The sequence below is a fragment of the Cardiobacteriaceae bacterium TAE3-ERU3 genome (assembly GCA_019218315.1).
Lineage (GTDB): Bacteria > Pseudomonadota > Gammaproteobacteria > Cardiobacteriales > Cardiobacteriaceae > JAHUUI01.
Map to the genome: position 1 here is coordinate 1 of JAHUUI010000005.1, position 57,671 is coordinate 57,671.

Below are 57,671 nucleotides of genomic sequence, written 5' to 3' on the forward strand. Positions count from 1 at the left end.
TTTGTGTGTTTTTCATGAATTCTTCCTGAGTATAAAAGCAGCTCCAACAATACTACATGATATGTTGATATACAACATATTGAGGTGTTCATTTAAAAAGTTCAATAAGCGACTCTACATGTTTTACTGAGAGAGTCTTTCAATGAGTGCCAATGATCTGAACCAGAGGATTGGACAGCGCATAGCCGTGCAGCGTTTAAAAGTAGGTATGACGCAAGAGGACGTTAGCAAAGCTCTAGGGATGAATAATGAATCTATCTCACGCTTAGAGCGAGGTGCGGTTGCAGCATCAGTTCCGCGCCTGATGGAATTGGCCGAATTGTTTGGTTGTAAAACCGGGGATTTTTTCCTGGACCAAAGTACGCTTCTGCAAGATCAGGCGGCAGAGATTCAAGAGCTATTAAATCGTGTTAGCCCCAATGCAAGACGGCATCTCGTTGAACAGTTGCGGCACTCAGTTGAATGGATCGAAAAGTATGAGTCACAACTACGTAAGTAGATCGAGAGAAACAATGACTACAAGATTCGAAGTCTATAATCTCATACATTGAATCGATAGCTCCATGGATAGCTAATATAATACTTACTCCTCTTGCCGACTGTAGAGGAGCTCGTAGATGAAAATGCAAAGTTTTGATTCCGTTTTTGATGCTATAAGTAATACACCAGATGAAGCAGCCGATCTAAAAAAACGAGCAGAGCTTATGCTGGATATTAAAACTATTATCAACCAATATCACTGGACACAAGCACAAGCTGCTAGACATGGTAGTACCACGCAATCACAGATACGCGACCTCCTTCATGGAAAAATCTATCTGTTCTCGTTGGAAACATTGAATAATATCCATAAACGATTTATCTACTATATCGACAAATCCTAATCTGTTCAGGTTTAGACTTAATCTTCCATATATGAATTAAGCAGCTCCTCCAGTGCACTACCATCAACCCTTATCAAATTAGGCACGTAATTGCTGTATACCGTAAACAGCATTTTTGTGGATACATGCCCCATCTGCTTGGCAATCCACTCCGGGTTTTCCCCGGAAGCCAGCCATAGTGTTGCGGCAGTATGGCGTGTTTGATAGGCACGACGGCGTTCCAAGCCGGCTCTTTCAAGCAATGGATACCACACATTTCTATTGACGTTGTGATACTTCAGCGGGTTACCATGAGTATTGCAGAATACGAAGTCAGAACGGTTTTTGGTCACTTCCAATTGTCTTTTCATCGCATCATAAACAAAGCTGGACATCGTAATACTTCGATAAGATTGGTCATTTTTGGGCGGCGCCATTTCGCCTTTGACGATGGTTTCACGAATATGAATCAGCCCATTATCAAGATCGACATATTTCCGCTTCAAGCCATCAATCTCGGCTGTACGCATGCCGGTAAAAATCCGTACGATATAGTAGTCACGATAATATTCCGGTGCTGCATCCAGCAACAAAGCTATTTCATCGAGTGAAAAAGGATGAATATCTGAATTTTGCTGCTTTAGCCGCTTGATCTTTCTATATTGGAATGATGTGAAAATTCGGAGGAAATAGCCCCCGCCAAATAGACGGAGGCTGTTGTATTGGTTAAATTGAAAGGTTATCTGACGGTTAGTTCAGGGATCATCATCCAGAGTTCGGTGGTTAATTCCTCTATAACCACTTCGATACGATCCCAAGGCTTGTCCTTCAGTTTGTTGTGTATCCAGATCAGCAAGGCATCATTGTTCGTGTAATGATATGCAACCTTGAGATAGCTATTGAACCGTACCCAATGAGGGTATTCGATATTGTTCAGAATATTATTGCAAATACAGACCTCGGCGGTGGTATAGCCAAATAGTGGAGGTTCAAGATAATCCACTTCCTTCATGTTATGTCGTACCAGTCGTTGACGAAGTTCTTTTCTGTTTAACCATTCCTCCGGCAACATCCACATAAATGTCTTGCGCAGGTGCTCAGGGGTTAGTTGACGGTTTACCAGTTGATGGTCAGCCCAGATCATCAATGCTCTATGGTCATCGTAGTAAGAATCCACATCGAGATATGAGTGCAGTGTATGCAATGGTTCAATTTCGAATTCACGGATAATGTCATGGGCCATATCGATTGCTTGTTGAGACAAAATCAAAGGAACTTTGAGATTGTTTGATTGTGGGTTGGCGTAAATCATTTGTTCTCTCCAGAGAGTAATTCGGTTAAGTTGTCAGCAAGTAGTTGTTCAAAAGTGGTTGTTGCCGGTAAGACGTGTTTCATTTCGATGCCGGAGGGTTCAAGACCTAATTGCGCCTGAATCCATTTGCGATCTTTCCCCTCACTTTCCCATAACGCTACGGCTGTGCGGCGGGACTGGTAGCATTTGCAATGTGGCATACCTACAGACTCTAGTAGGGGTAACCAGATGTGCCGATAAACATAGATATGATTAAGAGGACGACCTTGGCTACTACAAAATACAAACTCGGATTTGTCCTTGGTCATATCTATTTGCCGCAGGAATGCCCCACGTGTTACTTGAGACATCACTATGTTCCGTTTACAAAAGCTGTCAGCTGGAACTGACTTGCCATTGGTATAAAGTTCACGAACCCTGATGATGTTCCGATCAAGGTCAATGTGCTCATGTTTCAGCCCATGAATTTCTGATGAGCGCATGCCAGTCATGAAGCGCACAACGTAGTAATCGCGAAAGTCCGGTCGTACTGCATTAATCAATTTGAGTACATCATTTGCTGAGAGTGGCTGTTCAACACTTTGGGTTTTTGCCGATGATCTACGCTGCTTGCGCTGTTGATTGCTGTAATTTTTCATACAAATAACTCCTCTAATTCAGATTTTTCTACAGTACTGTCTTCATGCCATGTACTCGTGTTTTGGGTTAGGTTCTTGGTTATCAGCGCTTCAAGTGCGCTACCATCTTTTCTAACAAGGTTGGGGACAAATCGACTGTAAACCGTAAAGAGCATGACGGTCGTTGCATGCCCCATCTGTCTTGCGATCCATTCAGGATTCTCCCCGGCTGCGAGCCATAAGGTAGCCGCTGTATGTCTCGTTTGATAAGGTCTGCGATAGTCCATTCTTAAAGATCGCAACAGTGGAGCCCAAACTCTCTTGTTCACATTGTGATAGTCAAGGGGAGAGCCATTTTCCGCACAAAAGACAAACTCCGACTTTCCTTCCGTTGCTTTCATCTGTCTAGTAAGAGCTGCATGGACCATATTCGACATGACAATGTCCCTTCGAGACCCTTTGGTTTTGGTTCGCCCCATCTTGCCACGAACTTTAGATTCACGAATCATGATGAGACGTTTATCCAGATCAACGTACTTCCTTTTGAGACCGTCAATTTCACCCGTACGCATACCTGTAAAAAAACGTACGATGAAGTAGTCTCTGTAATCCTTTCGAACGTTATTAATCAGCAGCATAACTTCGTCCAAAGAAAATGGATGAATGTCCTCAGGAACCACTTCGAGAGACTTTATCTCCTTGTAAGGGCATTCGAAGTGGTAGCGCTCTGCGGCCTCACGTAGTATCATCCCCAGTGAAGTCATAATCTGATTGATCCGTGACTTTGACAGTGACTTGTTGGTACTACCGTAGCGAACTTTGGCGAGCGAGGTACGGAAGGCGAACAGGTCCTGTCTTTGTATTGTGCTAACATCTTGCGTCCCAAAAGCTGGTAGCAGATATTTATCGAGTATCTGAGTTATCTTTTCCTGATAACTAAATTTCCACTCAATCTCCATCTCAGAGAACCACAGGGAAGCAAATGCAGCGAATGTCGGTGTCTTGCTTGTTGCTGCTTCTTTCCTATTTCGGATCGTCTCAAATTCTTTGATTTTTTGGCTTTTGGGGAAGTAGCGCTCGTAATTAAACGTGCCCAGTAAAAGCTCCGCATCCATTTTTTCCAAAATAGCAGCCAGTTTTTTGCGATTTGCCGGAGTGTCTGCTAGATTTGTTGTCTCCCGGCACCGCTTGTTGAGATAGCGAAAATCCACTATCAGCTTTCCGTGTCTTTCTCTTATTCCAGACATAAATGACCTCCTTAGGTCTATTGAAGTGCAATGGCATTAATGCCACTTTCGTAAGAACGCATGTCCTTCTCGATTTGTTCCCAAATGAAAAGAATTTTGCGTCCGCCAAAAGGTCGAACATAGTGAACCCCCTCGATTAATACGCTATCCTTTAATTGATTACGGATTGTGCGTACATCGTATTTGATGCGTTGAGAGAGTTCTTGCGTTGTCAGGTAGGTAGCGTTCATAATAAAATCCTCAATTAAATGTTACTCTGGGTAGCATTTGACTATCCAGTGAGTAAATTATGACCCATTTAGGGATTCTAAGCAACATTAAGCTATACAGAATAGCATTAAGTTATGGAGAGAATATGGTAAAGTGTAATCTTTACAGATACATGGGCGAAAATAGGCTTAAAATAATTGACGTCGCAGAAGCTACAGGGCTGAACAGAAGCACAATTGCACGCCTCTATAATGATGAAGCAAAACGTTTTGAAGCTGAGGTATTGGAAAAACTATGCCAATATTTTGATATCTCAGTTGGTGATCTAATTGAATATGTTCCTGATGAACCCAATGTTAAGTAAACTGAGCTAGACCTTATTTACTTGAACAACCAAATTTTTTATGTCCCTAGCGAATTTTTATGGCGCAACAGCAAACCATAATTAGAGACACTTATATACAGATCCTGATTGGGCTTTAATGCACAAAAATGAAAAAAATTAAGATACCAATTGTTATATTTAAAGATGACAATTGCATGAATTATGGTGTTGTTATCCCCGATGTACCAGGTGTGTTCCCAGTCGGAGATACGATCGAAGATGCTATTGAAGACAGCAAGAGTGCACTTACTGCGCATCTAGAATGTATGAAGAATGAAAGAATTCCACTCGATCTAACAAAACTCAGGAGTATCGAAGACTTGACGGCAACTCCTGATTTCTCTGATGCCTTGTGCTGGACGATCATTGAAATGGGATAAATTTATCTGAAGCCACCCGAAACCCTAAACCTACTTATTTTATCGTTCAAGGAGCTGTACTTATGAGATGCCCAGTATACGGAATGGGAGAACTGCAGCCTGACACTATGGACGAAGAATAAACCCTACAAAGGTGAACTCCTTATTATCCCAAGTGTACTAGGGTCTGTTGACAATTGATACACCATAACAATCTGCATAGGTACGCAGTGAAAAGTATTTGCTTTTGTGCCAAAATGGGTTAAATCTCGTTTATGCTGCTTTGATGAACATAGCAGGATTTCTAATGTTCTGGCACAGTTGTCTCTAATGCCTATCACCCCTAACTTGTTTTTCATGATGAGATTATTTTGGATATTTAGACAAACATCATACTTGACCGTTTTTTACCAATTCTCCCCACTCCTTTTCACTCCTTACCAAAAAATCTGTATATTTTTCATCAAATACATTCATATTCCTATAAGATCCTTTGGTAAAAAATTGTTTAATATCCTGAGGTGTGATAGAAATAAGTTCTTGATCTATTTTAAATATTTCCTTTGCAAAATAGTATCTTGCTATATCATAGAGTAAAAATGTGATGCCTACGTTAATCTCCTCTTTATGCTCATCATCTAACTCTAATCCTCTAAAATCAGTATAAAGACTTCCATTGTGTACAACTTTGTTTCTCACAAGAGTGACCCAACGAAGCTTTTTATAGGAATCTTCATCATCATCTTCGGGATATAGATCATGTGCAATAAGAAAGCTTTTAAGTTTTTCTATTGCTGGCAACGAGTCATCTATTCTTACTCTTTTTTGGATAAACTCTGAAATGAAGTCATACTCAGCACCTAACTTACTGAGTATGTCTTTTGTGCTATCCTTTATTTGTTCCTTTACTTCATTCATATCAATCATTCTATTATCATAAACACTCTTCTTATTTTTTCTACACCATTTATCATAAATAGAATTAATAATGCTATTTACGTAAAAAGAAAGAGCAAGGAGATCGTTGGTACGGCCTGCTGTCACAATGTTATAGAATTGATTAGTTAAGCTAGAATCTTTTAGTTTTTGAAATGCAATATCTAAGTCTATTGAATTAAAAAAAAAGAAATCTCTTTTTATTATCCGGGTGAAATAGCAAAGAGAATTTTCTCCATCAAGATCACCCTCAAGGAAAACATTTCTCCCTGTAGCAAAAGATAGAAATAATATGAAATCATCAATAGATGTTCTTTCCAATCCTTTCCTATATATTGTAGAGGATTTAATATCCTCCTTTGGTACATGGAGTGTTGCAGTTTCAACGACCTCACCTGGTTTCGTATCTATCTTTCTCGTATAAGCTTCACCATCAATATTAATGCTGTGCTTCCGCCCACCATTGTTTTTTAATTTTTCGATATTTTTAGATTGTTTATCATTGACAGAGATACGATACTTTCCAATTGTAAACTCTTGTTTACCTGGGAAACCAGATTCAAAATTATACAAGGCAAATTCTTCCATAAATCTCTCTTCATTTTTGACACTTGATTACTCGCTAACAGTCCCAAGCTTGACTTAACTATAAACCACATAAACCACTTACAAACCACATTAACTTAGTTTATATTTCAAAGTTAAATAATAAACCACATAATATAATGAATTTAGAGGGTCTGTTGACAATTATCGGAGTGCCATAATTGTCGCTGCCAAATAGATATTTGCCGCAAAAGATGCATCTGTCTTTTCTGTACGCATCGCTATCTTGCGGTACTCTTTCAGGTTACAGAAAAAGTTTTCGACCAGGTGACGCCACTTGTACATATGCCGATCATAGATTCGTTGTATTTTCCTGCTACTTCTTGATGGTATAACTGCCTGAGCACCTCTTTCATCAAGTTCTTTCAACAGCCAGTTTGCATCAAATGCTTTGTCCGCAAGTAAACTGCCAAATTCTCTATCTTTGATTAATGGCTCAACGCCCAAAATGTCATGACGCTGCCCTGGCAGTAATGTGAAAGAAACCAAATTGCCCAACCCATCAACTAACACCATGATTTTTGTCGTCATGCCTTCTTTTGACTTGCCAATGGCCTGACTTGAAGCCCCCCCCCTTTTGCGCCTTGTCCCAGCCGGTGGACTTTAACGATGGTTCCGTCAATCATTGCATATTCCATACCGGGCTCACCGCATAATGCTTCAAAAATACAGGCAAAACGGTCGGCTTCAACCCATCTGCGATAGCGCTTGAACACACTATTCCATTTACCAAATTCTTTGGGCAAGTCTCGCCACGGGCTGCCTGTACGGATAACCCACAGTACTGCTTCGATAAATAGTCTGTTATCTTTCGCACTCCTGCCTACATCCGAGACCTTGCCTGCGCATAGTGGCTCTATCTTTGCCCATTGGGCATCACTCAATATCAATCTACTCATGCGAACTATTATCCATGAACAGACATATGTCAACAGACCCTAGCCAGCTATTGCAGCGCGTGCAAGGAAAGAATCACTACAGAGCGAGTGATGCAGGCATTGGCTGTTTTTCGCAAAATGGTCAATGCACAAGAAGGCGAATCTGACGAAATATAGCCCACTAAGAATACCCTCGTCTGAATCACCCATAGATCTGAGAGTTCTTTGTTGATGATTTCAATGCATTCCACAACGTGCTGCTTTAGCTATTACGACTGTTGCCCCCTGTGTTACTCGAAGAAGTCTACAACAAGCAGTGTCATTGAAAATTGTTATATCCTATTCGAATAAAAACGACAAATTAAACCGCGATATTCGCAAGTTTATAGCCAAGTGAGGTTACATAATTAACTAAATTATATGACACCTATTGAGTAGAAAAAATAGTCTGATTATTCTAAGAAATGGCTGTGTGTCAAATGGGATATTTACTTCCCGGCGATATGAAAAAATCGATGATACTTTAAAGGAAATGTGTATGAGTAAAATGAAAAATCCTGCTCACCCTGGTAAGTGTTTGAAAATCGCTTACCTAGAGCCTAAAGGAATCAGTAGAGAAGATGCCGCCAAAGTATTTAACCTATCACTTGAAGAGTTAGATGACCTATTAGATGGTAAGAAAAGCATTGATTTAGTGCTAGCCACAAATATAGCAAATTATTTCCAATCCACACCTCAGTTCTGGCTACGACTCCAAGCAGCATATGATGTTGCCCAGACCCGCATGTGATGATACATCTAGTAGATGTTAACCCAGTATCAACTCAGTCACTCCAGTACACTATCAGTCACCTGAGTACACTATTTGTTACTGTGATGACAAATCTGTCGATCTCTTTCACTGTTGGTCCACTGATGGAACAATAAGGCCAGTACTGGTACAGCAGTACCAGCCATGGCACAAATGACTATACGAAATGGATTGATACTATTTCAATACTCCGTTTTCTGAGACGAGAGCGTAACTAGCTACTGGTTCAGTAAACAGATTCATTATTGGAAAAATGATGTGGATTCATTGGCTGCAAGTGGTAGCCAGAAATTACAGCCACGAGCACTAGCTTTTATCGCTCCAAATCTTTGGTTCTTAGCCATTTGACTGGCGCTGACCAGTGCCCGCTATTTATGCTCCATCCCAATTACAGTATTTAATAATGTCTAGAAAAGGGACAAATGGAGCAACGAAACCGAACAAACGAGACTAAAAAAACAGTGATTCCAACTATGAATATTTCGGGTTGTAATTAAGTTATAGTGAGGTTGCCCAGTGTTTCCTTTGTCAAAGCGTAAGGAGCTAAAATGAAAAATGTAAACGCAGACTATCATCAAGATTTTTATGCTTGGCTTTCAATTCAATTATTTCATTTAAAAAACCATAACTTTGACAATTTAGATTTAGATAACTTGATAGAAGAAGTCGAGGCGATGGGTAGAAAAGAAATACGGGAAATGAAAGGCATAATGATCGTCCTTATTGCTCATTTGTTGAAAGCAAAATTTCAACCAGAAAAAAATGAAACGAGTTGGCGCAAAACATTACAGGAGCAAAGAATACATTTGGGTTTTGTTCTTGAGGATTCACCCAGTTTAAAAAATCATTTAGAGGATGAGGAGTGGATGAACAACGTATGGGGTTATGCTGTGAATATGGCAAGTGCGGAAACTAACTTGGCAAAGGGCACATTTCCTGATTTACCAATTTGGACGGCCAATCAAATTCTAGATGAAAATTTTCCATGTTAATGACTCGAACCAATACGCGTCAGGACCACTCTCTAAAAGCCCCCCATGAGCCTCTCAATGAATTCAATCGAATCTCCTGACTGACACTTGCCGCATTTACTGACGCATTACACAATCAAAAAATAGCCATAGTGTGACCATAGGAAACCAAAAATTTATGGGGAGATAATTTCGTTTGTTGGTCATGAAAATTTGTGCTGTAAAATGTGAGTGGTAGTCTAGTGAAAACGTGACCATATCATGTAAATCTACATTTAATTACAATCACTATGATACTAAATTTCAACTGAGACCATGACAATCAACATTGAATGACGTTAAATTATCTCAAAAAAGTCCTTTTATATTAGCCGAATATATGTTTTAATGTATCTACTGCTCATTTAAGGTGGTTTTTCGAAATTCCAAAAAACCACATTGACATGGTGGGGGTCGTTGGTTCGAGTCCAATCGTGTCTACCAGAATTTCAAAAGCCGCTTTCTTCAAGAAGCGGCTTTTTTGTTAATCAAATACAAGTACTTATCTCTCCTACTTCGCCCTATCACCCACGACCACTTTTCTGCACTTGGTCACGTCCATCTTTACGCCGTGACCAAAACGTGACCAAACCTGATTTCTTATGGATCGAGCATGACCCCCACTTTTCTTGCATAACAGCCGCTACATCATGAAACCTTGGCCAAGGTGAAAGCAACGACAACGCACACATCAGTGACGTTGGCGGACAAGGAGGATTTAGCAAATCAGTTGGCTATGGTACAGACAGCGACAGCCGTAGCAGCACTACCCGCGCCGGTATAGCCACCGCTAATCTCACTGTGACAGATGATGCTGCACAACGCCGACTAACCGGGCAAAGTGCTGCTGAAGCAGCCAAAGCCGCACAGATCGGCATCACCACAGAAACCGCTAAAGCCAACAGCGGCGCCCTGTTTAACACTTTTGACGCTGAAAAAGTCCAGCAGGACATCGACACGCAAATTGCGGTAACCAAAGAGTTTGGCAAAATTGCGCCGAAAATTGTTGCAGATGTGGCAGACAGTTTGGGCAATACGCAGGAATACGAAATAAAGTTACAGTTAAAAGGCGATCTTGAGAGCTTGGTTGCAAATAGTAGCGACCCGGAAAAACGAGCACTTGCACAAGCAGAACTTAATAAAGTAAATACCTATCTTGTTGAGAACAAAGCAAGCTACGACTTATGGAAAGAAGGAGGGATTGCTCGGGGCATTGCCCAAGGTGGAGTTGGCGGTTTAATGACAGGTGATTTTGGTGGTGCCGCAGCCGGTTTCGGGACATCACTTGCAGCCCCTGTACTGAATGACCTTAGTGGAAAACATGGTGGTTCAGTTATCAATACCTTCGCCAGTGCAGCCATCGGTGGTGCTCTTGGCGGGAATATGGGCGGTGCAGTGGTTGGTACTAACGTTGACGCAAATAATCGCCAGTTGCATCCCGTGGAAATAGACATCATCAATACTCATGCCAAGGACTTCGCACTTAAGCAAGGTATCAGTGAAGAAGAAGCAAGAAGTGAATTGGCATCAGCTGCCCTATCACAAGTAGACGCAGAATACAGTTACCTAATTAGTGATAAGCAGAATTATCGCGATGCACAGGCATTCCTGAAAACTATTGGTGCGGGAGAATCTTTTAAGGACGACTACGGACGGACACAAACACTCTTTGATGAAAGAGGTAAAGCAAATTTCTATGACTATGCGATGAATACAGAGTATGTCTATGGCGACAACCCATTCTATGACAACATCAAAGCGCATGCCCCAGCGTTTGCGGGGCACCTGAATAAAGAAATATTGTGGAAGGCCGGTAGTTCTCATCTTGCTGATACGGTAAATCAGCCTGAAACCGTGAAAAAACTCGTCTTGAATAACATCATTGAAGGCAGAACCAAAATCGTCGATGAATTGACTGATAATCGTAAGCGTGCAGAGAAAGAACATGGTTGGGAAAAAGAAAGTGATATTTCGGTTCCATTGATTGGTGATCTCGGATACAAAATTAGCGGTATTAGACGGGCTGAAGTCAGTGATGAACAAAATCGACAAAGAGTGAGCTTACAGAGTATCAGTACCTTTTTGGATAATAGCTATGCAGGTATTTATAGCGCCACTGAATCAGATTTAACGTCCAAGGAGCGCAAACACTATCAAAGTGCAGGCAATTTACTGAGTGGATTTGAAGCACTCGCAGCCATTGATGCAACTGTTGCCATGACTGGTAACTTAGGTAAGAATAAAACCGTTATTACAAAAGGTATCAGACAAGGTACCCAAGAAGCCAAAAATACCTTCAAGGAAGCCATAAACAGAGGCTGAGATGGTCGTCTTGGAGAGTATAAATTTAATCCTGAAGATGGAACGTTTATAGGCACCAGGGGAGGAAAGCTCATCAATACCGGTGTTAAAGACACCGTAACTGGCGACTTTATTTTCCAACGTATTAATGCTCAAGGTCGACCTTATGGTAACTACCTTACGGTTAATGCAGATGGAATACAAAACTACCGTGTTAGCAAGCCTACAGGACAAAAGGGAAATAGTGACCAACCCCATGGAAACTCGTTAGCATATCAGGGAGAAACGCATGTTTATGCAATCCGCGGTGAGGACGGCATTTACAAGATTGGCGAAAGTACACAAGGCATGAATCAGTATGGCCAGTCCATTCGCGGCGAAGCGCAGGCTCAGGCCTTGCGTGAGCAAACGGGTGAATTTTTTTGGTCAGAAATACGGAAAAATTTTCCAAATAAAAGAGAAGGAGTTTCCTATCAGGATGCAATCCGTGACCGTTATCGTCGTTTATTTGGTGATGACAAACTACCCGGTAACCTTGAACATTTGAGAGGTAAAAAGAAATGAGTAAATTAAACCATAACAAAAAATTTGTAATAAGTGGAATTTCACTAACTAAATTAAGGATTAGAAAAGATAGCATTAAAATTTCTAAAATTATTTGTGAGTCATTAGAAAAAAAATTAATTGAGCATGATTTTTTTGAAGGGTTGCCTTTCGTTTGGATTGGTCTAAGCATTCTTCTCGGTCTAAAAGACGATGAAGCTCCTGAGTTCGTTAATATAAGTAAAGATTATGAATGTATTAATTTAAGGATAGAGGTCAACTGTGAGCATATGCGGGAAATGAGCGTTGATGAATTTACCCATTTTTTGGAGCGGCCGATATATAAAACCATGCTTTGGATATGCGAGGAGTATGACAAAGATCCTACTTTTATCCATCAGCACTTCCAGCACTTGGAATTGGATAGCTAGGCTGGTGGCTATGGATAAGGTATAAATGTCCGATACCTAAAGGTTTTATTGTTTTAGCCCACCCAAAGATAAGGTGTAAAGCCTTATGGACACTACCATACGATCAATGCAGATAAAATAAAAAATCACCATCTAATAAACAAGCAAGTAGTTTATAGTGGTGATTCCTGCTTTGTTGCCGGAACACTGATCGAAACAGCCAATGGTCTCAAGCCAGTTGAGCAAATCAATCTTGGGGAGTTAATCTGGTCAAGAGAGGAATTTGGCGACAAGTATGACTATCGCCCTGTTATCGCCACAAAAGTCACCCCGGATGTTCCTATCTATGCAGTCAATGTACGCCATGACAATGGTTTGGAAGAGACCTTTAACACTACCGAAGAACACCCGTTCTGGATTGACGGTATAGGCTGGCGAAAGCGAAAGCCATCAAAACTACCAAGCAGCTCAAGCCAAACAAGCCCCAGTAGATAATGCGGTTACACACTGTTTTGTGCAGCGACAAACGATTAATATAAATCTTTTCATCAGGATTTTTAATAGGCATTTCAAAGCGACGTGTATAATGCCTGCTCTTTCTGTGCCCAGCTTTACAGGTAACTTAATGTCTGCTTTTAACATTATTGCCATCGTCCTTGTGATTACAGCGATTTTTGCAGTTATCAACGACCGCTTCATCAAATTACATCGAACCATCGGCGTGATGCTTATCGCCTTGATTGCTTCATTACTGATTTTGGTTGCAAAATTTTTTGGCCTCATCCACGATGACGTGCTGACCAAAATGATCACTCAGTTTCATTTTAGTGAAACATTGATTCAAGGTATGCTTGGTGCCTTACTCTTTGCCGGCGCTATTCACATTAGATCCGATGATTTACGACCACGGCTTATTCCCATTGCAGTAATGGCAACTTGTGGCGTATTGATTTCAACGTTTATCGTTGGTTACTTGATCTACTACGCCTTACATTTTCTGAGTAGTATCAACTTGCCGTTGATGTACTGCTTTACTTTCGCAGCTTTGATTTCACCTACTGATCCTATCGCCGTACTCGCCATTTTGCGCTCCATCGGCGTATCAAAAGGGTTGGATATGGATGTATGCGGCGAATCGCTATTCAACGATGGTATTGGCCTGGTTGTATTTACTTTCTTCGTTTCGCTAGCGGTCAATGCTGAAAATATGGGTGCTTTGGAAGTATCGCTGTTCTTTTTACAGAACGTCGGCGGTGCTTTAATCCTCGGCGCCGTAAGCAGCTATCTTGTGTTCAAGATGATGGGCTCAGTTTCCGATTACCATATCGAGATTTTGCTCAGCTTGGCGCTTGTTTTTGGCTCCTTCCAGTTTGCCGAATGGATAGGCGTATCGCCAGCGATTACTTCAGTGATGGTTGGCTTGGTGTTTGGCCACCTCTGCTATAAAAACATGACGGAAAAGAGCCGCAGCTCGATGTACACTTTTTGGGAAGTGATTGATGAAGTGCTGAATACAGTGCTGTTCGTCATGGTTGGCATCGTTTTGCTATTGGTTCAATTTGATGCGCACCGGATTGTGCTTGGTATTTTCGCCATTATTATTGTGCTCTTTGGCCGCTGGGTCAGTGTGGCAATCCCTGTCAGTATCATGCAGAAGTGGTTTTACTTTTCGCCACGCTCAATTCTGATTCTTACTTGGGGCGGTTTGCGTGGCGGGCTCTCGATTGCGATGGCCCTAACGCTACCAAATGGCGAATATAAAGAGTATATTCTGCTGATGACTTATGCAGTAGTCGTCTTTTCTATTCTCATTCAGGGTACGACGGTTGGTAGATTGGCCGGCTCGCGTAAAACCCATGGTAACGAATATCGCGACCCTCGCCTAAACGAAGAAATACCGCCCGAACAGTAGAAGAAATGGCTACTTCGTTTAAACCTCAGCCTTGATCTGATAGCATCAGGGCCTATTTTCTATGGAGCACGTTATGCACGAAGTACTTTCTCAAGATATCTTTTCCAAACGCAGAGCAGCTTTACTGGATAAGCTGCCAGATCATGCCGTAGTCGTTTTATATTCAGCGCACGCAGCACACCGCAATGGTGACGTTCATTATCCACTACGCCAAGATAGCTACTTTTGGTACTACACTGGCTTCCCTGAGGGTGAATCAATTGCGGTATTACGCAAGAAAAACGGGAAACCACACTACACACTGTTCAATGCGCCGCGCAATCCGGAAAAAGAGATTTGGGAAGGTAAAATCATTGGTCAAGATGGCGCTATAGCCAATTATGGCGCTGACGAGGCCTTACCAATTGCAGAACAAGGCAAGCTCGCCGAAATGCTTGCTGATGCCGGTAGTATTTATACGATCTTGGGCGTCAATGCACATAATGATGGCCGCATTACCAAGCTCCTGCGCGACGTTCATCAGCGCACTGGCCGTGGTGGTGCGCCAATTGACGGCATTCAAGATTTGCGCCGCGTCGCAGATGAAATGCGTATGCACAAAAGTAGCGAAGAAATCGAGCTAATGCACCGTGCCGGCAAGATTTCAGCTGATGGCCACCGCGCGGCAATGATCGCAACTTATCCGGGCATGTATGAGTATGAAGTCCAAGCCGTACTGGAAGCAGAATTCCGCCGCCACAATTGCCATTGGGCTTATGGCAGCATAGTCGCAAGTGCAGAAAATGCCTGCTGCCTGCACTATCACGCCAATAATGCAAAATTGCGCGATGGCGACTTAATGATGATTGATGCTGGCGCAGAATATGGCGGTTATGCTGGTGACATCAGCCGTACATACCCAATTAACGGCAAATTCAGCCGTGATCAGCAAGCACTGTACGAAGTGGTACTCGCTGCAGAAACTGCTGGGATCGAACATGCACGTGCCGGCATTCGCCATCTGGAATTGCACGAGCAAACCAAGCGCATTCTCATGCAAGGCATGATCGATGAAGGCATCATCAAAGGTTCACTGGATTACTGGCTGGAAGAAGACCGCTTTAAGCAATTTTACATGCACGGCACCGGGCACTGGATCGGGCTCGATGTACATGATGTTGGCGTATATATGCCGGATGGTCAGTCGCGAATTTACGAGCCGGGCGTTGCAATTACCGTCGAGCCAGGCCTTTACATTCAGGCTGATGACACCAGCGTTGATGAGCGCTGGCGCGGTATTGGTATCCGCATTGAAGACGATGTCATCATTACGGATGGTCAAGCAGAAGTCACCACAGCGGACATCCCAAAAACCGTCAGCGAGATCGAAGCCATCATGCGTGATCGGCGCTAACTGGCTTTAACGATCTTGATATTACTATTATCCTGGCACATCAGCCGGGATAATCTTATGAATAGCCAGTTACTAGGCAGACCCATCATTTGAAGCCGGCAACTCTCTAGCATTCAGCCAATTGACTATCGGCTTAATCAAAGATTTTGAGAATAGCATGGTCATATGTGTTTCATAGACCAACAACGACGCTCTAGCCTCAGGCAACAAAGTCTCACCATACCCCACCACACCATCATTAATCACGTCTGCTACCTGTGCGCCAAAGATCACCCGAACAATCCCCAGACCCAAGCCATTACTCCCTGCAATACTGAGCAAAGGTATTTCTATAGACCACGGCGGCGGAGCACCATCTAACCCTTCGTGATACGCACGGTTAAGTACCGGTTTTTCCCAACCGCGCCTAACCAAATAATCAGCTATTGAGCAACCTTGATGTGGTGTACCGAGGGTAATCACACGGCTGTCCACAAATCCTTCCGGCCAGATGCTGCGCAAATGGCGAATAAAAAACCCACCGAGGCTATGGCCAATAAAGTGCACAGGTTCACCCGCAGCAAATGCCTGTATTTTGGGCAATGCGCGGCGCACATTCTCGGCCAATGTCCGCTGGTAAGTCGCATAACTAATGCTGAGGCAAGTAAATCCCTGCTCTTCCAAGCGCCGCTGCAATGGCCACATGATTGGCGCTTTCATAAAGAACCCGTGAATAATGACGACTTTCCGTACTGTACTCATCGACCATTCCTTAGTTTATTTCTCATAACCCGACCCAGCCACCAACCAAGCAAAACGCCCAATGTATTAGCGCATCCGTCATAGATATCTCCGCTACGATAGCTCAAGCACGATTGAATTAATTCAACGGCAATGCCAAAAGCGACAAGATAAGCAATCCACTTCCAATTGATCCGAGCCGCTACACTAAGTAAGCAAGCTGGTAATGCATACATAAAGCCATGAACTAGCTTATCAATATGCGCTATATTTGGCTGCACCGATACAGGCGTCGGTAAAACACACAATATCAGTACCAACACTAACCATCCATGAACGATTGGTACGGTATATATAACCAAAAAAGCCTGCGACGAACGCAGGCTTTCAGCTATTTTAGCGCAAAATACCTTATGCACTGGCCATGTTTTCGCGCATGCGTACCAGATATTCGCGTAATCTTTCGCGCTCTTCCTCATCGAAGTGCTTTAATGCCGCTTCTTTGGCTTCCACAGCAATTTCATGCATGTGATCCATCAGTGGCTGGCTCTTTTCAGTGAGATAGATCAAATTCGTGCGGCGATCCTGTGGATCTTGGCGACGATCAAGCAAGCCATCACGCTCAAGCTTGTCGATCTGGCGCGTCAGCGTCATTGGCGCTAAGTCCATATACTCCGCAAGTTTCGTCTGGCTAACGCCTTCATAGCGTGACAAATAAGTCAGTAGCGTCCATTGTGTACGCGTGATACCAAAGACACGTACACGTCGGTCATAGTAGCGATTCATAAGTCGGGTGATGTCGTGCATCAAAAACCCAAACCCGTGTCGCAAATCGTCCAAATTTTGTTCTTTCATCGTAAATTAACCCTTTTCGGCAGATGATTTTGTTTTCTTTACGGCCTTTTTCGAAGTAGCAGCTTTTGTTCGTTTCGTTGTTTTGGTCTTAGGCTTCGCAGCTGTGGTTTTTTTTGCCGCTGCTGTTTTACCTTTTCCTCCACGCTTTGCTTTTCGTTCCTTGGCCTTCTCCAATAATTCCAAACTTTCTTCAAGCGTTAAATCCGCAGGTTCTATCTTTTTTGGGATAGATGCGTTAATACTACCATTAGTTACATAAGGTCCAAAGCGACCATTTAGTACTTGTAAAGTCTCATCCCCATTTTTTATCTCTTTGATATATTTTTGTCGGTCCAATTCCTTCTTTTCAGCAATCAGCTCTAATGCTCGCTCACGTGAGACAGTTAGCGGATCTTCCTCTTTTGGCAATGATACATACTTGCGTCCAAAACGCACATACGGACCATAACGACCAATGTTTATTACGATTTCTTCATCTTCTTCAGTAACCCCCAATTTCCTCGGCAATTTGAACAATTCCAAAGCATCTTCCAAGGTAATTTGCTCAAAATTCCACTCATCCGGGATACTGGCAAATTTTGGCTTTTCCTCATCTTCTTTGGTGCCGAGCTGTACAAAAGGCCCGTAGCGACCAAAGCGTACGCTAATCGGCTTACCTGTCTTTTTATCAATACCCAGCTCTCGTGCTTGCATGACTTCTTCACGAGAAATATCTTTTTTCTCTTCCAGCTGATGATGGAATCCTCCCCAGAAATCACCCAACAGCGGCTTCCACTCACGCTCACCTCGTGATACGGCATCAAGATCATCTTCCATTCGCGCAGTGAAGTCGTAATCGACATATTGCTCGAAGTGATTGGTCAAAAAGTCATTAACGATTTTGCCAATGGTTGTTGGCGTGAAGCGGCGGCTTTCAAGCTCAATATACTCACGATTAACCAACGTGGTAATGATGCTTGCATAGGTAGATGGTCGGCCGATGCCTTTTTCTTCCAACGCTTTGATCAAGCTGGCTTCAGAATAGCGTGGCGGTGGCTGGGTAAAATGCTGCGTACCGATGATATCTTCAAGATCGACTTTTTCCCCTTCGACCATCTTCGGCAAAATCCCACTTTCTTCTTCAGTTTCATCATCTTTATCTTCCAGATAAACACTCATAAAACCAGGGAATTTAATGGTCGAACCTGTAGCATGGAATTGATATTCCTCGCTACCGGCATAAAGCTCGACACTGACTTGCTCAAGTACGGCCGAGGCCATTTGTGAAGCCAAGGTACGCTTGCGGATCAAATCGTAGAGCTTGCATTCATCCGCGCCCATATCCGACAGTTGCTCAGTGGTAACACGGCAATCAGTTGGCCTGATTGCTTCGTGCGCTTCCTGAGCATTTTTTGATTTGGTCGTATATGAAGGGGGCGTCTTCGGTAAGTATTCTTTACCATACTGCTCACCAATCAAGCTACGTAGTTCATCGACTGCTTCTTGCGCCAAGTTGACCGAATCCGTACGCATGTAGCTGATATAACCTTGCTCATAGAGACGCTGTGCGAGGCGCATGGTGCGCTGCGCAGAATAACGCAGCTTACGCGCGGCTTCCTGCTGCAAAGTTGAGGTAATAAACGGCGCAGCCGGATTGCGCTTGCGGTCTTTCGCGACCACTTCCGCAACAGATAACTGCCCGCCGCTAAGCTGCTTGAGCTTGTCGATCGCATTATGGCTGTCAGTTTCGTTATTAAAAGTAAATTGCTTGACCTTCTCACCGGCATAAACGGATAAGTTGGCCGAAAAAGCATTCCCTTTATGCTTATTCTGAGCAATGATTTTCCAGTATTCTTCGCTCTTAAATGCTTCAATTTCCCGCTCGCGCTCAACGATCATGCGCAGTGCAGGAGATTGTACGCGCCCAGCTGAAAGCCCGGGCTGTACTTTACGCCACAGCAATGGTGAAAGATTGAAGCCAACCAAGTAATCCAGCGCGCGGCGTGCTTGCTGGGCGTTGACCAAATCCATGGCAATACCGCGCGGATTATCTACCGCAGACTGAATTGCACGCTTGGTTATTTCATGGAAAACGACGCGATAGACTTCTTTATCATCCAGCTCACCACGATCTTTGAGTAGCTGATACAAATGCCACGATATCGCTTCACCCTCACGATCGGGGTCAGTCGCGAGATACAGGGTATCGGCCTTTTTCAGCGCTTTGGCAATCGCATTGACGTGTTTTGAATTACGATCAATGACTTCGTAATTCATGGCAAAATCATTGTCGGGCTCGACGGCACCATTTTTAGGAATCAGATCGCGTACATGCCCATACGAAGCCAGCACTTCGAAATCTTTCCCGAGATATTTGTTCAGTGTCTTGGCCTTGGCAGGCGATTCGACAATCAGCAATGATTTACTCATCTTATCTTTCCACTTTACCGTGCTTCGCAGCGGCTCCTTTTTGTTGTAATTACCTGTCCTAAACCGGCTCTACTGAATAACTTCTATTTGACCAGTATATGCTGGATCTTCCAACCCCAATGCGCGCATGTCTTCAACCCGCCCATACACATTCAATACAACCATGGCCGTTACCCAGCGCAATGTATGTTCATCAAGCGGCTCTTCTAGTGCCAGCGCGCGATCAATAACTTTTTCTAGCAAAGCATTGCTCAAAATTCCACGGCGCAATAACCCAAGTAGATAATCCTGCCCTTCAATACCTATGAAATGAGCTTCACGCTCATCAAAAATACGTACCAATGGTGGATGGCTAACTTGCGGTGGCTGGAACTGCTTTAGTTCTGACAACTCCATAAACCACGTCATAGCTCGCCCGACGTCTTCATTTGCAAAGCCTGCTTCGCTGAGCTGATCCGCCATTTCTTTCATGTCTGTCTGAGGTGAAGCATCTTCATCAAGTAAATCATCGAATAGATAAAACAACACATCGATCACGGATTCACGCATTTCTTCCCCTCCTTCTTAATGCAGGCGACGGTAACGCCCGCCTGGCATGCGCTCAACGTATTCATCAAGTTCAAGCTCTAACAGAATGGCTGAAATTTGCGCATTCGTCAATTCAAGTGCGCTGTCAAGATAATCAACCGTACAGATTTCATATGACATTGCGGAAAGTATTTTTTGGGCATCTGCACTTAAATCTGTTGTCTCTCGAGAATAATCCGGCCCTGTTACAGCCTGCGCGGAGATGCTTCCGTTAAGCCCTCGTAACTCTGTGATAATGTCTGTAATGCTTTCCACTAATGCCGCACCGGACTTAATCAACGCATGGCATCCATGAGAAAGAGGGTCATGGATTGAGCCCGGAATGGCAAACACTTCACGCCCTTGCTCCAAGGCTTGCCGCGCAGTAATTAAAGATCCGCTACGCATAGAGGCCTGGATAACCAATATACCCAGAGATAACCCACTAATGATACGGTTACGTCGTGGAAACAGATAGTTGCGCACTTCTGTACCAATTGGCATTTCAGAAACGACAGCCCCATGGCTGATGATATCTGTTGCAAGCTTGTGATGACGAGCTGGATATACTCGGTCTAATCCGGTTGCGACGACGGCGATTGTTCGCCCACCACCATCGATTGCACCTTGATGCGCAGCACCATCCACACCCAGCGCCAAGCCACTGGTGATAACCAATCCGGCGGAAGCAAGGCCAGCAGAAAAATCATGACTATTGCGCAGTGCCGATCGATCTGCTTGCCTGCTACCAACCACAGCTAACTGCGGCGCATGCAATACCTCGGGATCTCCACGCACAAACAGCACCGGTGGCGGATCAGGAATATGGCGTAATTGAGGTGGGTAAGCTGGATCATGCAAGGTAATAATATGGCGATCATCACCTTCATCAAGCCAAGCTAAATCAGCACTGCCTGTATCTCTGGCAGATTCCCATTGTGCCCACAGTTTGTCGCTGATACCGGGTATTGTCTTGCGCTTATGTGCAGTACTGGCTATGAAAAAAGCCTCTGGCGAACCAAAGGCTTCTACAAGCATATTAAAACGGAGACAGCCAATACCCGGCGCACGCCATAATGAGCACCAGGCACTGAGTTCCTTTCGCGTCAAGGTCGTACCAAATAATCAGTTTCACTAATCGGCTGAGTAGAGTCCAGCACGACAGCCAAACTGACCCTATCGTAAACTTTATAGATCATCAAAAAGCCGATTGTTTCACCAGGAATGATAACTGGCTTATTCTGAATCAAGCGTACCTGCCCTGGTCGCTCAATCGCCCAAACATCTCCAACTTGCGCACCATCACTAATCCCGAAGCTGGTCACAACCGTATCATATTCGGTAATGCTAAGCTGTTGGTCATGAGCACTATTGAGAATATAACCACGCTGGCATTGTGCTGAAGGTAGACGTGGGAAAAAGTTAACTGGTGCCATCTCACTTTCAGGGTACATCAGCACATCGCCTTCCTGCATCGACTCAAGTACACTGGTTGGCTGAAGTTCCGTTAGGCCATTGATCGGGTTATAGCTCAGCACAGAAACTTCCCCAATATATCTCATCTGTTGTCCCAGTATTTCTGGCTTATGGTTAGCCTCATGCTTTTTCTGTCGTTCAACATCATAATCCAACACTGGTGCACCTGGGCGATATACGCCCAACTTCGTACCACGCTCTGCCTCTATACCATGGGTATAGATCACACGCTGCTGCGAAAGCGTCAGATATTGTTCTCCGCTGCCAAAGATAAACGGCAATCCAGGCAATGCCTCAACGCCAACAATACGGGTTTTATTCAAAAATGGACCAAGGATTGATTGGCTAATTTGGCTTGCAGCCCCTGGAAGGGTTGGGTCATTCATTCCTGGTTCATAGCGCACCACAGGGCGGCCATCAGAAGTCTGGCGACCAGTTGCGATACCGTGATAAGGATTATATGACTCGGTGATCGTTAAATAACGCTGTCCATTAACCACGACGATATTAAGTACATCGCCAGGATAAATTAGATCAGGATTTTTGATTTGTGGGTTACTGTACCAAATCTGACGCCAGTACCATGGCTTGCGTAGGAAGCGACCAGAGATATCCCATAAAGTATCGCCCTTTTTAACGACATAATTATTCGGGAAGCCATCAATAAAAGCAGCATCATTACTGATCAAGCCATTTTGCTCATGATACCTCGTATCGCCTCCCATACGGGCAAATTCACTGGCAGAAAAGCACTGCTCTTGTGGTCGTTCGAATTGGCGATAATACGGTTCTTTTGGCGATGTGCATCCTGCAATAACCAACACACTTGCCAATAACACTCCTGTCTTGCTGTTTAAAAACACGATTACAGCTCCTACGTTTTGTCCATTAAAATTCAATCACAATCAAGCTTTCCGTATAATAGCTTTTTTCAGGTGTTTTCACACTAATTTAAAATACCCCTTGCAAATATTGAGAGTTTAATTATGGCTGTATTACCTATCTTAATCCACCCTGACAAACGGCTACGCAAAACAGCCGAACCTGTATCTACATTTGACGCCGATCTCGCGCAGACGGTTGAAAATATGTTTGACACCATGTACGAAGCGCACGGCATTGGTTTGGCTGCAACGCAAGTCGATATCCATCGCCGCATCGTTGTTATGGACATTCCAGAAAACCCGGATTTTCCCGAAGCACCAAGCGGAAAACATGCGTTTATCAACCCGGAAATCATTCAGCACAATGAAGAAACAGCAATGGGGCAAGAAGGTTGCCTTTCTATCCCAAACCAATACGCAGACGTTGAGCGTTTTACCAAGATCACCTATCGCTATCAGGATCTTGAGGGAAATTCGCACGAATTTGAAGCAACTGGATTGCTGTGCGTCTGCATGCAGCACGAAATTGACCATTTGAATGGTGTACTGTTTATCGATCACCTTTCCCGCCTGAAGCGCGAGCGCATTGAGAAGAAACTGGCCAAAGAGATGAAGAACAGAAGCTAATGAGTAACAAAACAGCTGATATCTGGTTCGCAGGCACCCCGGAATTTGCCGCACACAGCCTACTCGAGTTAATCCGACATCCTGACTACCACGTCAGTGGCGTACTTACTCAGCCAGACAGACCAGCAGGACGTGGTCGCAAATTAAAAGCCAGCGCTGTCAAAGAAGCAGCGCTGGCACACGACATTCCTGTTGCGCAACCAGAAAAATTGCGCCAAGAGGAAATGCCTTTTGCCGACCGACCACGTCCAGATGTCATTATCGTCGCTGCTTACGGATTATTACTGCCACAATGGTTTCTCGATTATCCTCGGCTCGGCTGCATCAATATTCATGCATCACTTTTGCCACGCTGGCGTGGCGCAGCACCGATTCAGCGTGCCATTGAAGCTGGTGATGATGAAAGCGGCATTTGCATCATGCAAATGGATGCCGGGCTCGACACGGGTGCAGTATGGCTGGAAAAACGCCTAACAATCAAAGCAGAAGACGATGCAACCACCCTTCACAATCAGCTGATGGAACTTGGTGGTGAAGCCCTGATTGAAGCACTACCAACTATTCTTGCCCAACAATCGCAGCCTATTCCACAGGATAACGACCAAGCGACCTACGCACACAAGTTAAACAAAGCTGAAGCCGCAGTGAATTGGCAAGAAAGCGCCGAACTGATCAGCCGTAAAATTCGTGCATTCAGCGCTTTTCCGGTTGCACACGCCCAGCTTGACGGTAAAAGTGTACGCTTTTACCGTGGAGAAGCCCTCAATCAGCCCCATCACGCGCCACCCGGCACCGTTATCAAACACGACAAAGACGGTCTCGATATCGCAACCAGCGATGGCGTCATACGCATCATATCCCTGCAAATGCCAGGCAAACAAATCACCAGCGCTGCAGACCTACGCAACGGGCGCGACCTTACCGGACAACTATTTTCATGATTAACGCACGCCAAGCCGCACTCGAAACCATTCTCGCCGTTATCAAGCGCAAACAATCTCTCAGCCAACTGATGCCAGCTCAACGTAGCAACGTCCTCAGTGCAGACCAAGGGCTTTATCAAGCACTGGTCTATGGCACATTGCGTGAATATGAATCGCTCAGCAGCATCCGTGATGAACTCCTCAGCGCACCACTCGAGCGCCAAGCAGACGTCATCGGCACCATCATCAATCTGGGGCTTTATCAGCTATTGCGTATGCAGCTTGGCGATCACGGCGTTATCAATGAAACCGTCACGCTCGCCAAAGACAACCGCTGCCCTCAGGCACGCGGCCTGATCAACGCCATCCTGCGCCGTGCCCAACGTGAGCGCGAACAATGCCGTGAACTGCTCGATCAGCGCAAAGCGTACAATCTTCCGGCATGGCTAAAAGCCGCTTTCCCTGAAGACAAAGCAGCGCTCGCGGAAGTTTACACATGTCAGCCCCCCTTTACACTGCGCTTATCCCCCAAGATCAACCGTGAACAATGGCTGGGAGATTACCCAACTGCACGCAGCAACCCACTGGCACCACAAGCAGTGACGATACCGGCTGGCAGTGCCATTATTGACAGCGAAGCATTCGTTAGTGGCACTCTATCGGTACAAGACGGTGCAGCTCAGCTCGCGACACTGTTGCTCGACCCACAAAATGGGGAGCGCGTGCTTGATGCCTGTGCAGCTCCTGGTGGCAAAACTGGACACATCCTGGAATACGCACCGCAAGCTCAGGTTACGGCGCTTGATCAAGCCAACGAACGCCTCGAACAAGTCAAAGAAAACCTTGAACGTCTTGGTCAAACAGCCATTCTAAAGGCCACTGATGCCGCCCACTTCGATGACTGGTGGGATCAAGTTCCCTTTGATGCTGTATTGCTCGATGCACCATGCTCCGGTAGCGGCGTCATTCGTCGCCATCCCGACATAGCCTATCTGCGTAGCCGCAAAGACTTACAGCAATTCCCGAATGAGCAAATGCGCCTGATCGAAGCCTTATGGCAAACAGTCAAGCCCGGCGGTCGATTACTTTACGTCACCTGCTCCATTTTGCCTGCAGAAGGCGCTGAGTTGGTTCAAACATTCCTCACCGCACACAGCGATGCCCAACTTCGCCAGCTGAATCATCCAGCCTGTAGGGATACGGGCCACGGCCTGCTTCACCTCCCTGACGAAAATGGTGATGGATTCTTTTACGCTTTGCTGGATAAAGCACCATGAGACTATCGCACTTGCTGTATCTGTTTTGCTTTTTGAGTCATTTCGCTCATGCAGACATCACTTACCGCAATGGCCATTGCTTTATCGAAGATGGTCAAATCTATCTCTCTCAAGCGTATGACATTACACTCGCTGAAGAGCCGGTGAATGCCCTGAAAAGCGGCATCGTATTCTATTTTGTCTTCGATATTACTTTGGATGAGGATGACAGCTGGTTTGCTACTAGCCATCAATTACAACGCGAACGCATACTGCGCTATGACCACATATCGCGCCAGTTTATCGTTGAAGACCCGGTGACTCTGATCCAACAGGGTTTTATCAATGTTGATGCAGCACTTGAAGTGCTCGGTAATATTGAGCATATGGCGATTGCCAACACAAATTTGCTCAATGCAGAAGCAAAGCCTGTACTCAATAGCCAGCTGCGCCTCAATCTGGACAAACTACCCGTTTCTTTACGCTTGAGTACCTTACTCGACCAAGATTGGACCCTCAAAAGCGAGTCGTGGACATGTCAGCCAAGCGCATGAAGCTAAGCCGCGTGGTCTTCTCGCTGTTGGCGGGCGGCAGCTGTATTCTGCTGACATTATTTGCCATTTATGGATTAAGCCAGGCAGCCGTTAATGAAGGCCAGACCAGCGAACACTACCTCTCCTTGCTCATCCTTGCCGGTGTTGGGCTGGTCGTTTTGGTCAGTGTCATTATTTGGCAGATCGTTGCCTTGTGGCGTCATATTCGCCGGCGACGCAGCGGCGCACGTCTCACTGTATTTTTTGGGCTCTCGATGCTCACTGCGGCGCTACTCCCCGTCACCATCATCGCTTTTTTCTCGTGGCAGTTCCTTTCCTATGACCTCGGTAAAACCTTTAACCGACAGGTTTCCGCAACACTTGATGACGCACTCCAACTCACCCGTGAGGCCATCTCGCTACGTGCACGCCAAGCATTGGATGACACGCGCAATCTCAGTGTTCTGATTACGGACATGACCTACGGCGAACTGATCAATAACATCGAAGCAATGCGCCGCAACAATGACGCCATCGCACTGGCTGTTTTTGACTATCAAGGCAATATCGTCGCATTTGCTCACCGCAACCTTGATGTCATGACCGTACCTTCGCCTACACCGGAAGCACTGATCCGGGCCGATCAAGAACAAGAGTATTTTGAATTTACTAGCCATGATGATGAGTACAGCATTAACGTCCTCAGCAACATCAATAAACTCGGCCGTAATCCCTATTATTTACAGGCCGTCTTCTCGATGCCGGAATCTTTTAACTCACTGGCCAAGTCAGTGCGTGACAATTATCAAGAGCATCAGGCTTATACATATTTGCAGCCACACATCACGACTAGCCTTCTGCTAATTTTAATCATGATTTTGGCCTTAACCCTGCTATTTACCTTCTGGCTCAGTGTATTATTCGGTGAGCACATGACCCAACCATTGCGCACATTGATTACCGCGACCAGACGCATTGCCGATGGCGACTATCGCAGCCGCGTGGTTGGCCTGCCAAACAATGACCTCGGCGCCCTTGGCGACAATTTCAACCGCATGAGTATGGCGCTCAGTGAAGCTCAGCGCATCAACGACAGTACCCAGCGCCTGCTCGCAGAACAAAAAACCTACCTTGAGAAGCTGATGGACAACATCACAGCCGGCGTGATCGTATTGAACAGTGATGGACAAATCGAGCTTTACAACCGCAACGCCCAGCACATCCTCGAAATTGATCTCACGCAACGCAATACGGGCACTACAGATCAGCCACCAGCTGACAGCCTTGATGAACTACTCCTTGCCACAGCCGAGCAGCGCACAAGCGATAAAGACAACTGGCAGCAGCAGATCACCCTCAGTCAAGCCAGTACACGCCGCGTGATCATGTGCCGTGGTACGCGCCTACACGACCCGGACAACCATACCAGCGTCAGCATCTTGGTCTTTGATGACGTCACCGATCTGATTCACAATCAGCGTAACGCAGCGTGGGAAGAAGTTGCTCGCCGCCTTGCCCACGAAATCAAAAATCCGCTAACGCCAATTCGCCTACAAAGTGAACGCCTACAGCTCAAGCTCGCAGACAAGCTACACGATGAAAAAGACTTGCGCATTTTGCATCGCGCAACGGATATGATCATCAACCAAGTCGATGCCATGAAAGAAATGGTCAGTGATTTCAGTCAGTTTGCCAAGCCCATAGAACTGCGCCGCAAACACGTCGACATCAATCATCTGCTGCAAGAAATTTGCGACCTCTATCCTGAGCATAACCTTCACGTTGAAGCTGACACACAATTGCCACTGGTGATTGCTGATCCGGTCAAGCTACGTCAGGTTTTTATCAACTTAACCAAAAATGCCTTTGAAGCTGCTGGTGAAGGTGGGCAGGCCATTTGGTATACCGAGCACACCGATAATCAGGTAACCATCACCATTTGCGACAGCGGAAAAGGCTTCAATGATCTCGAACACGATCCTTTCGAGCCATACGTCACCAGCAAAAGCAAAGGTACAGGGCTGGGGCTAGCGATCGTCAAAAAAATCATTCAAGAGCACAGCGGACAAATCACCATCGGTAACAGCAGTGCCCTAGGCGGTGCTAAAATCACCATCATCTTACCCATTAATACAGCACATGAATAAAGACACCAGCATCCTCATCGTCGACGACGAACCCATGATTTTTGAAACCATTGCCGACATTCTTGAAGATGAAGGCTATCGTGTATTCACCGCTGAAAATGCCGAAATAGCGCGGGAGCTATACCGTGAGCACACCCCGGATCTCGCCTTGCTTGATATCTGGATGCCCGATACAGATGGCATTACACTGCTACGCGAATGGCAGGAAAATGGCAATAACCACACCATGACCATCATGATGAGTGGGCACGGCAATATCGAAACTGCCGTTGAAGCGACCAAGCTTGGTGCTTATGATTTTCTTGAAAAGCCGCTTTCAACCGGCAAAATGCTGCTGATTATCAACCGTGCCTTACAAACGCAGAACCTGCAAGCACAAAATACCACGCTACGCTCGCGCCTGGACCCACCGGCTGAACTGATCGGCAACAGCAGCCTGATGAATGAGCTGCGCCAGCGTGCAGAGCAACTTGCAGATAAAAGTGCTCCACTAACCATCACCGGGAATGCCGGTAGTGGCAAGCAGCAAGTAGCGCGCTATATTCACCAACACAGCGCACGCAAGCAAAACCGCTTTATCAGCGTCAATATCGCAGCCATGGACGCAGAACGTATGCTTGTACACCTCATCGGCGACGGTAAAAAGCCCGGCATGATTAGCCAAGCTGATGGCAGTACGCTCTATATAGACGAAGCCAGCCAGCTTAATGAGGAATCACAGGCGCTACTCAGTGAGTTACTCGAACACGGCGAATACCTGGGGCAAGATGGCATCAAGCATAGCGTTGATGTACGTCTGATTTTCGCTAGCCGCTTACCGCTCAATCTACTCAAAGAACAACTCAACCCGGCTTTGTTTGACCAGATCACCGTCTCCACCCTACATACATCCGATTTGCGCGAACACAGCGAAGATCTCCCGGATCTTCTCGATTATTTTGCACGCCACTTTGCCGACAGTGAAGAAATGCCTTATCGCCACTTTACTCTGCCTGCACAAAACTTCCTGCGCCAGCAAACATGGTCAGGCAATATCCGCGAAGTACGCAATCTCGTCCAGCGCTTATTGCTCAAAAGTGAAGACCCGGAAGTTGGCCTTGAAGAAGCTCAAGAATCCTTGAAACCGTTGGATACACCGGCTCAGGAAGACACATGGTCGCAAATCATTCCCAAAGATCTATCGCTACGTGAAGCCAGAGAGATGTTTGAGCATCAATATTTGCTCGAGCAATTCCGCCACTGCGACGGCAACGTCGCACAGCTGGCCGGGCGAGTCGGCATGGATCGCACCAATCTATACCGCAAGCTGCGCAGCCTTGGTATCGACCCAACCCAAAAGCCAAATTAATCGGCATTCACTACGAATAAGTGATAGAGATATAAGGCTGTAAATTGCTTGCTTAGTTATCATGATGCGGCTCAGCCTCACCTGGCCGCATTTGCTTGGCACAATCAAACTGCCAAATGGAATCAACCACGCCGTGTTCACTGCGAATAAACAAGCGATGATGTACTTCGCGTATAAAGCTTTTATCTGTAACCAGCATATCGCTCGCTTCGTGATAATCCAAAGCACGCTTCGCCTGCCAACGCGCCACCTCACGGATAGATTGCTCCGGTGCATGGCGCCAAATGGCTGCGAGTATTTTTTGCCCACGTTCGGCAATATCAAGGTTACCCGCACCATCGCGAAGCATTGGATCAAATGGCTGCACAATTAAATCCTGCTCAACCAATGGTTCTATACTCAGGCGGTAATACGGCACTTCAGGCTGCCCATCACGGCTGGGTTTGACGCTGATCATGATATTGGCAAGAACCGTCATGATCTTAATCGCCGTACCCGGATCATTCACCGCAGGAGATAATGCCCGTTGCGCGACCTCACTCAATATAATCAAACCATAACGCGGATCTTGATCGTAACTGCGGTTATCTTGCACCACAAAGCAATCCCGCAATGCTTTGATATTCTGATGTTGGGGCTCATAGCCATATAGCTTTGCCAAAGTATCACCCGGATAAAGTAGTTTGCCCGGGCGCACAGTGATGTGAAGCCGGTAATTACCGGCTGAGGCAAGTTCGTTGAGCATTGCCATATTGATGTGGGTCAAATAGCCGGTTTCATGATTATTCAACCACATCACCGGCTCACCATCGGGCTCAGTGCCCGCTGCACCGAGAAATGGTTCCGCTCGGTATGTAGCAACCGTGGCCTTGGCCTGCTGCTCAATTTTTCGGATTGTATTGCTCATTCGCCCCAGCTGAGAGAGCGTAAAAACCCAGCGAATCAATGTGATGATCAAATAGATGAGCACCAGAACCGTCGCGACAAATAACACAAAGCGACCATTTTGATGATAGTAGCCCATGCCAAGTGCCGTCTTGGCGATCACCGCATAAATGAACGCCGAAATAAAACTTGCGATGGCTACCCGTGTATTGTCGTCAGCCATTACCAGCTGCGTCGCGCGAGGAGTTGCACCACTCGAAGCCGAGGCAAATGCTGACACCATAATCGACAGAGAAAATGTGGTGACAGCCAACATGCTGCTCGACAATACATCAAGCAAATCATCTATCGTTTCCAACTGTATATCCGGAAAACTAAAGTCTTGCGGTAATAGGAAGCGTGGCATGACGGCTGCTAGTGCCGCCATTGTAATGGCAAATAAAGCACCCAATGCCGGTGTCGCCCAAAGGGTATTTTGCGGCCGACGCAGCCATAGCCAGAAACGATACATAGCAAATTCCGTCTCAAAAAGCGTCATGATATATCAACTTACCACCTTTGCCGGATATTCATCACAGCATTGATCTACACAAACAGCTTTACGGATTAATATGCGCCTCAGCATTGACTTCCCCCATCAATCCATGACAATAACCGCTGCTAATCACACCAATCTTCATGCCAAGGAGTACCGTAGTGCTGACATTTCGCACCTTACTCGCCTTTATCTGCCTATCGTGCATCAATACATTTGCACAGCAAATTACGCCGCCACCGGCCACTGACCCTGTTGACCAACCTGAGCAAGCCGTGGCTGTTGAGCCAGTTGCTCGTGATGACGCGATCGCCAAGCGTATCCGCGAAATCATGGTTACAACCGGCTGGTACAAAGACATCAAAGTGCGCGTTGATGAAGGTGTCGTCTTTCTCGACGGGCTTTCTGGTACTGAAGATCAGCGGGTTTGGGCAAGAAACTTGGCCAACAAAACACAAGATGTCGTTGCAGTGGTTAACCGCATCCAAGTTGACCCGACCCCGCATTGGAGCTTTCGCCCTGCTTACAATGAACTGAAAAGGTTGGTTTATCGCTTTGTCGGCGTCCTGCCGTTGATTATTCTTGCGATCGTCATTTTGCCTTTAGCATGGCTGCTCGCCAAGTTAGTTTATCGCATCATGAACGGCTTTTTGGCACGACGCATTGACTCACCACTACTGACTGACATCGTTGCCAAAGTAATCGCCACGCCAGCCCTATTGATCGGCCTGTATGTCGTCTTGCAAGTTGCCGGCTTGACCAGCATCGCACTGTCATTACTCGGCGGCGCGGGGGTGATCGGTATCGTACTTGGCTTCGCTTTCCGCGACATCGCCGAGAACTTCCTCGCCAGCCTGCTACTCAGCATTCGTCGGCCATTCCGTGCTGGCGATTTAATCGAAGTTGCCGAACAAACTGGCATTGTCCAAAACATGAATACGCGCACCACCATTCTGCTTTCACCAGAAGGTAATCACATCCAAATCCCTAATGCCACCGTGTTTAAAAGCATTATTAATAACTATAGTGCATCAGATGCACGGCGTAATGTGCTCAGTATTGGCATTGGCTATGATGCCCCAGTAAGTATGGCACAAAGCCTACTGATCGAAATTGTCGGTAGCCATGAGGCCGTACAAAAAGATCCGCCACCACTGGCTCTGGTCGACACCCTTGGCGCCGCCACAGTTAATTTAAAAGTCTATTATTGGTACAACGGCGCACAATACGACAAACTCAAAGTGCAATCTGCCTTGCTACGCCTGATCAAGCGCAAACTCACTGATGCAGGTATATCCATGCCGGACGATGCACGTGAAGTCATCTTCCCTCAAGGTGTACCGATTATTCAGGCAGGTAGTGAACCACAGCCATCTTCTGCCAGCAGCACTCAGCCAGAACAAATGCCACAGCGCAGCGAGCAAGACGAACAAAGTGTGACCCCAGCCGAAGGTGATCTCGTTAATGAACGTAAAGACATTGAGGCCCAGAGCGCTAATGCAGATTTACCAGAAAGCCAACAGAATCTTTTGAAGGACTAAGCAACATGCCAACCAATGAATCCGACATCAATCAATCAGGCATCCGCGTTGATCCTGAGCAAGTTGCCATTGAATCAGGGTGGAAACGCGCCTTATACGATGAGTTCAGCGCACCATACTTTAGCGTGATCAAGCAAAATTTACTCGAAGCAAAGCATGCAGGTAAAGTCATCTACCCACCCGGCAAGCAGATTTTTAATGCCTTTGACCGAACCCCTTTTGACCAAGTCCGTGTCGTGATTATCGGTCAGGACCCTTACCACAGGCGAGGCCAGGCAATGGGGCTTTCATTTTCCGTACCGCAAGGGATAGCTGTACCACCCTCGCTAAAAAATATTTACAAGGAACTCGCCCGTAGTATTGAAGGTTTCCGCGTGCCAAACCATGGCGACTTATCCGCATGGGCCGAGCAAGGCGTGTTATTACTCAATGCCTCACTAACGGTTGAAGAAGGAAACGCTGGCAGCCATTCGCGCATTGGTTGGCAACAATTCACCAACGCTGCCATTGCCCGCCTTTCCGAGCAACGCGAAGGTATTATCTTTCTTTTATGGGGAAATTTTGCCAAGCAGAAAGCCGCATTAATCGATCAAGAAAAGCACCATATTCTTACCGCAGTCCACCCTTCACCGCTGGCTGGTGGTGCTTTTATCGGTTGCAATCATTTCGCAGAAACCAACCGTATTCTGCAAGCGCGAGGTGAAAAGCCAATCAACTGGCAAATTTAAGCAAACGCTGCCCATAAAAAAGCCGGGGTCAAAGCCCGGCTTTTTTGCATAAGCATGAGGTAAAAAATTACAGTGCACCAACGCCCGAATTAACACTCCAAGACTGTGTACGGCCTTTGGATTCTGTGAAGTTGTAGTCAACAACGCGCCCTGTTGCCAGAGAGATCAACACTTCCAAATACTGCGACTCTTGGCGTGCCGTTACTGCATTATCAGCAAGCAGGCCACCCGCAACAGCACCAAGCGAACCGGCAATAACCGAACCACTACCACCGCCAATTTGGCTACCAAGTAAACCACCGGCAATCGCACCACCTGTGCCCGCTGCAGCCTTCTTGATCTCATCACTATTGCGATAGCCATAAGTCAGCTTTTTAACACCTGTTTTTTGGTTCAACTCCAATGTCACAGGTTCACCAAACATGGCACGAATCTGCTGTTCAGTCGTAACACCACGCTGAATTTGGTTCACTTGAGCATAATCCATACGCGTGCCCGTAGCGATACAGCCTGATAGAAAAGTTATAGCCAACAAGCCAGCCAGCCCATATTTCAATAAAGATTTCATACTAACTCCCTACACTTAATAAAAATTCATTTAAGAGCAAAAACCGATAATCGTCAAGCTCTTACACCAGCTATTTTTTACAGATACATTCTCATGAAATACCCATCATTGCCGATAATCAGAATAGCCGATATTCTGAAATACTGCTATTGCAAGTTTTCGAGACCAAGTTCATTATAAATTGCCTTATCCGAGATAAATAACTTTCCATGCACGCATTTTTCTCGACAAAACGTTTTATTGTTCTGATCGCTCTACTCATGGGGCTGACCGCCTTTGGCATAGATGCAGTGTTACCCGCATTTCCAGAAATGACGACCGACTTTTCACTGCCACTTGCGGAGGAGAACCGTATCCAACAAGTCGTATTCATGTTCATGCTTGGCTTCGCCTTATTTCAATTACCCTTCGGTACATTAGCTGATGTTTTTGGGCGTAAAATCATCCTCTGCACCGGTATCGTGATTTATATCATTGCCTCGGCTTCCGTCATATTCATTGATGACTTCACCTACCTGCTGATAGCACGCTTTATGCAAGGCGTCGGGCTTGCAGCACCGCGTGTTATCAGCCTAACTGTAGTACGGGATGTCAGCTCCGGTCGGCTGATGTCAAAAATCATGTCATTTGTCATGATGGTATTTATTATTATCCCGGTCATGGCGCCAGCTATAGGCCAAGTTGCGCTCAATTACGGCTCGTGGCACAACATATTTTGGCTATTCGTCATGATGGGCTCAATCGCGCTGGCATGGGTCATCATTGATCTCCCTGAAACCCTGCACGCAGAACACCGTAGCCGTTTCAGCATGGCCAATATTGGCCATGCCATCAATCAATGCCTTACTCATAAACCAACCCTGATTTACCTTGCCATGCTCGGCATGCTATTTGCGATGCTCATGATATACATTAGCCAATCCGAACAAATATTTCAGCGCGACGTCTATGCACTCGGCGACCTCTTCCCGCTCATCTTTGGCATCACCGCCAGCGGTATGGTGCTAGCCTCACTGCTCAACTCAAAGCTGGTCATGCGTCTTGGGATGCATAAAATGGTTCACTACGCACTCATTGCCATGTTAGTCAGTGATACCAGCATGCTATTTGCGACAATGTTATTTAGCGGCAAAATGCCATTATTGCTTTTTGTCGCGTTGCTGATGGTTCATATGTTTTGCTACAGCATACTCATGCCCAACCTCAATAGCCTGATTCTCGAACCACATGCCAAAATTGCCGGCACTGCATCAGCATTGGTTGGATCAGTCATGACAATTATTGGCGTCGCAATTGCACACTTCATCTCAGGCCTATTCAACGGAACGCTCTACCCAATTGCCATCGGCTATATCAGCATCACCGCCTCAGTATTTATACTGAATATTGTCGTCTGCCGCATAACGCACCATCAACAGGAAAGAGCCAATACTGATTATGGCACTTAAAATAACGTTGATATTATTTGTATAATTTTTATTCACAAACTACCTTCAGCCCGACAGCATGATAAACTGACAAGTGACGTTTACTAAAATACCATTTAAGGAGATAAAAATGGATCCACGTGTAGAAAAGCTTGAATCTGACTTGGCTGACGTTCGTAAGGACTTTGCTGAAATCAGTAAGACACTGAAAAGCCTCGCAGAGAGCAAAGCTGATGAATATCAAAACCGTGCACGTCGTGCGTATTACGACGCTGCTGACCGCGCCCAAAACATCTGGGAAGACGTCAGCGACGCTGGTGAAGAATACTACTACCGCGCACGCGATCAGTTCAGCGACAGCATTGATGACCTGAACGACTGTGTTCGTGAGAAGCCACTGCAGTCACTTGCTATCGTTGCAGGTATTGGCTTTGTTATCGGCTTCCTGACTCGCCGTTAATGAGAGCATTACTGAAAGCCCTTTTTGTTAAAGGCCTCGTACAGTTTGGTGTCAGTGCGGGACTTAAATCGAAAGCGCCGAAGTATATTTTGCTGAAAATCATTGCTGGCTGCCTATTTTTGGTAGCCAGTATCTTCGCGTTAATTGCCGGGCATGAAATTCTACTTGAATACTACGATCGCCCGATTGTTAACCTGATTTTTGCCGCTGGCTTTGCATTAATCGCCATCATCATTTTGATTACGGTCTCAATTAAGCGCAAGCAGCATCAAAGCAAAAGCCCTATCGACGCTCCTCTGCGAACTCTTGAACAGTTGGGTGATCGTGCTCAAGTTCAGGCCAAGTATCTCGGTGAAAAAGCCGAAACGGTTATCCGCCGTAAGCCAAGTAAAGCGGTACTTGGTGTAGCGCTTGTTTCACTGATTCTCGGCTGGCGTACTGCTCGGAAGAGATAAACAAGCCCATCTGTTATAAAAAAGCGCCGTAATGGCGCTTTTTTATTGCCTGATCTTTCAAAACATATCATCCAACCAATACCAAGCTAAACGCTATGTAGAAATTATTATTCAACAACAAAAAAGCCGCCTGAAACAGGCGGCTTTACAGCAAGATAATGCTTAATCTCTTGGTTTGCTCTCAGCAACCCGAGCTTTGAGTTTTTGGCCGGCTTTAAAGCTAACCACACGGCGGGCAGAAATAGGAATTTCTTCACCGGTTTTTGGGTTACGACCAGGGCGCTGACTTTTGTCACGCAATTCAAAGTTGCCGAAGCCGGATAGTTTTACCGGCTCACCATCAGCCAGACATGCACGGATTTCTTCAAACATGTCATCAACCATTTGCTTGGCATCATGGCGTTCGAGCCCTACCTGCAAAATAATCGATTCGACGATATCGGCTTTGGTTAATGTCATGGATTCACCTTAATTCTGCGTTAAACGATTGTTGTAGTTTTTCGATAAGGGCGGCAATCATACGCTCAACTTCTTCATCTTGCAAGGTTTTATCCTCTGCTTGAAGAATAATTGCAATAGCAAGACTCTTTTTATCCTTACCGAGGCGTTCACCTTCAAATTGGTCAAAGAAGAATGTGTCAGCAAGCCATTCTCCAGCCTCATTACGTACCAATGCTGCAATGTCTGCAGCCGCGACTGACTTATCAACGACTAACGCCAAATCACGGCGTACAGCCGGGTATTTACCTATCGCATTGAATACCGGCACATCAGCTGCACGTAATGCCGAACAGGCAAGCTCAAACACCCACACGGCACTTCCTTTCATACCCAAAGTCTTTTGTAGATTTGGGTGTAGTGCACCGACGCAGCCAACGTATTGACCATCAATAAACACATCCGCACCCTGCCCGGGATGCAGGTAAGCTTGCTCAGTTGGTAGATATTCACCACGCCCATCAAGCAGTGTTTCAACCACACCTTTGACATCATAGAAATCGACCAAATGCCCATCCTGTGCCCATTGCTCAGGATACATACGGCCACACATCACACCGCCAATACGCATTTCCTGCGTACAATCAACAGCGCGAGTACCGTTAGGAATAAATACTTTACCTGTTTCAAACAGACGTAAATCAAGCTGTTGGCGATTGCGGTTATACGCCACTGTATTGACCAATCCTGGCAACAGACTAAGGCGCATTTCAGCAAGCTGTGCACTGATCGGATTATGCAATAAGATTGCTGCGTCGCCCGGGAAAAATGCTTCATGGCTAGCACGATCAATAAAGCTATAAGTAATAGCCTCATTAAAGCCTGCTCTGATCAGTTCTTCGCTGTGTCCATAGAGGCTGTTTTGTGTCTCTCGCGGGCGATAATCAACCACAGGCACAACCGCATCAACTTTGTCATACCCATCAACGCGGACAATCTCTTCGATTAAGTCTTCCTCTATCGCCATATCAAAGCGCCAGCTTGGGGGAGTGATCGACCAGCCATTATCTTGACTGCTTACACTACATCCAAGGCGCTTAAAAATGGTCTCTATCTGCGTATCTTCGTAACTACGGCCAACGCGCTTGGCAATAGCATCACGGTGCAGAGTAATTGCTGCACGCTGCGGCAATTTATCACTGTGCTCATCTGCGACAATATCGTGCACCGTACCGCCACAAATATCTGTGATCAACTGGGTCGCAAGAGCCATTGCTGCTTGCTGCAGGGTAAAATCCACCCCACGTTCAAAACGTTGCGCACTGTCACTCGCCAAGCCATAACGCCGCGCTTTACCTGCAATACAAACTGGATCAAACCATGCTGCTTCCAAGACGATATTGCGGGTTTGTGCGTGGCAGGCACTGTCAGCCCCACCCATCACACCGGCAAGTGCCAGTGGTTTTTGCGCATCTGCAATCAGCAATACGTCATCATCAAGCTCTGCTTTCTGCTCGTTGAGTAATTGCAACGACTCACCTTTTTTAGCGAATCGCACAACTATCCCGCCATCAATTTTATCGCCATCAAATGCATGCATTGGCGTACCGAGTGCCATCATCACATAGTTAGTGACATCAACCACGGCATCATGCGGACGCACACCAGCACGACGCAGGCGCTCAGCCAACCATAATGGTGTCGGTTTGCTCAGATCGACATTTTTGATCTCACGTGCAAGATACAGTGGGCAAGCTGAAGCTGCTTCATTTTGTACGCTAACTGTCGCTGCTTGAGAGCTCGCACTGTCTGCAGCCGTCTCAAGATCAACATCAGTATTGAATAAAACGCCAGCTTCGCGCGCCAAGCCGCGAACGGAAAACGCATCAGCACGGTTAGGGGTTAAATCAATATCCAAGATGGTATCATCGAGTTCTAACCAGCTACGGATATCCTCACCGACCGGTGCATCTTCAGGCAAAATCATCAAGCCGGCAGGATCGTCACTGATGCCCAGCTCACGCGCCGAACAAAGCATGCCATGAGATGGCACACCACGTAGCTTGGATTTTTTAATTTTAAAATCACCTGGCAATACAGCGCCGACCAATGCTGTTGGTACTTTCACACCTTGCGCGACATTCGGCGCACCACAGACAATTTGCAACAACTCATCCGCACCAACATCGACCGTTGCCACGCGCAGCTTATCTGCATCAGGGTGTGCTTCCAGCGTTTTCACTTCACCAATCACAATTTTACTGAATGCAGGTGCGGCAGGGATAACCTCATCCACTTCCAAGCCCGCCATTGTGAAACGCTGTGCCAATTCATCAGCAGGAAGATCAAGGCCATGTGCCTTGAGCCAATTCATACTCAAACGCATAACTTTACTCCTTATTCCCCTGCTTGAAACTGACACAAAAAGCGCACATCATTTTCAAAAAACATCCGTAAATCATTAACGCCATAACGCAGCATCGCCAATCGCTCAATTCCCATACCAAAAGCATAGCCCTGATAGCGCTCAGGATCGATATTCACATGGCGCAATACATTCGGGTGAACCATGCCACAGCCCAATACCTCAAGCCATTTATCGACCTTACCATTTGCATCGGCAAACCCAATATCAACTTCTGCAGATGGCTCAGTGAATGGGAAAAAAGATGGGCGAAAGCGCACTGCCAAATCATCACGCTCGAAGAATGCGCGCAAAAAGTGAATCAAGACACCTTTAAGATCAGCAAACGTCGTGTGTTCATCAATCACCATACCTTCGACTTGGTGGAACATCGGCGTGTGCGTCACATCCGAATCAGAGCGGTACACTCGCCCTGGCGCAATAAAACGCAGTGGCGGCTGTTCGGTTTCCAGCGTCCGAATTTGAACATTCGACGTATGCGTACGCAACACCGTCTGTGGATCAAAATAAAAAGTATCCTGCATAGCGCGCGCCGGGTGGTGTGCCGGAATATTGAGTGCTTCAAAGTTATGAAAGTCATCTTCAATTTCCGGGCCTTCTTTTACGGCAAAGCCAAGCCGATCAAACCAATCTTCAATACGACGACGGGTCAAGGTTACCGGATGCCAGCTGCCAACCGCTTCTTTGCGCCCAGGCAAAGTGATATCAATACGCTCGGCTGCAAGCTTAGCCGCCAACGCCGCCTCTTGTAACTCACTTTGGCGCGCTTGCAGTGCCTGCTGCAATTCACCCTTGGCTTCGTTGATAATTTTGCCTAATAGTGGTCGCTCGGAAGGCTCCGCTTTACCCAGCATTTGCATATGCCCGGCAAATAGTCCCTTCTTTGACAGATAAGTATTTTTGACGTCATCCAACGCACTCAAATCATTGGCATTAGCCAACGCTTGCAGCGCATCACGCAACGTCTCATCAAGTGCTTGTTGCAGCGCTTGTTGTGAAGCTGATTCGCTCATTGGGGAATATCCACAGAATGATAATAAACGAAGCATCATAGCAAAATGCCTGAACCATGCCTACCATTGCATCACTTGATGCAGCCACTTGACTATAGTAGTCCATGAAATTTCGATCATCTCTCCCTAACTTGATCAGCCAATAGATTCGTTTTCCCGTAGTATTGCCAAAATGAATTATCGCTCGTACGTAAAAAACCTGACAATAGACACCTGTCAGTGACGAAATATCACAACCTGCGTCGTGAACAACCCTTAAAAATTCGAGGTTAAGTTAAGGTAGCCAAAATGGGACAAATCAACTTATTACTACCAAATACCATCTATTATTTGGTCAGCACTAGACATAACCTCCACAATATATCCCGTAACTACACTCAATACTGAGCATATTAACCATAGAACACCATCTTATGAATAAAAACATCGTTATCACCACCTCATCCTGCGGCCTTGACTATTACGACCAGCCACATAACATCTATACAATTTACGGGCATGCACAAATTAAAGGTGAAGGCAATCTGATCAGCCTCACAGATATTGAAGATTTTTGCGCCATCCAAATGCGAGAACATCACCTGCAAGATAAAACCAGCAACATCACATTTATCTCCCCAAGTGTTGAGGAGATTAGCGCCAACCTCAATGAATTACTGGCTGCTGGGTATGAGCAATTATTTGTGGTCGTTTCAGAACAACTTGACTGTTATCGAAATTTCACGCTTGCCATCGATAAGCTCAGCGAACAAAACCAAGCAAAAATAAATCTTTATGGCTCAGTCACACAAGGATTTTGTGCCGGATTATTGGCGGTATACGCAGAACGACTACTGAATAAAGGCAGATCGCCAACATCAATTATCAAAGAGTTGGCAACACTAGAGCGTAACAGCATAATGCTCTATTGCGTGATGGATTTAGAATACGCACCAAAAACTATTTTTGTGGATATACTGCGCAAGCAATCACCACAACACCATGCCCGGTTCCCTATAGCAGTAGCCACAGGTGAAGGGGAAATACGCTACATCACAGCAGTAAACAGTGAAGAAGCACTAGTAGATCAGTTTACCAATGAAATACGCCGTTATATCGGTAATGCGCCATATTCGGGTTATGTTATATGCCCCAGTAACCACAGCATCAGTGAGTGGTTCTGCACAACACTCGCTGAAAAACTGGGGGAGAACCATATTGCCACCATGCCAATCACCCCGGTGATGGCACAGCTTGCCGGCCTAAATTGCCTTGCAGTTCGCGTTTACCAAACAGATGAAACTCCTTGGGCTAAGTAAAGCTACAGCCTTATCGACTTATACCAAAGAAGTATCACTTGTGGGAAATGCCATATTTTTAGAACACTGGAACAGTACTACAGTGCAAAAACCGCCATCTCAACCAGCTTACCTTCACTTGAGTACGCACAAAAAACGGCCACTAAAGTGGCCGTTTTTTGCATCTCTGTAAAGAAAATTTACAGTGCTGCTTTCGCTTTTTCAGTCAGTGCTGCAAAGACAGCTTTATCATAAACTGCCAACTCAGCAAGAATCTTGCGGTCAACAGTGATACCAGCTTTCTTCAGACCGTTGATAAAGCGGCTGTAAGACAAACCATGCTGACGAGCACCCGCGTTGATACGGATAATCCACAGCTGGCGGAACTGACGCTTCTTGTTACGGCGGTCACGATAAGCGTATTGACCCGCTTTGATGACTGCCTGATTAGCAACACGAAATACCTTACGGCGAGCGTTGTAATAACCTTTAGCTGCTTTCAGAACCTTCTTGTGACGCGCACGCGCAGTGACGCCTCTTTTAACTCGTGCCATGCTTTACTCCTTAACCGATCATTTGCTTGATTGCTTTAACATCACTTGCGTGTACCTGTGAAGTACCGCGCAGATGACGCTTACGCTTGGTCGGCTTTTTGGTCAGGATGTGACGCAGATGTGAACTGGCACGCTTGTAACCATTTTTGGTCTTTTTGAAGCGCTTTGCGGCGCCTCGGTGTGTTTTCATTTTAGGCATGGTAATAACTCCGCATTGTATTGTTTAGCCTTTTATCTTTTTGTTACCTACAAAAGTAGGTAACCCCTTAAATACGCAAAAGCCGTGCGGCGCAAGCGCTGCACGGTTATCGCGTGAATGTGACGTAATTACTTTTTAACTGGTGATAAGACCATCGTCATTTGACGGCCTTCCATACCAGCTTTTTGCTCTACCGTACCCACTTCGGCCAAATCGGCTTCAATGCGGTTGAGCAAATCACGCCCGAGGTCTTGGTGTGCCATTTCGCGGCCACGGAAACGTACCGTGACCTTGGCTTTATCGCCACCTTCGAGGAAACGGGTCAGGTTGCGTAGTTTGACCTGATAGTCTCCCTCGTCCGTCCCAGGACGGAATTTGACCTCTTTTACTTGGATGCGCTTCTGATTTTTCCGCGCTTCCTGTTGCTTCTTTTGCAGCTCAAACCGGAACTTGCCGTAATCCATGATTCGGCACACTGGTGGTTGTGCATTTGGTGCGACTTCCACTAGATCCATATTCTGGTCATAAGCTGCCTGCAAAGCTTCATCAATTGATACGACGCCGCGCTGTTCGCCATCGGCATCGACCAGTCGAATTTCTTTATCGGTGATCTTATCGTTAACCCGAGTTTCTTGTTGCTTAGCTATTGCTAAATCTCCTGTGCTTTGGTCTCAATCTTGTCGCGCATGAGTGCTGCGAACTCGCTCACGGCCATTACGCCAAGATCGCGCCCGTCTCGCGTACGTACTGCTACGTTTTCAGATTCCTTTTCACGGTCTCCGGCAACCAGCAAATACGGTATGCGCTCTAAAGTGTGTTCGCGGATTTTAAAGCCAATCTTCTCATTACGCAAATCTTTTTCGATGCGGAAGCCCTGTGCAGTCAATTTTTCATCGACTTCGCTGACATAATCACCCTGCGCATCGGTAATCGGCATAACAACGGCTTGGACGGGAGACAACCACAACGGCATCCAGCCAGCATACTGCTCAATCAGGATACCGATGAAGCGCTCCAGCGAACCGAGTATTGCGCGGTGGATCATAACCGGCGTTTGTTTATCGCCATTTTCATCGATGTATTGCGCACCAAGACGCCCCGGCATTGAGAAATCAAGCTGCACTGTTCCACACTGCCAGCGGCGACCAAGACTGTCTTTCAAAGTGAATTCAATTTTAGGGCCGTAGAATGCGCCTTCACCAGGTTGCAGAATATAATCCAAGCCCTGCTCTTCAAGAGCAGCTTTAAGATCTGATTCAGCTTCATCCCATAGTTCGTCAGAGCCAACACGTTGCTCAGGACGAGTAGAGAGTGCCAACTCAACTTCAGTAAAGCCGAAGTCTTTGTATACATCGTAAACCATCTTACAGCACTGCTCGATCTCGCTTTTAATCTGCGCGCGAGTACAAAAAATGTGCCCGTCATCCTGTACGAAACGACGCACACGCATCAAGCCGTGCAGCGTACCTGATGGTTCATTACGGTGGCAAATACCAAATTCGGCCATGCGAATCGGCAATTCCCGATAGCTACGCAAACCTTGATTGAAAATCTGCACATGCCCCGGACAGTTCATTGGCTTAACGGCATAGTCATGCTCATCAATACAGCAAGTAAACATATTGTTGCCAAACTTATCCCAGTGGCCGGATTTTTCCCACAACGTACGGTCAAGAATCTGCGGCGCCATCACTTCCTGATAGCCATATTCACGCAATTTGCCGCGCATGTAGTTTTCAATTTCGCGGTAAATCGTCCAGCCTTTGGCATGCCAAAATACCATACCCGGCGCTTCTTCCTGGAAGTGGAACAAGTCGAGCTGCTTACCTATTTTGCGGTGGTCACGCTTTTCCGCTTCCGCCATCTGCTCAAGGTAAGCATTAAGTGCTTTTTTGTCACGGAAAGCGACGCCGTAAATACGCTGCAATGGCTCACCATTGGCATCACCGCGCCAATAAGAGCCGGATAGTTTCATCAGTTTGAATGCCTTGATGTGCCCCATGTTCGGTACGTGTGGCCCACGACACATATCGAGATATTCTTGGTGATGGTAGAGGCCGACTTGCTTGACGTCAGCATCAAAATCGTCGATCAGGCGAATTTTGTAGGTTTCGCCGCGATCATCAAATGCAGCGCGCGCATCTGCAACAGGTGTCCATTTCTTTTCGACTTCGTAGCCTGTCTTGGCCAGCTCTTTCATGCGCTGCTCAAGCTTTGCAAGATCATCAGGATTAAAGCGGTGTTCGCAAGCAACGTCGTAGTAAAAGCCGTTTTCAATTACCGGACCAATGACCATTTTTGCATCTGGCCACAGCTGCTTCATGGCATGGCCGAGCAAGTGTGCACATGAGTGACGAATGATCTCCAGACCTTCATCGTCTTTTGCAGTGATAATCGAAAGCTCTGCATTTTCATTGATCGGATCACTTAAGTCCTGCAATTGCCCATTAACACGTACGGCAATTGCTGCTTTGGCAAGCCCTGCGCCAATTGATGCCGCAACTTCTGCGCCGGTGGTCGTTCCTTCAAAAGACTTAATACTGCCATCGGGAAGGGTAATATCGACCATAGAAAACTCCTTAATTACTCTGGATCAAGTACTTGCAACACTCGACCGGCAAAAGCTATGCTAAGCTTCGCGGATAGCCAACAATGCAGTTCGAGTTTGATTTTACAAACGGGCTATTTTAGTCGATATTGCGGCAAAACCAAACTTCGGAGTTATTTTATGTACCGCATCCATCATCTTGAGCAATCACGGAGCCATCGTATTGTTTGGTTAGCTGAAGAATTGCAGCTGAATTATGAGCTGGTGACTTATAAGCGAGATCCACAAACGCTACGTGCGCCGCAATCACTATGTGCCATTCACCCTTTGGGCAAATCTCCATTGTTGGAAGATAACGGACAAGTTATTAGTGAGTCGGCAAGCATCATCGACTATCTTCTAGACCGCCACAACCATAATTTACGCCCAGCATACGACACATCCGCTTACGAGCAATACCGCTACTGGCTACATTTTTCTGAAGCCAGCCTGATGCCTTTGCTATTCGCCCGCTTGATTGTCTCACGTACTGCAAAGCCACCTATTCCAGCGCTGCTACGCCCTATCACGAGCAAAGTTGTTAATGGCATAAACAGCGCTTTTTTTGATCCAGAACTCAGCAAGCTAACAACCTACCTTGCCGATCATTTGGATCAACAGCCGTATTTCGTTGGTGAATCGTTTACAGCAGCTGATATTCAGATGGCTTATCCGGTATCAGCTTTTGCTGGTGCGCATCCCACTATCGATGCGTGGCTAGAACGTGTTTGCAGCCGCCCTGCCCAGCAGCGAGCTGTTGAAAAGGGTGCTGCTATTGAGCGACCAGGCGCAAACTGATTCCGAATCAGCGATGATAGTCGGGGCTCAGCTCGTGCACGGCCTCAATCATCGCAGCTGCGTGCTCTGGTGGTACATCCGGCGTAATTCCATGGCCTAAATTAAAGATATGACGATGGCCGTGACCGTAGTCTGCCAGTACACGCGCTACTTCTGCACGAATAGTAGTAGGATTGGCGCGCAAAATACCGGGATCAAGATTCCCTTGTAATACCATATCATCGCCAACTGTCTGTCGTGCTTTTGCCAATGACGTGGTCCAATCCAAACCCAACCCTTGAGCACCACTGTCTTTCATCAAGTCCAACCACTGTCCGCCACCTTTGGTAAACAACATCGCGGGAACTTTATTACCTTGCGCATCATTTTGCAGACCAGCAACAATCTTCTTCATGTAATCAAGAGAGAACAATGGATACGCCCAATGTGGCAATGCCCCACCCCATGTATCAAAAATCATCACAATTTGCGCACCGGCGGCAATTTGCGCATTGAGATAGTCAGTAACTGACTGCGTCAGCTTAGCCAATAAGCCGTGCATGACTTCCGGCTGCTGATAGGCGAGCTTCTTTGCTTCAGCAAAATCACGACTGGATTTTCCCTCAACCATGTAGGTCGCCAACGTCCAAGGGCTACCAGTAAAGCCGATCAGCGGCACCTTACCATTAAGCTCACTGCGAATGGTACGCACCGCATTCATCACATAATCCAGCTCATCATCCATTTTGGGCAATGGCAATGCAGCCACATCTGCTTCACTGCGCACGGTTCGTGCAAATACAGGCCCTTGACCAGAAACAAATTCCAATCCCAAACCCATCGCATCAGGAATAGTTAGGATATCGGAAAATAAAATGGCAGCGTCGAGTGCGTAACGGCGTAGCGGCTGTAAAGTTACCTCACACGCCAGATCTGCATTGCGGCATAAGTCCATAAAACTACCGGCTTCACCACGCGTTGCGCGATATTCAGGTAAATAACGCCCAGCCTGACGCATCATCCAAACCGGTGTACGCTCTACTTTCTCTCCGCGCAACACGCGCAGCATTAAATCATTGTTCTCGCTCATCTCGCCTCCGAATCAATACTACTATTATGACCCAATACGTCATAAAACCGTGGCAATTCTAAACCATCTTTTCAATCGAACCATAAAAACACAGAAGGCTGACCATACAGCCAGCCTTCAATCATATAGGGACTATCTACTTAATCATCTTTATCAAGTACCGGCCATGCTTTCGGATCAACACCACGACCAATAATTGGGAAGTTCGCAGGGTTAAATGAAAGATCCATGATACCTTTGGTTTTTATTTGACGTTCGTAGTCTTTCAACACACGCAATGCCAAGCTGCCAAGTAGCAAAATAGCAACCAAGTTGATCAACGCCATCATGCCCATTGCCAAATCTGCATAATCCCAAACTGTAGAAAGATCCGCGACACTACCGAGATACACGACCCCAAGCACACAACAGCGGAATACGATGATTGCTATATTGGCATTACGGCGGCCGGCAATATAAGCAATATTCGACTCACCATAAGAGTAATTACCCAAGACGGAAGTAAAGGCGAAGAAGAACAGTGCAATCGTGATGTAATGAACACCCCAATCCCCAACAAAGGTAGACAACGCATTTTGCGTCAATGTAATACCCTGCACATCATCAGAGCCCGGGTTATAAAATTCCGGACCAGCCAAAATGATAATAACCGCTGTAACGGTACAGATAACCAAGGTATCAACAAACACACCAAACATCTGCATAAAACCTTGTACCGCAGGATGCTTAGGCACAGTCGTTGCGGCTGCAGCAATGTTCGGCGCAGAACCCATACCCGCTTCGTTAGAGAACAAGCCACGCTTAATACCGTTTAGCATAGCCGCTGCCAAGCCACCAAATACCCCACCGGCAACCTGATCAAGGCCAAAAGCACTCTTGTAAATTACCAACAATGCTGCTGGTACATCTGCAATATGGGTAATGACTACAAACAAACCAATCAGGATATAGCCAAGCGCCATCAGTGGCACAATTACTTCTGAGACCTGACCAACACGGTGAATACCACTAAAAATAATTGGCGCGATCAATAAGACCAAGCCGATACCAACCCATTTAGTATCCCAACCAAGTGACGTTTGTAGCGCATCGGCAATCGTATTTGCCTGCGCAGCATTAAAAGCAAAGCCAAAGGCAATCAGCAAGCAAATTGCAAAAATAATGCCCAGCCAACGCTGTTTCAGCCCTCGCTCAATATAGTATGCTGGCCCACCGCGGAATTGCCCTGGATTTTCTCCGGCAACCTTATAGACTTGCCCTAGCGTCGACTCAATAAATGCCGTTGCCATACCGACTAAAGCAGTCACCCACATCCAAAACACCGCACCAGGTCCGCCAACGCTGATCGCAATGGCCACCCCAGCCAGATTACCCGTACCAACACGTGCCGCCAACGAAGTCGCCAACGCCTGAAATGAAGATACGCCATGCTCAAGCCCACCGCCGTTACGGCTATGCTTGATCAGACCAATCGTATGCGCAAACAAGCGTACTTGAACCACACGAGTCAGAACGGAAAAGTACAACCCTGCGCCAACCAGCAGTACAACCAAGACCTTGCCCCACAAGACCCCATTAATTGAGCCAACAAGCTCATGAATCCATGCCAACATACCGAACTCCAAAAAATAATTTGCTAAGATAGCACATTAACAAACATTTAAATACTGACCCAATGATTAAATTAATAATCAATTTCATTTAGAAAATAGCACATATAACTCTACCCCAATAAAAGTGCTTTAAAATCCCTAACAAGCATTGACATAGCCACGCAATAACGTACATTGCATTCCATACAACTTACTTAAAATGGTTCTTAATTAATGAGTAAAAGTATCATCACCCACACCCAGTATTTCAGCCGTGAATTTGTACGCAATACTTCAAAACCAGACAAATTTGTCGCGCCAACTATTGAAGAAGAAACTTTACACTGGATTGATTTTTCATCAAATTTAGACGCCGAAGAACTTACTAAAACACTACAACCTTACAATATCCACGAACTGGTCATTGAAGACATCTGCAACACTCGTCAACAGCCAAAAGTAGAACTTTATGACGACTATATCTTTCTCGTCTCTCGCGCCTTTAAATATAAGTCAGGCAAACTACAAGGCGAGCAAATATCAATGATCATCAAAGCCAATATGGTAATGACGTTCCGTAGCGGCCAGATAGCCATCTTTGAGCCAATGGGAGCACGCTTTGATCATCAACCCAGAGATGACGATGAGTTCAGCGCAGGATTTTTAGCCTACACCTTATTAGATTGCCTGGTAGATGATTATTTTGACGTCACCGAACATCTCATTGACAAGATAGACAAAAGTGACCGCAAACTGTTTTCACCCGATTCAAAGCTAACCTTGGCAAAGGCACATACCCTGCGCCTTGAAGCAGGCAAGCTACGCCGCTATATGCGCCGCACCAATGACAGCGTCATCCAGTTAATGCGCAACCCACACCCACTGATTGATGAACACACCAAAGTCTATTTTCGCGATATTGCTGACCACTGCTCACAAATGGTCGATACCCTCGATGGCGCACGCGATACAATCAGTTCCATTACTGATACTTACCTGAATATCCAGTCCAACCAGCTTAACTTGCAAATGCGCCTGCTCACGGTCATCACCATCATCTTTATGCCTCTAACCGTACTCACCGGCATCTACGGCATGAACTTCGACTACATGCCCGAGCTAAAATATCATTACGCCTATTTCATACTATTAGGTGTCATGGCGACAATTGTTATCGTATTATTGATCGTCTTTCGCAAAAAACGTTGGCTTTAATTATCACCACATGACATTTAAGGAGTAATTATGGGTACTGGAATCATCGGCATGATCGTCATTGGCTTTCTCGCTGGATTAATCGCACGTGCGCTGCACCCGGGACAAGACAATCTCGGCTGCCTATTGACCATTGGCTTGGGTATTGCCGGTTCATTTGTTGCGGGCTTTATTGGCCGCGGTCTCGGCTGGTACCGTGAGGGCGAGCCAGTCGGATTTTTAATGTCCGTCATCGGCGCAATCTTAATTCTCGTCGTCTACAACATGGTAACGCGTAAGCGCTAAGCCAGACGCAATGGGCATTCAATCATTCAGTAAAATGCATGGGCTGGGCAATGATTTCATTGTCCTGAATGCCCTACACGAACCTTTCGATTGGTCAGCGGCACATATTCGCGAGCTGGCTGACCGTTATACCGGTATTGGCTTTGATCAACTCTTGGTGGTCGAGCCACCCCCTTCTCCCGATACAGATTTCGCCTACCGCATATTTAATGCCGACGGCAGTGAGGTAGAGCATTGCGGCAACGGCGCTCGCTGTTTCGGGAAATACATCCGAGACCATAACCTCTGCCCTACTAAGAACCAATATCGCGTCGCCATCAAAAAAGGGATTATCGATATTGCCTATGCAGGAGAAAAAGACGGAATTGATCAATTTCGCGTGAATATGGGCGAACCAGATTTCACCCCTTTCACCACCGAACAGTGCGACCGTCTACACCAACCTATTTCTGTAAATGAGCACAATTGCTCCTTCGGTATTGTTTCTATGGGTAACCCCCATGCCGTTACCGCATGTCACGACATCACAAATGCTGCGGTCACACCTATTGGCTCAGCACTACAAAAGCACCCTCTTTTCCCTGCACAAGTAAACGTTGGCTTCATGCAAATCATCCATCGTGGTGCAATCGCACTACGTGTTTTTGAACGCGGTGTCGGTGAGACGCAAGCATGTGGCACAGGCGCATGTGCAGCCGCTGCGGTAGGTATCGCGCGAGGAGACCTCGATCAATCTGTAGCAGTAAAAATGCATCGCGGTGAACTCATCATTGAATGGTGCGGAGAAGGTCATGACCTATTTATGACCGGCCCGGCTGAAACCGTGTATCACGGCACACTGGCATGAGTTCAGGCAACGATCTTTTACTTTTACAAGACTACCTGCGCTATATCCGATACGAACGACAGCTGGCCGAAAGCAGTTGTGCCACCTACCAGCGCATACTGACCTCTCTCACACAACAAACAGACGTTCCTCTACATCAGCTTGACCAGAACGCCTTGCAAGCATTACTCAATGCCGCATATCGTAAAGGCATTAATCCACGGACACTAGTACAGCACAGAGCGGCATTACGCAGCTATTTTTCATGGCTAAACATGCAAGGCAAATGCAGTAACGACCCAACATCCGGGCTAAAACTCCCCAAGCACCGCGAGCAAGCACTACCGGAAACCCTGTCCCCAGAAGAACTTGGCCAATTACTGCAGCCACCACCCGAGGATGAAAATGATCCGCTTATTTTGCGTGATCATGCCATTGGTGAGCTGTTTTACAGCAGCGGCCTGCGCCTCGCAGAATTGGCCGCTTTAGACATTGACAGCATAGGCAAACAACATTTACGCATCCGCGGCAAAGGCGGCAAAGTACGCAACATATATATTGGCAGTAAAGCTCAAATTGCTTTGCAACGCTGGTTTTCAGTTCGTACCCAATGGAGCTCGCCAGCCGATAATGAATTGGCACTATTTCTTTCTCGACGTGGCAACCGCCTTAGCCACCGCAGTATACAATTGTCCTTAGAGCGCCTCGCACAGCGCAACCTTCCCGGCCGACACATTCACCCACACCAATTACGCCACAGTTTCGCCAGCCACATTCTGCAATCCAGCCAAGATATCCGCAGCGTACAAGAGCTTTTAGGCCATAGCAGCCTAAGCACCACACAAATTTATACCCACCTAGACTACCAACATTTGAACAAGGCATACCATCAAGCACATCCACGCGCACAAAAGCATAAAATTGATAATACCGACAAAAGTTAATAAATTATCACCTGCCATTTCATGCAATTTATTGCAATTAATACCGTAAACTCATAACATTGGTTCAGTTTTCCAACCAAAAGGTAGAGATAAATATGAAAAAATTACTGATCGCAGCCATTGCTACCACTTTTGCTACAGGTGCATTTGCTCAAGATGCTGAGCAGTGCAAAGTTGTCATTGAAGGCAATGACGCCATGCAATACAACATTGACAACTTCACCATCAACAAAGAAGCTTGCCCTGAGTTCACTGTAGAGCTTGACCATGTCGGCAACTTGCCAAAAAATGCCATGGGGCACAACGTTGTGATTTCAGCTACTGGTGATTTCCAAGCTATTGCAAATGATGGCATCAGCGCCGGTATCGATAACGACTACCTCAAGCCAGATGACGAACGCGTCATCGCCCACACTGACGTCGTTGGTGGCGGTGAAAAAACAGAAGTTAGCTTCAGCACAGCTGATCTTGAGGCTGGTGGTGACTACACATTCTTCTGTAGCTTCCCAGGTCACAGCTCAATCATGAAAGGCAGCATCACTGTCGAGTAATATCGCTTTTCGAGCAGAAACGGCTCCTTTGGGGCCGTTTTTTTATGCGGCAATTATTTACAAACGTATAGTTTTATACAAACGCTACGTACACGATGCTACACAATCAGTTACCCCACTAAACCCCAATTTATTGCGAATACTGATCGCTATCAGGAAAATTAACGCAGCTGCCAGCCGCATTCATTCAAATTATTTGGTCATCATATGACCTGAAAATATGAAAGTTTGGCACAAGGAAAAGTAATTCCACCTTGCCCAATAGTACTTACTCACATAAAATTCAGCTTTTTATTCCACCGAGGCCAACCATGCTTGATGATATACGAGAAAAGAAGACCAGCCTAACGACTTATATACTGGTAGGCCTCGCAGGTATTGGTATGTTGTTTATTGGTGTGCCATTTTTTGCCATGGATCAAAGCAACAGCGTTGCTGAAGTAAACGGACAAGATATTTCATACAACCAGTTCCAGCGCGCAGTAGGCGATATTCAACGCAATAATCCTGATCTTCCATTACAACAAGCCGAGAGTGAAGCAATGCGCCAACTCATCAGCCAGTTGGTGCTGAGCGAACATGTTGGCAAAACTGGATTCCACTACCCTGACCAAGCACTTTACGAGACAATTAAAGAGCGCTTTAACGACGAAACGGAATACCAGCACTTTTTGAACCGTATTGGGATGGACGCTGCAAACTACGAGCGCCTAGTACGCCATGATATGGCCACGCAAACGTACTACAGTATGCTGGCACAAGCGCAACGCAGTCAGCCAATTATCGCTGATACCTTTATCAAAAATATTGCTCAAAACCGCTCATTCAGTATCGTCCGCCTGCCTATTGCTGATGCCATGTCTAAGGCCAAGGTTAACGATGCCGATATTCAAGCTTATTACGATGAACACCACGAAGCATTGATGCAGCCACCAGAAGTTGCATTAAATTATGTTCTTTTTGATATTGCCACTCTGGCTGATCCAAGCAAAGTAAGCCCGCAAGCACTGGAACAAGCGCGTTCAGAATTACTCGCCAAGTCCTCAAAGCGTGATGGTGATTACTTATTATTTGATGAAAAATCCAGCGCCGAGAAAGCCCATCAAGAGCTGCTTGATGGTGTAGATTTGGCCACAATCACTGCAGCAATTGATGATGGTTCGGAAAGTGGCGAGCATGGTAAATTCAATTTGCACAGCCAAGGGGAAGGGCTTTCTCAAAAGGCAGATGATGCACTTTTTGCACTTGATAAAACGGGTGATATCTCACCTGTTCTCGATACAGATTATGGATTTATGATTGTCGTTGCAGGCCAAATTCAGCAAGGTGACGTTCCAGACGATGAAACACTCCGCCAACAAATTGCCAACGAAAATGCCCAAGCACGCTACCATGAATTGACCAACAAAGCTTTTGATGCAGCCCAAAGTGGCTCAGATATCAAGCAAATTGCTGCTCTGCTAGGAGTTGAAGCCCAACAGACTGGCCTGTTTAACCAAGAGAACCCACCCAAGCCTTGGATGAACGAAGAAGATGTCGCACCACAATTGTTTGGTGAGCAACAAGTTGGCGTCGGTGAAATGGCACAGCCGGTTGCCTTAAGCGACGACCAGAGCGTTTTCTTCGCCATCAGTGAACGCCAAGACGCCAAGCTTCCTCCTTTGGCTGATATTCAAGCTGAAGTAAAAGCATTAGCCACTCAAGCTGCTGCAGAAAAACAACTCGATACTGCAGCTGATGAAGTGAAGGCACAATGGACTGATATACAGCCTCCAGAAGCACTTATCGCGCAGCACAATGGCAGCGTCACGCAATATACAGACCTCGCTCCGGGCCAACAGCAAAACAACCTTACTGAAGACACCCTACGCGCACTTTTCCAACAAAGTGAACAGGTAGCGATATTAAATGCTGACAATGGCGATAAGCTGATTGCCCGCCTTGATAGTGTATCCAGTGGTGAAATTGATGAGGCGATACAAAACTTCATCAGCACCCAGTGGCAACGACAAGAGCAGCTCTTAAACTACCAAGGTATGCTGAGCTGGCTCACTGAACATGCTGACATCAGAATCGAACGACAACCTACCCAATAAAAAGGCCATAACAACTTAGTACTATCTACACCATGACAGATTTAAAATAGTGAGCAATCTTATCTGCTTGTTCATACAGATCTATTATGGGCGATGTTATGATTTAAATATCGCAGCAGCGATATCACTAACAACAAAGGAGAGCATTATGAACTGGGATCAAATTATGGGTCAGTGGACTCAACTCAAAGGTAAAGCCAAACAACAATGGGGTAAGCTCACCGATGATGATTTAGATATTATCGATGGTAAGAAAGATGTTCTGATCGGTAAGCTGCAAGAGCGTTACGGCTACACAAAAGAAGAAGCTGAACGCGAAGCTGATAAGTTCGATTTCTAATTCAACGAAAGTCAGCCCGGTATCGCCGGGCTGACTTTTTTATTGTATGAACCTAATTATTGCCCTTTTCAGCGGCTCAATCATGACACTGGCATTCGCACCATTCTCACAATGGTACGTTGCCATCATTGGCATGCTTGCACTGTCATGGCTGTGGTTACGCCCGGAAACAACCCGCCCTGGTTTGACAGGGTTCTTTTTTGGGCTTGGCTATTTTGGTGTCGGTTTACACTGGGTATATATTAGCTTGTACTCATTTGGCGGTGCAGCGCTAAGCTTTGCCATTTTTGCCAATATTATTCTCATTCTTTTCCTCGCACTATTCCCAATGGTCACGGGCTGGCTACTCGGTAAAATCAGCAGATCCGCCACATTACTACGTATGCTTTTGATCCCATTCCTTTGGTGTCTAGGGGAACTCGCCAGAGCATACATTCTCACAGGCTTCCCATGGCTCAGCCTCGGCTATAGTCAACTCGGCGCACCTCTGGATGGCCTTGCTCCAATTACCGGCGTATTTGGCATTTCACTGGCAGTTGCCATGATTGCAAGCCTCATTGCGTATGCATGGATCACGCACCAAAAAGCCCCCATTCTTTTTGCGCTTATTATTTTAGCTACCGTCTATATCAGCCGTACACTGCACTTCACCAACCCCGTTGGCAATCGACTCTCCGTTGCCTTGGTGCAAGGTAATATCGCGCAGACGATTAAATTTAACCCAGCCCATATGCTGGAAGGGCTTGAAAAATACGTCACACTCTCAGCAAACCGCCATGAAAGCGTCATTATATGGCCAGAAACGGCAATTCCTTTTTTGGAAAGCGACGTCACAGATAGTCATATAAAAGAACTAAACACACTATTTTTAAGTAAAAATCAGACACTTGTTACCGGTATTCCTTCTGGCAGCTGGGAAGAAGAGCGGTTTTTTAACAGCGTTATCGCTTTAGGTAGAGGCGAAGGCCGTTACGACAAACATCATTTATTGCCCTTCGGCGAGTTCATTCCGATGCGAACTTTCCTGAATTTCTTTAATGATTTTGTTGAGATCCCTTTTAATGATTTCTCTCGTGGTGATGCCAAGCAGCCACCCATGATCACAAACGGTATTCGCGCTGGCGTCTCGATTTGTTTTGAAGCGGCATTTGGCCGAGACATACGCCACGCTATGCCTGAAGCCCAGTACCTGATCAACATCAGCAACGATAGCTGGTTTAAAGATTCCATCGCAGCAGACCAACATCTGCAAATGGCCCAGATGCGCTCCCGAGAGCTCGAGCGCGAGACAGCACGCGCAACCAACGATGGCATCACTACTATCATCGACGCACGCGGTAATTTACGCAAACGCCTTCCCCGTTTTGAAGCCGCCGTGCTATCCGGCTATATCCAGCCACATATTGGTACAACGCCTTATGCTCGTTATGGCAATACCATCTTTGTCGTGATGATGGCTCTCTATGCTATGATGCTTGGTCTGTTCACCTTAACTTTAAGATCGCATGCAAGCACAGTACCAAGCCAACATCATCGAACCTGATATTCAGGAAAACTGGGGAAAACAACGCGCCTTTGAGGCCAAGCCTGACGACACGCGCGAAAAATTCTATTGCCTTTCCATGTTCCCCTACCCTTCCGGGAAACTGCACATGGGGCACGTCCGCAACTATACGATTGGCGACGTTATCAGCCGCTATCAGCGCATGCTCGGTAAAAACGTCCTACAACCCATGGGTTGGGATGCATTCGGCCTGCCTGCAGAAAATGCCGCGATTGACCGCCAAGTAGCCCCCGCTGAATGGACTTACAGCAACATCGCAGATATGCGCGGACAACTCAACCGACTTGGCTTTGCCTTCGATTGGTCTCGTGAGCTCGCAACTTGCCACCCTGAATACTACCGCTGGGAACAATGGCTATTCACGCGCTTATACGAAAAAGGCATCATTTACCGTAAGAATGGCACAGTTAACTGGGATCCTGTCGAGCACACTGTACTCGCCAACGAGCAAGTCGTCGACGGTAAAGGCTGGCGCAGCGGTGTACCGGTTGAGCGCCGTGAAATCCCGATGTATTATTTCAACATCACAGCTTATGCAGATGAGCTACTTGACGACCTTGATCAGCTTGAAGGCTGGCCTGATCAAGTTAAAACCATGCAGCGCAACTGGATCGGCAAATCACGCGGTATGGATGTCGTATTCCCTTATGCCGAAGGTGAGGGAAAACTGACTGTTTTCACTACCCGTCCGGATACACTGATGGGCGCTACTTATTGTGCCGTAGCAGCCGAACATCCACTTGCCACACAAATGGCTGAGAACAATCCTGAACTTGCCGCATTCATCAAGGAATGCCGCCAGCAAGGTGGTGTTTCAGAAGCGGAACGTGCCAAGCAAGAGAAAAAAGGCATGTTCAGTGGTGCGTATGTTCTCCATCCACTCACTGATGAAAAAGTACCTGTATGGGTCGCTAACTACGTCCTGATGGATTACGGCGAGGGTGCGGTTATGGCAGTTCCTGCGCATGACCAGCGTGACTTCGAATTTGCCACCCAGTACGACCTTACTATCAAGCAGGTTATCAACACTGGCAAAGATGACACTCTGCCAAGCACTGAGCACGGCACACTCATTAACTCTAATGAGTTCGATGGTATGGACTTTGACACGGCTTTCAATGCCATCGCCAAAGTACTCACTGAAAAAGAACTCGGCAAAACCACTATTCAATACCGCCTGCGTGACTGGGGTATTTCCCGTCAGCGTTATTGGGGCTGCCCAATTCCAGTGGTTCATACCGATGAACACGGTGACGTTCCGGTTGCAGACAAAGATCTTCCCGTCCGCTTGCCTGAAAACCTGATCCCCGATGGCAGCGGCAACCCACTCTCAAAGCTTGATGACTTTACACGTGCGAGCAGCCCGATCGACGGTAGCCCTGCACGACGCGAAACAGACACCATGGATACTTTCGTTGAGTCGAGCTGGTACTTTGCTCGCTACTGCTGCGCCAAAAATAGCGAACAGATGCTTGATGAAGAGGCCAATTACTGGCTGCCTGTCGACCAATACATCGGCGGTATTGAGCACGCCATTCTCCACCTTCTCTATGCGCGCTTCTTCACCAAGCTACTGCGTGATGAAGGTCTGCTCAAAATTGACGAGCCATTTAAGCGTCTGCTCACTCAAGGTATGGTACTGGCACAAACGTGGTATCGCGATGGAGCGGATGGTCGCAAGCAATGGTTCAACCCTGCAGACGTCGAGCCAATCACTGATGAAAAAGGCCGGATCACCGGCGGCACCCTCATCGCAGATGG

59 protein-coding genes (1 of these 59 running past the window's edge) are annotated in these 57,671 nt (G+C 46.2%); 34 read left to right on the forward strand and 25 right to left on the reverse strand.

Annotation, left to right across the window (positions count from 1 at the left end):
• Positions 1-142 precede the first annotated feature (142 nt).
• Positions 143-499: a helix-turn-helix domain-containing protein gene (locus tag KRX19_09545; protein ID MBV7435266.1), complete on the forward strand. Its 357-nt coding sequence runs from the start codon at positions 143-145 to the stop codon at positions 497-499.
• A gap of 118 nt (positions 500-617) precedes the next feature.
• A complete protein-coding gene (locus KRX19_09550; GenBank protein ID MBV7435267.1) occupies positions 618-884 on the forward strand; it encodes an XRE family transcriptional regulator in 267 nt (88 codons plus the stop codon).
• 17 nt (positions 885-901) lie between these two features.
• On the opposite strand, the gene KRX19_09555 is transcribed toward KRX19_09550, so the two are convergent.
• The 5 genes from KRX19_09555 to KRX19_09575 all read right to left on the reverse strand — a co-directional run bounded on the left by KRX19_09555 (position 902) and on the right by KRX19_09575 (position 4,269).
• Positions 902-1,456: a site-specific integrase gene (locus KRX19_09555; GenBank protein ID MBV7435268.1), complete on the reverse strand. Its 555-nt coding sequence runs from the start codon at positions 1,454-1,456 to the stop codon at positions 902-904.
• Positions 1,457-1,602: 146 nt separating this feature from the next.
• Complete coding sequence (locus tag KRX19_09560; protein MBV7435269.1) at positions 1,603-2,175, reverse strand: hypothetical protein; 573 nt, start codon at positions 2,173-2,175, stop codon at positions 1,603-1,605.
• The gene (locus tag KRX19_09565) at positions 2,172-2,813 is read right to left on the reverse strand and encodes a tyrosine-type recombinase/integrase (GenBank protein ID MBV7435270.1); all 642 of its coding nucleotides are present in this window, start codon (positions 2,811-2,813) and stop codon (positions 2,172-2,174) included. Before KRX19_09565 ends, KRX19_09560 begins: the two co-directional genes overlap by 4 nt.
• Complete coding sequence (locus tag KRX19_09570) at positions 2,810-4,039, reverse strand: site-specific integrase (protein ID MBV7435271.1); 1,230 nt, start codon at positions 4,037-4,039, stop codon at positions 2,810-2,812. The genes KRX19_09565 and KRX19_09570 overlap by 4 nt, the downstream gene beginning before the upstream one ends.
• A gap of 17 nt (positions 4,040-4,056) precedes the next feature.
• Positions 4,057-4,269, reverse strand: a complete 213-nt coding sequence (locus KRX19_09575; GenBank protein MBV7435272.1) for a hypothetical protein — start codon at positions 4,267-4,269, stop codon at positions 4,057-4,059.
• A 125-nt stretch (positions 4,270-4,394) separates the two neighbouring features.
• Between KRX19_09575 and KRX19_09580 the strand changes: the two genes are divergently transcribed.
• Both KRX19_09580 and KRX19_09585 read left to right on the forward strand, forming a co-directional pair.
• Positions 4,395-4,613, forward strand: coding sequence for a helix-turn-helix transcriptional regulator (locus KRX19_09580; protein MBV7435273.1), 219 nt, complete (start codon positions 4,395-4,397; stop codon positions 4,611-4,613).
• Between the two features lie 128 nt (positions 4,614-4,741).
• Complete coding sequence (locus KRX19_09585) at positions 4,742-5,014, forward strand: type II toxin-antitoxin system HicB family antitoxin (GenBank protein MBV7435274.1); 273 nt, start codon at positions 4,742-4,744, stop codon at positions 5,012-5,014.
• A 369-nt stretch (positions 5,015-5,383) separates the two neighbouring features.
• Here KRX19_09585 and KRX19_09590 read toward each other — a convergent pair whose 3' ends face one another.
• Both KRX19_09590 and KRX19_09595 read right to left on the reverse strand, forming a co-directional pair.
• Positions 5,384-6,517 (reverse strand): hypothetical protein, encoded by a 1,134-nt coding sequence (locus KRX19_09590; protein ID MBV7435275.1) that lies wholly within the window; start codon positions 6,515-6,517, stop codon positions 5,384-5,386.
• A gap of 162 nt (positions 6,518-6,679) precedes the next feature.
• Positions 6,680-7,434, reverse strand: a protein-coding gene (locus KRX19_09595; GenBank protein ID MBV7435276.1) for an IS5 family transposase whose coding sequence is annotated in 2 segments (ribosomal slippage) — positions 6,680-7,111 and positions 7,114-7,434 — 753 coding nt in all. Because the reading frame shifts where the segments join, the coding sequence is not laid out codon by codon here.
• A 517-nt stretch (positions 7,435-7,951) separates the two neighbouring features.
• Here KRX19_09595 and KRX19_09600 point away from each other — a divergent pair.
• The 8 genes from KRX19_09600 (at position 7,952) to KRX19_09635 (ending at position 15,793) form a co-directional block, all read left to right on the forward strand.
• Positions 7,952-8,203, forward strand: a complete 252-nt coding sequence (locus KRX19_09600; protein ID MBV7435277.1) for a HigA family addiction module antidote protein — start codon at positions 7,952-7,954, stop codon at positions 8,201-8,203.
• A gap of 569 nt (positions 8,204-8,772) precedes the next feature.
• The gene (locus KRX19_09605) at positions 8,773-9,216 is read left to right on the forward strand and encodes a DUF29 domain-containing protein (protein MBV7435278.1); all 444 of its coding nucleotides are present in this window, start codon (positions 8,773-8,775) and stop codon (positions 9,214-9,216) included.
• A gap of 819 nt (positions 9,217-10,035) precedes the next feature.
• Positions 10,036-11,556 carry a hypothetical protein gene (locus KRX19_09610; protein MBV7435279.1) on the forward strand — a complete coding sequence of 507 codons (1,521 nt, stop codon included), beginning with the start codon at positions 10,036-10,038 and terminating at the stop codon, positions 11,554-11,556.
• Between the two features lie 327 nt (positions 11,557-11,883).
• The gene (locus tag KRX19_09615) at positions 11,884-12,099 is read left to right on the forward strand and encodes a hypothetical protein (protein ID MBV7435280.1); all 216 of its coding nucleotides are present in this window, start codon (positions 11,884-11,886) and stop codon (positions 12,097-12,099) included.
• Entirely contained in the window at positions 12,096-12,509 is a 414-nt protein-coding gene (locus tag KRX19_09620) for an immunity protein 39 (protein MBV7435281.1), read from the forward strand. Before KRX19_09615 ends, KRX19_09620 begins: the two co-directional genes overlap by 4 nt.
• A gap of 102 nt (positions 12,510-12,611) precedes the next feature.
• Positions 12,612-12,983 carry an HINT domain-containing protein gene (locus tag KRX19_09625; GenBank protein MBV7435282.1) on the forward strand — a complete coding sequence of 124 codons (372 nt, stop codon included), beginning with the start codon at positions 12,612-12,614 and terminating at the stop codon, positions 12,981-12,983.
• 130 nt (positions 12,984-13,113) lie between these two features.
• Positions 13,114-14,400, forward strand: a complete 1,287-nt coding sequence (locus tag KRX19_09630; GenBank protein MBV7435283.1) for a sodium:proton antiporter — start codon at positions 13,114-13,116, stop codon at positions 14,398-14,400.
• A 73-nt stretch (positions 14,401-14,473) separates the two neighbouring features.
• Positions 14,474-15,793 (forward strand): aminopeptidase P N-terminal domain-containing protein, encoded by a 1,320-nt coding sequence (locus tag KRX19_09635; protein ID MBV7435284.1) that lies wholly within the window; start codon positions 14,474-14,476, stop codon positions 15,791-15,793.
• Positions 15,794-15,865: 72 nt separating this feature from the next.
• On the opposite strand, the gene KRX19_09640 is transcribed toward KRX19_09635, so the two are convergent.
• From KRX19_09640 to KRX19_09670, 7 genes are all read right to left on the reverse strand, one after another.
• A complete protein-coding gene (locus KRX19_09640) occupies positions 15,866-16,534 on the reverse strand; it encodes a hypothetical protein (protein ID MBV7435285.1) in 669 nt (222 codons plus the stop codon).
• Positions 16,531-16,932 carry a VanZ family protein gene (locus KRX19_09645; GenBank protein MBV7435286.1) on the reverse strand — a complete coding sequence of 134 codons (402 nt, stop codon included), beginning with the start codon at positions 16,930-16,932 and terminating at the stop codon, positions 16,531-16,533. The genes KRX19_09640 and KRX19_09645 overlap by 4 nt, the downstream gene beginning before the upstream one ends.
• Complete coding sequence (locus tag KRX19_09650) at positions 16,925-17,368, reverse strand: MarR family transcriptional regulator (GenBank protein ID MBV7435287.1); 444 nt, start codon at positions 17,366-17,368, stop codon at positions 16,925-16,927. Before KRX19_09650 ends, KRX19_09645 begins: the two co-directional genes overlap by 8 nt.
• Positions 17,369-17,374: 6 nt before the next feature.
• Positions 17,375-19,777, reverse strand: coding sequence for a type I DNA topoisomerase (topA, locus tag KRX19_09655; GenBank protein ID MBV7435288.1), 2,403 nt, complete (start codon positions 19,775-19,777; stop codon positions 17,375-17,377).
• Between the two features lie 69 nt (positions 19,778-19,846).
• Positions 19,847-20,326, reverse strand: a complete 480-nt coding sequence (locus KRX19_09660) for a DUF494 domain-containing protein (protein MBV7435289.1) — start codon at positions 20,324-20,326, stop codon at positions 19,847-19,849.
• Between the two features lie 15 nt (positions 20,327-20,341).
• Positions 20,342-21,382: a DNA-processing protein DprA gene (dprA, locus tag KRX19_09665; protein ID MBV7435290.1), complete on the reverse strand. Its 1,041-nt coding sequence runs from the start codon at positions 21,380-21,382 to the stop codon at positions 20,342-20,344.
• A 68-nt stretch (positions 21,383-21,450) separates the two neighbouring features.
• A complete protein-coding gene (locus KRX19_09670) occupies positions 21,451-22,683 on the reverse strand; it encodes a LysM peptidoglycan-binding domain-containing protein (GenBank protein ID MBV7435291.1) in 1,233 nt (410 codons plus the stop codon).
• 123 nt (positions 22,684-22,806) lie between these two features.
• Between KRX19_09670 and def the strand changes: the two genes are divergently transcribed.
• From def to KRX19_09700, 6 genes are read left to right on the forward strand one after another with little or no spacing between them, the layout of a single operon-like run.
• Positions 22,807-23,331: a peptide deformylase gene (gene def, locus KRX19_09675; GenBank protein ID MBV7435292.1), complete on the forward strand. Its 525-nt coding sequence runs from the start codon at positions 22,807-22,809 to the stop codon at positions 23,329-23,331.
• Complete coding sequence (gene fmt, locus KRX19_09680; GenBank protein ID MBV7435293.1) at positions 23,331-24,272, forward strand: methionyl-tRNA formyltransferase; 942 nt, start codon at positions 23,331-23,333, stop codon at positions 24,270-24,272. The genes def and fmt overlap by 1 nt, the downstream gene beginning before the upstream one ends.
• Positions 24,272-25,531 carry a 16S rRNA (cytosine(967)-C(5))-methyltransferase RsmB gene (rsmB, locus tag KRX19_09685; protein ID MBV7435294.1) on the forward strand — a complete coding sequence of 420 codons (1,260 nt, stop codon included), beginning with the start codon at positions 24,272-24,274 and terminating at the stop codon, positions 25,529-25,531. The genes fmt and rsmB overlap by 1 nt, the downstream gene beginning before the upstream one ends.
• Positions 25,528-26,064, forward strand: coding sequence for a DUF4390 domain-containing protein (locus KRX19_09690; GenBank protein MBV7435295.1), 537 nt, complete (start codon positions 25,528-25,530; stop codon positions 26,062-26,064). Before rsmB ends, KRX19_09690 begins: the two co-directional genes overlap by 4 nt.
• Positions 26,046-28,190, forward strand: a complete 2,145-nt coding sequence (locus KRX19_09695) for a HAMP domain-containing protein (protein ID MBV7435296.1) — start codon at positions 26,046-26,048, stop codon at positions 28,188-28,190. Before KRX19_09690 ends, KRX19_09695 begins: the two co-directional genes overlap by 19 nt.
• Entirely contained in the window at positions 28,183-29,538 is a 1,356-nt protein-coding gene (locus KRX19_09700; GenBank protein ID MBV7435297.1) for a sigma-54 dependent transcriptional regulator, read from the forward strand. The genes KRX19_09695 and KRX19_09700 overlap by 8 nt, the downstream gene beginning before the upstream one ends.
• Before the next feature lie 52 nt (positions 29,539-29,590).
• Here KRX19_09700 and KRX19_09705 read toward each other — a convergent pair whose 3' ends face one another.
• A complete protein-coding gene (locus KRX19_09705) occupies positions 29,591-30,934 on the reverse strand; it encodes a DUF2254 domain-containing protein (protein MBV7435298.1) in 1,344 nt (447 codons plus the stop codon).
• A gap of 185 nt (positions 30,935-31,119) precedes the next feature.
• On the opposite strand from KRX19_09705, the gene KRX19_09710 reads away from it, so the two are divergent.
• The gene (locus tag KRX19_09710) at positions 31,120-32,499 is read left to right on the forward strand and encodes a mechanosensitive ion channel (protein ID MBV7435299.1); all 1,380 of its coding nucleotides are present in this window, start codon (positions 31,120-31,122) and stop codon (positions 32,497-32,499) included.
• A 5-nt stretch (positions 32,500-32,504) separates the two neighbouring features.
• A complete protein-coding gene (gene ung / locus KRX19_09715) occupies positions 32,505-33,227 on the forward strand; it encodes a uracil-DNA glycosylase (GenBank protein ID MBV7435300.1) in 723 nt (240 codons plus the stop codon).
• Between the two features lie 67 nt (positions 33,228-33,294).
• On the opposite strand, the gene KRX19_09720 is transcribed toward ung, so the two are convergent.
• Positions 33,295-33,795 carry a hypothetical protein gene (locus tag KRX19_09720; GenBank protein ID MBV7435301.1) on the reverse strand — a complete coding sequence of 167 codons (501 nt, stop codon included), beginning with the start codon at positions 33,793-33,795 and terminating at the stop codon, positions 33,295-33,297.
• Between the two features lie 209 nt (positions 33,796-34,004).
• Between KRX19_09720 and KRX19_09725 the strand changes: the two genes are divergently transcribed.
• The 3 genes from KRX19_09725 (at position 34,005) to KRX19_09735 (ending at position 36,137) form a co-directional block, all read left to right on the forward strand.
• Positions 34,005-35,243 carry a multidrug effflux MFS transporter gene (locus KRX19_09725; protein MBV7435302.1) on the forward strand — a complete coding sequence of 413 codons (1,239 nt, stop codon included), beginning with the start codon at positions 34,005-34,007 and terminating at the stop codon, positions 35,241-35,243.
• 109 nt (positions 35,244-35,352) lie between these two features.
• Positions 35,353-35,682 (forward strand): DUF883 family protein, encoded by a 330-nt coding sequence (locus KRX19_09730; protein MBV7435303.1) that lies wholly within the window; start codon positions 35,353-35,355, stop codon positions 35,680-35,682.
• An 89-nt stretch (positions 35,683-35,771) separates the two neighbouring features.
• On the forward strand, positions 35,772-36,137 hold the full coding sequence (locus KRX19_09735; GenBank protein ID MBV7435304.1) for a hypothetical protein: 366 nt from the start codon (positions 35,772-35,774) through the stop codon (positions 36,135-36,137).
• Between the two features lie 162 nt (positions 36,138-36,299).
• Here KRX19_09735 and KRX19_09740 read toward each other — a convergent pair whose 3' ends face one another.
• The 3 genes from KRX19_09740 to pheS are packed head-to-tail and all read right to left on the reverse strand — an operon-like array spanning position 36,300 to position 40,013.
• Complete coding sequence (locus KRX19_09740) at positions 36,300-36,596, reverse strand: integration host factor subunit alpha (GenBank protein MBV7435305.1); 297 nt, start codon at positions 36,594-36,596, stop codon at positions 36,300-36,302.
• Positions 36,597-36,600: 4 nt separating this feature from the next.
• Positions 36,601-38,961: a phenylalanine--tRNA ligase subunit beta gene (gene pheT / locus KRX19_09745; GenBank protein ID MBV7435306.1), complete on the reverse strand. Its 2,361-nt coding sequence runs from the start codon at positions 38,959-38,961 to the stop codon at positions 36,601-36,603.
• 11 nt (positions 38,962-38,972) lie between these two features.
• Positions 38,973-40,013, reverse strand: a complete 1,041-nt coding sequence (pheS, locus tag KRX19_09750) for a phenylalanine--tRNA ligase subunit alpha (GenBank protein MBV7435307.1) — start codon at positions 40,011-40,013, stop codon at positions 38,973-38,975.
• A gap of 413 nt (positions 40,014-40,426) precedes the next feature.
• On the opposite strand from pheS, the gene KRX19_09755 reads away from it, so the two are divergent.
• A complete protein-coding gene (locus tag KRX19_09755; GenBank protein MBV7435308.1) occupies positions 40,427-41,311 on the forward strand; it encodes a DegV family protein in 885 nt (294 codons plus the stop codon).
• A 179-nt stretch (positions 41,312-41,490) separates the two neighbouring features.
• Here KRX19_09755 and rplT read toward each other — a convergent pair whose 3' ends face one another.
• The 4 genes from rplT to thrS form a co-directional block, all read right to left on the reverse strand.
• Positions 41,491-41,844, reverse strand: coding sequence for a 50S ribosomal protein L20 (gene rplT, locus KRX19_09760; GenBank protein MBV7435309.1), 354 nt, complete (start codon positions 41,842-41,844; stop codon positions 41,491-41,493).
• A 10-nt stretch (positions 41,845-41,854) separates the two neighbouring features.
• Positions 41,855-42,043: a 50S ribosomal protein L35 gene (gene rpmI / locus KRX19_09765; GenBank protein ID MBV7435310.1), complete on the reverse strand. Its 189-nt coding sequence runs from the start codon at positions 42,041-42,043 to the stop codon at positions 41,855-41,857.
• Positions 42,044-42,171: 128 nt separating this feature from the next.
• The gene (gene infC, locus KRX19_09770; protein MBV7435311.1) at positions 42,172-42,690 is read right to left on the reverse strand and encodes a translation initiation factor IF-3; all 519 of its coding nucleotides are present in this window, start codon (positions 42,688-42,690) and stop codon (positions 42,172-42,174) included.
• A 2-nt stretch (positions 42,691-42,692) separates the two neighbouring features.
• A complete protein-coding gene (gene thrS / locus KRX19_09775) occupies positions 42,693-44,612 on the reverse strand; it encodes a threonine--tRNA ligase (protein ID MBV7435312.1) in 1,920 nt (639 codons plus the stop codon).
• Between the two features lie 159 nt (positions 44,613-44,771).
• Here thrS and KRX19_09780 point away from each other — a divergent pair, with 159 nt between their 5' ends.
• Positions 44,772-45,428 (forward strand): glutathione S-transferase, encoded by a 657-nt coding sequence (locus KRX19_09780; GenBank protein ID MBV7435313.1) that lies wholly within the window; start codon positions 44,772-44,774, stop codon positions 45,426-45,428.
• A gap of 7 nt (positions 45,429-45,435) precedes the next feature.
• Here the strand turns inward: KRX19_09780 and hemE are convergent, their stop codons facing one another.
• Positions 45,436-46,497, reverse strand: a complete 1,062-nt coding sequence (gene hemE, locus KRX19_09785; protein ID MBV7435314.1) for a uroporphyrinogen decarboxylase — start codon at positions 46,495-46,497, stop codon at positions 45,436-45,438.
• 140 nt (positions 46,498-46,637) lie between these two features.
• Complete coding sequence (locus tag KRX19_09790) at positions 46,638-48,110, reverse strand: alanine:cation symporter family protein (GenBank protein ID MBV7435315.1); 1,473 nt, start codon at positions 48,108-48,110, stop codon at positions 46,638-46,640.
• 213 nt (positions 48,111-48,323) lie between these two features.
• Here KRX19_09790 and corA point away from each other — a divergent pair, with 213 nt between their 5' ends.
• From corA to leuS, 9 genes are all read left to right on the forward strand, one after another.
• Positions 48,324-49,304, forward strand: coding sequence for a magnesium/cobalt transporter CorA (corA, locus tag KRX19_09795; protein ID MBV7435316.1), 981 nt, complete (start codon positions 48,324-48,326; stop codon positions 49,302-49,304).
• A 30-nt stretch (positions 49,305-49,334) separates the two neighbouring features.
• Positions 49,335-49,589, forward strand: coding sequence for a GlsB/YeaQ/YmgE family stress response membrane protein (locus tag KRX19_09800; protein ID MBV7435317.1), 255 nt, complete (start codon positions 49,335-49,337; stop codon positions 49,587-49,589).
• Positions 49,590-49,599: 10 nt separating this feature from the next.
• Positions 49,600-50,436 (forward strand): diaminopimelate epimerase, encoded by an 837-nt coding sequence (dapF, locus tag KRX19_09805; GenBank protein MBV7435318.1) that lies wholly within the window; start codon positions 49,600-49,602, stop codon positions 50,434-50,436.
• Positions 50,433-51,359: a tyrosine-type recombinase/integrase gene (locus KRX19_09810; GenBank protein MBV7435319.1), complete on the forward strand. Its 927-nt coding sequence runs from the start codon at positions 50,433-50,435 to the stop codon at positions 51,357-51,359. Before dapF ends, KRX19_09810 begins: the two co-directional genes overlap by 4 nt.
• A 95-nt stretch (positions 51,360-51,454) precedes the next feature.
• On the forward strand, positions 51,455-51,910 hold the full coding sequence (azu, locus tag KRX19_09815; GenBank protein MBV7435320.1) for an azurin: 456 nt from the start codon (positions 51,455-51,457) through the stop codon (positions 51,908-51,910).
• A 311-nt stretch (positions 51,911-52,221) separates the two neighbouring features.
• A complete protein-coding gene (locus KRX19_09820; protein MBV7435321.1) occupies positions 52,222-54,006 on the forward strand; it encodes a SurA N-terminal domain-containing protein in 1,785 nt (594 codons plus the stop codon).
• A gap of 148 nt (positions 54,007-54,154) precedes the next feature.
• Positions 54,155-54,346: a CsbD family protein gene (locus KRX19_09825; GenBank protein MBV7435322.1), complete on the forward strand. Its 192-nt coding sequence runs from the start codon at positions 54,155-54,157 to the stop codon at positions 54,344-54,346.
• Between the two features lie 82 nt (positions 54,347-54,428).
• Complete coding sequence (lnt, locus tag KRX19_09830) at positions 54,429-55,889, forward strand: apolipoprotein N-acyltransferase (GenBank protein MBV7435323.1); 1,461 nt, start codon at positions 54,429-54,431, stop codon at positions 55,887-55,889.
• A protein-coding gene (gene leuS, locus KRX19_09835; GenBank protein ID MBV7435324.1) for a leucine--tRNA ligase crosses the window boundary here: on the forward strand, positions 55,852-57,671 show its 5' portion. 748 nt of this gene lie beyond the right edge of the window; 1,820 of the gene's 2,568 nt are visible here — the first part of the coding sequence; the start codon lies at positions 55,852-55,854; the stop codon falls past the right edge of the window. The genes lnt and leuS overlap by 38 nt, the downstream gene beginning before the upstream one ends.

Coding starts and splice junctions, on each gene's coding strand:
- KRX19_09545 (MBV7435266.1), top strand. CDS start 143: ATGAGTGCCAATGATCTGAACCAGAGGATTGGACAGCGCATAGCCGTG.
- KRX19_09550 (MBV7435267.1), top strand. CDS start 618: ATGAAAATGCAAAGTTTTGATTCCGTTTTTGATGCTATAAGTAATACA.
- KRX19_09560 (MBV7435269.1), bottom strand. CDS start 2,175: ATGATTTACGCCAACCCACAATCAAACAATCTCAAAGTTCCTTTGATT.
- KRX19_09565 (MBV7435270.1), bottom strand. CDS start 2,813: ATGAAAAATTACAGCAATCAACAGCGCAAGCAGCGTAGATCATCGGCA.
- KRX19_09570 (MBV7435271.1), bottom strand. CDS start 4,039: ATGTCTGGAATAAGAGAAAGACACGGAAAGCTGATAGTGGATTTTCGC.
- KRX19_09575 (MBV7435272.1), bottom strand. CDS start 4,269: ATGAACGCTACCTACCTGACAACGCAAGAACTCTCTCAACGCATCAAA.
- KRX19_09580 (MBV7435273.1), top strand. CDS start 4,395: ATGGTAAAGTGTAATCTTTACAGATACATGGGCGAAAATAGGCTTAAA.
- KRX19_09585 (MBV7435274.1), top strand. CDS start 4,742: ATGAAAAAAATTAAGATACCAATTGTTATATTTAAAGATGACAATTGC.
- KRX19_09590 (MBV7435275.1), bottom strand. CDS start 6,517: ATGGAAGAATTTGCCTTGTATAATTTTGAATCTGGTTTCCCAGGTAAA.
- KRX19_09600 (MBV7435277.1), top strand. CDS start 7,952: ATGAGTAAAATGAAAAATCCTGCTCACCCTGGTAAGTGTTTGAAAATC.
- KRX19_09605 (MBV7435278.1), top strand. CDS start 8,773: ATGAAAAATGTAAACGCAGACTATCATCAAGATTTTTATGCTTGGCTT.
- KRX19_09615 (MBV7435280.1), top strand. CDS start 11,884: ATGAATCAGTATGGCCAGTCCATTCGCGGCGAAGCGCAGGCTCAGGCC.
- KRX19_09620 (MBV7435281.1), top strand. CDS start 12,096: ATGAGTAAATTAAACCATAACAAAAAATTTGTAATAAGTGGAATTTCA.
- KRX19_09630 (MBV7435283.1), top strand. CDS start 13,114: ATGTCTGCTTTTAACATTATTGCCATCGTCCTTGTGATTACAGCGATT.
- KRX19_09635 (MBV7435284.1), top strand. CDS start 14,474: ATGCACGAAGTACTTTCTCAAGATATCTTTTCCAAACGCAGAGCAGCT.
- KRX19_09640 (MBV7435285.1), bottom strand. CDS start 16,534: ATGAGTACAGTACGGAAAGTCGTCATTATTCACGGGTTCTTTATGAAA.
- KRX19_09650 (MBV7435287.1), bottom strand. CDS start 17,368: ATGAAAGAACAAAATTTGGACGATTTGCGACACGGGTTTGGGTTTTTG.
- topA (MBV7435288.1), bottom strand. CDS start 19,777: ATGAGTAAATCATTGCTGATTGTCGAATCGCCTGCCAAGGCCAAGACA.
- KRX19_09660 (MBV7435289.1), bottom strand. CDS start 20,326: ATGCGTGAATCCGTGATCGATGTGTTGTTTTATCTATTCGATGATTTA.
- dprA (MBV7435290.1), bottom strand. CDS start 21,382: ATGCTTGTAGAAGCCTTTGGTTCGCCAGAGGCTTTTTTCATAGCCAGT.
- def (MBV7435292.1), top strand. CDS start 22,807: ATGGCTGTATTACCTATCTTAATCCACCCTGACAAACGGCTACGCAAA.
- fmt (MBV7435293.1), top strand. CDS start 23,331: ATGAGTAACAAAACAGCTGATATCTGGTTCGCAGGCACCCCGGAATTT.
- KRX19_09690 (MBV7435295.1), top strand. CDS start 25,528: ATGAGACTATCGCACTTGCTGTATCTGTTTTGCTTTTTGAGTCATTTC.
- KRX19_09695 (MBV7435296.1), top strand. CDS start 26,046: ATGTCAGCCAAGCGCATGAAGCTAAGCCGCGTGGTCTTCTCGCTGTTG.
- KRX19_09700 (MBV7435297.1), top strand. CDS start 28,183: ATGAATAAAGACACCAGCATCCTCATCGTCGACGACGAACCCATGATT.
- KRX19_09705 (MBV7435298.1), bottom strand. CDS start 30,934: ATGTATCGTTTCTGGCTATGGCTGCGTCGGCCGCAAAATACCCTTTGG.
- ung (MBV7435300.1), top strand. CDS start 32,505: ATGCCAACCAATGAATCCGACATCAATCAATCAGGCATCCGCGTTGAT.
- KRX19_09720 (MBV7435301.1), bottom strand. CDS start 33,795: ATGAAATCTTTATTGAAATATGGGCTGGCTGGCTTGTTGGCTATAACT.
- KRX19_09725 (MBV7435302.1), top strand. CDS start 34,005: ATGCACGCATTTTTCTCGACAAAACGTTTTATTGTTCTGATCGCTCTA.
- KRX19_09730 (MBV7435303.1), top strand. CDS start 35,353: ATGGATCCACGTGTAGAAAAGCTTGAATCTGACTTGGCTGACGTTCGT.
- KRX19_09740 (MBV7435305.1), bottom strand. CDS start 36,596: ATGACATTAACCAAAGCCGATATCGTCGAATCGATTATTTTGCAGGTA.
- pheT (MBV7435306.1), bottom strand. CDS start 38,961: ATGCGTTTGAGTATGAATTGGCTCAAGGCACATGGCCTTGATCTTCCT.
- pheS (MBV7435307.1), bottom strand. CDS start 40,013: ATGAGCGAATCAGCTTCACAACAAGCGCTGCAACAAGCACTTGATGAG.
- KRX19_09755 (MBV7435308.1), top strand. CDS start 40,427: ATGAATAAAAACATCGTTATCACCACCTCATCCTGCGGCCTTGACTAT.
- rplT (MBV7435309.1), bottom strand. CDS start 41,844: ATGGCACGAGTTAAAAGAGGCGTCACTGCGCGTGCGCGTCACAAGAAG.
- rpmI (MBV7435310.1), bottom strand. CDS start 42,043: ATGCCTAAAATGAAAACACACCGAGGCGCCGCAAAGCGCTTCAAAAAG.
- thrS (MBV7435312.1), bottom strand. CDS start 44,612: ATGGTCGATATTACCCTTCCCGATGGCAGTATTAAGTCTTTTGAAGGA.
- KRX19_09780 (MBV7435313.1), top strand. CDS start 44,772: ATGTACCGCATCCATCATCTTGAGCAATCACGGAGCCATCGTATTGTT.
- hemE (MBV7435314.1), bottom strand. CDS start 46,497: ATGAGCGAGAACAATGATTTAATGCTGCGCGTGTTGCGCGGAGAGAAA.
- KRX19_09790 (MBV7435315.1), bottom strand. CDS start 48,110: ATGTTGGCATGGATTCATGAGCTTGTTGGCTCAATTAATGGGGTCTTG.
- corA (MBV7435316.1), top strand. CDS start 48,324: ATGAGTAAAAGTATCATCACCCACACCCAGTATTTCAGCCGTGAATTT.
- KRX19_09800 (MBV7435317.1), top strand. CDS start 49,335: ATGGGTACTGGAATCATCGGCATGATCGTCATTGGCTTTCTCGCTGGA.
- dapF (MBV7435318.1), top strand. CDS start 49,600: ATGGGCATTCAATCATTCAGTAAAATGCATGGGCTGGGCAATGATTTC.
- KRX19_09810 (MBV7435319.1), top strand. CDS start 50,433: ATGAGTTCAGGCAACGATCTTTTACTTTTACAAGACTACCTGCGCTAT.
- azu (MBV7435320.1), top strand. CDS start 51,455: ATGAAAAAATTACTGATCGCAGCCATTGCTACCACTTTTGCTACAGGT.
- KRX19_09820 (MBV7435321.1), top strand. CDS start 52,222: ATGCTTGATGATATACGAGAAAAGAAGACCAGCCTAACGACTTATATA.
- KRX19_09825 (MBV7435322.1), top strand. CDS start 54,155: ATGAACTGGGATCAAATTATGGGTCAGTGGACTCAACTCAAAGGTAAA.
- lnt (MBV7435323.1), top strand. CDS start 54,429: ATGACACTGGCATTCGCACCATTCTCACAATGGTACGTTGCCATCATT.